A 57,671-nucleotide genomic window follows, 5' to 3' on the forward strand; every position below is an offset into this window, starting at 1 on the left:
ATGGATATAGTTTCTTTATGGGAAAAAACTCTACAACTTATAAAAGGCGAGTTATCACCCCCAAGTTTTAATGCTTTCTTTAAGCAAATAAAACCATTACAAATACAATCAAATACTTTAATATTATTAGTTCCAAATGATTTTACAAAAGGAATACTTGAAGATAGATACTTAAATCTAATAGAAAGCTCTGTAAATCAACTTTCATTAAAAAAACATAATATCAAATTTGTTTTAAGCGAAAATGAAGTAAAAGGTTTAGATAAAGACCAACAACTAGATGATGATACAAAGATAAGAAAAAAATATCCAAATCTAAATCCTAAATATACTTTTGACACATTTGTTATTGGAAATAGTAACCGTTTTGCTCATGCAGCTTGTGTTGCTGTAGCTGAAGCTCCTGCAAGAGCTTACAACCCATTATTTTTATACGGTGGCGTTGGACTTGGAAAAACACATCTTATGCATGCAATCGGGCATCATATAATGGAACAAAAAAAAGATCCGAAGGTAGTTTACGTATCATCTGAAAAATTTACAAACGAGCTTATAAACTCAATTAAAGATGACAGAAATGAAGAATTTAGAAATAAATATAGAAATGTAGATGTCCTTTTAATAGATGATATTCAATTTATTGCAGGAAAAGAAAGAACTCAAGAAGAGTTTTTCCATACATTTAATTCATTACATGAAGCAAACAAACAAATAATAATATCTAGTGATAGACCTCCTAAAGAAATACCTACTTTAGAAGATAGACTTCGTTCAAGATTTGAAATGGGGCTTATAACTGATATTCAAGCTCCAGATTTTGAAACTAGAATGGCTATATTAAGAAAAAAAGCTCAAATGGAAGATATAGATGTTCCTAATGAAGTTACAGTATACATAGCAAAAAATATTAAATCGAATATAAGAGAATTAGAAGGCGCGCTTACGAGAGTTGTTGCTTATAGTTCCCTTACTAATAGAACTATATCTTTTGAATTAGCCTCTGAAGCTTTAAAAGACATCATTACTACTTCTAAGCATGAAGAAATTACAGTAAATAGGATAAAAGAAAAAGTTTCTGCTGTATTTTCTTTAAAAATGGAAGACTTTAATTCTAAAAAGAGAACTAGATCTATTTCTTACCCTAGACAAGTTGCAATGTACTTATCAAGAGAACTTACCGATTTATCTTTACCTAAAATAGGTGAGGAGTTTGGAGGAAGAGATCATACTACTGTAATACATGCTCATGATAAAATTGCTAAGGATATTGAGAATAACGAAGATTTTAAAGAAAAAGTAAACAAAATAATACTAGATTTAAAGGGTTAACTTATAAACATTTGCATGTGGATATCACGTTAATTAAATGTGCATATTTTTTTTCTAATAAAATATATACAATTTATTCTACAAAAACACACAAAGATATTAACATTTTTTCCACATGTTGATATCTTTGTATTTATTTTGATTGAGATACTTATCCACATTATGCACAGCACCTACTATTATTACTACTATTTTTTCTTATTTATTTTTATATAAAACAAGTCAAGGAGGTTATCCACAATGAAGATAATTTGTAATCAAAAAATACTAGCACATAAAATAAGCATTGTTCAAAAAGCTATTAATGGAAAAACAACTTTAGAACTTTTAAAAGGGATATTATTAACAGCTAAAGAAGGAACTTTAAATTTAACAGGATATGATTTAGAAATAGGAATAGACACTCACATACAAGCTGAAATTGTAGAAGAAGGGGAAATAGTAATAAATGCTCGTTTATTTGGAGATATAATAAGAAAATTACCAGATACTTTTGTTGAAATAGAAACAGATTCTGATAACAATGTATACATAAATTGTTTAAACTCAAGATTTAAAATAAAAGGAGATTCAGCTGTTGAATATCCAAGATTACCAGATGTAAACGAAAATGACTTATACAATATTCCTCAAGATTTACTAAAAAATATGATAAAACAAACAGTTTTTGCAATATCTCAAGATCAAACAAAACCAATATTAATGGGAGAGTTATTAGAAATTGTTGGTGGAAATATAAGCTTGGTTGCAATAGATGGATATAGATTAGCTGTAAGATCTAGTGAAATTGATAATATGAGTAATAATACAAAAGTTATTATCCCTGGAAAAACACTTCATGATGTAAATGGACTACTTTCATCTGAAGATGATGCTGTTCAATTAGGATTTGATGAAAAAAATGCTATATTTATAATCAATGAAACTAAAATTATAACTAGACTGTTAGATGGAGAATTTATAGATTATAAAAAACTCCTACCTAGAGAATATGGAGTTAGAGCAAAAGTTAATACAAAAGAATTATTAAATAGTATAGAAAGAGCTTCACTATTATCTCAGTCAGAGAAAAATAATTTAATAAAATTATCAATAAGAGATAATTCGATAGCAATAACTTCTAATACTGAAAAAGGAAATGTTTATGAAGAGGTTTCTATAGAACTAGAAGGAGATTATTTAGACATAGCTTTTAATTCAAGATATTTCTTAGATGCTTTAAAAGTTATAGATAGCGAGGAAATATTTATAGAATTCACTACAAATGTAAATCCATGTATAATAAAACCTGTAGATGGAACAAAATATACATACTTATTACTTCCTGTAAGAATATCGTCTAATATATAGATTAAAATTAAACCCAACTGAAAAAGTTGGGTTTTTATGATATAATATATTTTTGAATATATGTTAAAACTTAAGATAATAAATTAAATTAATATATATTTGCTATAATAAAAGGAGGAAGAAAAATGATAGAAATCACTATAGATTCTGAATTCATAAAATTAGATCAATTCTTAAAACTAGCTGATATTGCATCTACAGGTGGACATGCTAAATTTTTAATTCAAGAAGGTCTAGTAAAGGTTAACGGAGAAATAGAAACTAGAAGAGGAAAAAAATTAAGATCTAATGATATAGTAGAAGTTGAAGGCAATACGATAAAAATACTATAAAAGGGGTGCCCTTTGTGTATTTAAAAGGCTTAAATTTAATCAATTTTAGAAATTATGAAGCTCTTTATTTAGAGTTTAATCCCAAGATAAATTTACTTATAGGTAAAAATGGACAAGGAAAAACAAATATTGTAGAAGCGATTTACTTATTATCATTTGGAAAGTCTTTTAGAACAAGTAAAGATAAAGAAATGATTAGATTTGATAGTGAAAATTTATATATAGGTGGAAATTTCACAAAATATAACAGAAATAGTCTAATAGAAATTGGAATTGGTAAAAATAATAAAAAGGGAATTAAAATTAATAAAATAAGCATAGAAAAAATATATGAATTATTAGGAAATCTAAATGTAGTTATTTTTTCTCCTGAAGATTTAAGGTTAGTCAAAGAAGGGCCTAAAGAAAGAAGGTCTTTTATAGATAAAGAAATAAGTCAAATTATGCCTAAATATTATAATTACCTTACAAATTACAATAAAATACTATTTCAGAGAAATAAATTACTAAAAAGTAACTATGTCGACATAAATTTAATAGAGGTTTATGACGAGAGTTTGGCGAAGTATGGTAGTTATATATATATTTTAAGAAGAGATTTTATAAAAAAAATTGCATCTATATCAAGTGAAATGCATAAAAATCTTACTAATAATTTAGAAGATTTATCAATAAAGTACAAAAATCAATTAAATATTAATGATGAAGACACTGTAAACACTGTGTATGAAAGATTTATTGAAAAACTTAAATCTGGACATCAGCATGATATAGAAACTAGAACTACTAGATATGGAGTCCATAAAGATGATTTATCAATTTATATAAATGAGCTAGATGTTAGACTATATGGATCCCAAGGTCAACAAAGAACAGCATCTATTTCATTAAAGCTTTCAGAAATAGAGTTGATAAAAAATGAGGTAGGAGAGTATCCCATTTTGTTATTGGATGACATTTTCAGTGAATTAGATGAGACTAGACAAAAACTTTTAGTTGATAATTTAGATAAAGTTCAAATGTTTATAACGACAGCTGAAGCTTCTCATAAAAAAATATTTAGAACTGAAAATACTACTATTTTCAACATTGAAAAAGGAAATGTAATTAGTATAGAGAATGGAGGAAACTAGATGAAACAAGAATACGGCGCAAGTCAGATACAGGTCTTAGAAGGATTAGAACCTGTTAGAAAAAGACCTGGTATGTACATAGGGTCAACAGGACCTAGAGGTTTACATCATTTAGTTTATGAAGTCGTGGACAACAGTATAGACGAAGCTCTAGCTGGATATTGTTCAGACATATATGTTTCTATAAATGAAGATGGAAGCATATTAGTAAAAGATAATGGTAGGGGTATTCCAGTAGAAGTTCATCCTAAGACTGGAAAATCTACACTAGAAACAGTTTTAACTGTACTTCATGCTGGAGGAAAATTTGGTGGTGGAGGCTATAAAGTTTCTGGAGGTCTTCACGGGGTAGGTATTTCTGTAGTTAACGCATTATCAGAGTGGTTAGTTGCAGAAGTTCACCATGATGGTAAAATCTATAGCCAAAGATATGAAAAAGGAGTTGCGACTTCAGAAATAAAAGTTGTTGGAGAAACTAAAATAACAGGAACTACAATAACATTTAAACCAGATGCTACTATATTTGACGAAGTTGAATATAAGTATGATATATTAGAGCATAGATTAAGAGAATTAGCATTCTTAAATAAAGGTGTTAATATAGTTCTAGAAGATAAGAGAGAAGAACAAGAAAAAGTAAAAAAATTCCATTATGAAGGTGGTTTAAGAGAATTTGTTAAACATCTAAATAAAACAAAAACAGGAATTCATGATGATATAGTTTATATAGAGAAAAAAGTAAAGGACTACATGGTTGAAGTAGCTTTACAATATACTGACGGTTATACAGAGAACATATATTCTTTTGCAAATAATATAAATACTCACGAGGGTGGTACTCACTTAAGTGGATTTAAAACTGCTATGACTAAGGTTGTAAATGATTATTCAAGAAAAAATGGAATATTAAAAGAAAAAGATTCAAATCTTTTAGGAGAAGATATAAGAGAAGGTCTTACAGCTGTTATATCTATAAAACTTCCAGAGCCTCAGTTTGAAGGCCAAACTAAAACTAAATTAGGAAATACAGTTGTTAGAGGTGTAGTAGATAGTGTAACAGTTGAAGAGATAGGCTCATTCTTAGAAGAAAATCCAACAACTGCTAGAATAATAGTAGATAAAGCTTTAAGAGCTCAAAGAGCTAGAGAAGCTGCTAAAAAAGCAAGAGAGTTAACGAGAAGAAAGAGTGTACTAGAAAGTACATCTTTACCTGGAAAATTAGCTGACTGTGCTGAAAAAGATCCTTCAAAAAGTGAAATATTCTTAGTCGAAGGGGATTCTGCCGGAGGTTCAGCAAAACAAGGAAGAGATAGACACTCTCAAGCAATATTACCACTAAGAGGTAAGATACTTAATGTTGAGAAATCTAGATTAGATAAAATATTATCATCAGATGAAATAAGAAATATGATAACTGCATATGGATGTAGCATAGGTGATGATTTTGACTTAGAAAAAGCTAGATATCATAAAATTGTAATAATGACCGATGCCGATGTCGATGGAGCTCATATAAGAACACTTTTACTTACATTCTTCTTTAGATATATGAGACCTCTTATAGAGAATGGTTATGTTTATATAGCACAACCACCTTTATATAAAGTTAAAAAACAAAAGAAAGAATACTATGTATACTCTGATCAAGAGTTAAATACTTTATTAGAGCAACTTGGAAGAAGTGGAATAGAGCTACAAAGATACAAAGGTCTTGGAGAGATGAATGCAGAGCAACTTTGGGAAACAACTATGAATCCTGAAACAAGAACTTTATTACAAGTATCTATAGAAGATGCATCTATGGCAGATGAAATATTCTCAATGCTTATGGGTGATAAGGTTGCTCCAAGAAAAGAATTTATAGAAGAAAATGCAAGATATGTTAGAAATTTAGATATATAAGAGAGGGGATGAGTGTTAATGGATGAAAATAATAGAATACTCCCTATTGAAATAGGTCACGAAATGAAAAAATCGTATATTGATTATGCGATGAGTGTTATAGCTGGACGTGCCCTACCAGATGTAAGAGATGGACTTAAACCAGTTCATAGAAGAATATTATACTCAATGAGTGAATTAAATTTAACACCAGATAAACCATATAGAAAGTCTGCCCGTATTGTTGGGGACGTTCTAGGTAAGTATCACCCACATGGAGATACTGCTGTTTACTTTGCAATGGTAAGAATGGCACAAGATTTCTCTACTAGAGGTCTTTTAGTTGATGGACATGGTAACTTTGGTTCTGTCGATGGAGATTCACCAGCTGCAATGCGTTATACTGAAGCTAGAATGAGTAAATTAGCTCTTGAATTATTAAGAGATATAGATAAAGAGACAGTAGACTTTACACCAAACTTTGATGAATCTTTAAAAGAGCCATCAGTTTTACCATCTAGATTCCCTAACCTTTTAGTTAATGGATCTAATGGTATAGCAGTTGGTATGGCAACATCTATACCACCTCATAACTTAGGTGAAGTAATTGATGCTACAATACACCTTATAGATAATGAGGATTGCAGTATTGAAGATTTAATTCAATTTGTACAAGGTCCAGATTTCCCAACTGCTGCAATAATAATGGGTAAAGAAAATATAGCTGAGGCCTACAGAACAGGAAGAGGTAAAGTTAAAGTAAGAGCTAGAGCATACATAGAAGAGCTAGCTAAAGGAAAGCAACAAATAGTTGTAACTGAAATACCATACCAAGTAAATAAAGCTAAGTTAGTTGAAAAAATAGCTGAATTAGTTAAAGATAAGAAAGTTGAAGGAATCTCTGATTTAAGAGATGAGAGTAACAGAGATGGTATGAGAGTAGTTATAGAGCTTAAGAGAGATGCAAATGCAAACATAGTTTTAAATAAGCTTTATAAACATTCTCAGATGGAAGATACATTCAGTATAATAATGCTAGCATTAGTAAATGGAGAGCCTAAAGTTTTAAATTTAAAACAAGTTTTATATCACTATGTTCAACATCAAAAGGATGTAGTAACTAGAAGAATTAAGTTTGATTTAAATAAAGCTGAAGCAAGAGCTCATATACTAGAAGGATTGAGAATAGCCTTAGATAACCTAGATGAAGTTATAAAACTTATAAGAGCATCTAAAACTACTCAAGAAGCTAAGGAAGGTTTAATTAATAGATTTAATCTTTCTGATTTGCAAGCTCAAGCAATACTTGATATGAAACTTCAAAGACTTACAGGGTTAGAAAGAGATAAGATAGAAGCTGAATATGAAGAATTACTTAAAAAGATAAATAGATTAAGAGAAATTTTAAGTGATGAAAGACTTCTTATGAATGTTATAAAACAAGAATTAACTATAATAAAAGAAAACTACTCAGATGATAGAAGAACTGAAATAAAACATGCTGAAGGCGAAATAGACATGAGAGATCTTATAGAAAATGAGGAAGTAGCAGTAACTCTAACTCATTTTGGATACATAAAGAGAATGCCTATAGATACATATAAGAGCCAAAACAGAGGTGGAAGAGGTATTTCAGCTCTTACTACAAGAGAAGAAGACTTTATAAAAGAGTTAATAACGACTCATACACATAGTAGATTATTATTCTTTACAAACAAAGGTAGAGTTTATAGATTAAATGCATATGAAATTCCAGAAGCTAAGAGACAAGCTAAAGGAACAGCTATAGTTAACTTATTACAGTTAAATAGTGATGAAAAAATTGCTACTATGATATCTATAGACGATAATAGCGAATCAGAATTCTTATTATTAACTACTAAAAAAGGAATAGTTAAGAAGACTAAGCGTGAAGAATTTAAAAATATAAACAAATCAGGTCTAATAGCAATAGGTTTAAGAGAAGATGATGAACTTATTGGAGTTAAAGTGACTGATGGTAGTGAAGATGTTATATTAGTTACTCAAGGTGGTATGTCTATAAGATTTAATGAAAATGATATAAGACATATGGGAAGAACTGCTATGGGTGTTAAGGGTATAACTTTAAGTAATAATGATAAAGTTGTATCGATGAACCTTTGCAGTGAAGGAACTGAATTGTTAGTTGTCAGTGGCAATGGTTTTGGAAAAAGAACATCAATAGAAGAATATAGATCTCAAATAAGAGCAGGTAAAGGTATAAAGACTTATAATATAAACGATAAAACAGGCGAGATTGTCGGAGCTCAAATGGTTAATGAAGATGATGAGATGATGATCATAAATTCAAATGGAGTATTAATAAGACTTAGAGTAAATGAAATATCTTTATTTGGAAGAGTTACTAGTGGTGTTAAGCTAATGAAAACTGATGATGAAGTTAATGTAGTTTCAATTGCAAAGATAGAGATGGAAGAATAGGGTATACAAACCCTATTCTTTTTGCATAATTATATATATAATATTTATATAAAGTAAGAAAGGAGTATTAATATTATGAGTAAAAATAAGGGAAAAGTTTTTTTACTAGGATCGATAATAGGATTTTTACTTGGTATATTTTTAGCACCTAAAAAAGGTTCTGAGTTAAGAAAAGAAGCTAAGGATAAGATGGAAGAAATAAAAGAAAATCCTAGAGAAGTTTTAGATGGGACGATTCAAACTGTAAAAGACAAGATTACAACTATAGTTGACGATTGTGATGTTAACGATATAAACATAGTTGAAGATGAAATAATAATAAGTAAGACTTTTGAAGATGAGGGAGATAATGTATAATGGATGCAGTAGGATGGCAGATAGGAGCTATTTTATTTGGTGTGTCAGTACTAATAATTGCTATATACCTAGCAAAGCTAATAAATAGTACAACTAAAGTTGTTGAAAAAGCATACAAGATAGTAGATTATAACGAAAGACATATACATGACACTATAGAAAATGTTGCAGCAATTACAAAAAGTACAGAAGATATTGTTAGTTTAGCTAGTGGTGTAACTAATATAACTAAAGCATTTAGATTTTTTAAAAAGTAATAAGGAGGTAGTACGATGTCTGTAAATATAGAGTCGAAACTAGATAATAATTTTTGGAATGTAGATATAAATGGAGAGTTAGATGTAGCTGGAGCTGATAAAGTAAAAACACATTTAAACAGCTTAATAGAAGAACAACCAGTAGACATAAAAATGGATTTTACTAACCTAGAATACATAGATTCAACAGGATTAGGAGCATTAATAGGAGTATTAAAAAGATTAAAAGTTAATGATAAGGATATATATGTATTAAATGCTAGAAAAAATGTTAAGAAAATTTTCAGTATAACAGGTCTAGACAAAATATTTAAAGTGGAGGGATAAGTTTTGGATTTAGAAACTATAAAAATGGAAGTTACATCTAATCCAGAATATGTAAGCATTATAAGATTAACAGTTTCTGGAATAGCAAATAAAATTGGATTTTCTTTAGATGATATCGAAGATATAAAAGTAGCAGTATCAGAAGCATGTACAAATGCTATAAAGCATAGTTTAGATGATAAATTTTTAGTTCAATTTTCTGTATTAGAAAATGGATTAACAATAGAAGTAGAGGACAAAGGAACAGGATATGATGTAGAATCTCTACAAGAGCCAGATTTAACAAACCCAAAAGAAAGCGGATTAGGTTTATTCATAATAAAGACATTAATGGATGAGGTAAGCACTATATCTAATAGCGATGTTGGGACTAGAGTTAAAATGACTAAATATTTAGGAGTTGGTATTTAATGAAGAATGTAGCTAATGCTACAAGCTATATGGATATGGAAACCAAAGAGCTGTTTAAAATATATAGCAATGACAAAAACGTAGAAATAAGAAATATTCTGATAGAGAGACATATGTATTTAGCTAATATACTAGCTAAAAAATATATTAATAAAGGTGTTGAATTTGATGATATTTTTCAAGTTGCATCTTTAGCTTTAATATATGCAATAGATAGATATGATATTGAAAAAGGATATGAGTTTTCAAGTTTTGCAACACCTACTATAATAGGGGAAATTAAGAAATATTTTAGAGATAAAGTTTGGACAGTAAAAGTACCAAGAAGAATTCAAGAATTAAGCAAAAAGATAAGTGAAGCTAAGTTATTCTTAGAGCAAAAAAACAAACAAAGTCCAAAAGCTATAGATATAGCAAATTACTTAGACTGTACAGAAGAAGAAGTACTAGAGGCAATAGAAGCATCATATGGATATCAACCTATGTCTTTAGATGCATCTAGTAATGATGATTCAGATGATAAGGAAATAACATTAAAAGATAAAGTTGGACAAGAAGAAAATAGTTTTGGAAATATAGAAAATATGGACTTTATTAATAAGTTTATAGAATCTCTAAATGAATTAGAGGTTAAGATATTTAAAGATAGATTCTTCTTGGATAAAACACAATCAATTATAGCAAAAGAGTTGGAAATATCACAAATGACAGTATCAAGACTAGAAAGAAAAATCATAGAAAAGTTAAAGAAAGAATATGAGAAAAACTCATAAAAATAAAAAATAAAATAAAATTTTAAAAAACTGTTGACTTACTGTTTAATTCATAGTATAGTATTACTTGTCCTTAAGAAAAGGGCAAAACAAAAATGAACTTTGAAAATTAAACAGTAGGTTAATTATAAAAATTCTTTTTTTAAGAATTAAACACAAACAACCAAGCCAGATATTCAGATAATGATTAGCTGAGCGATGGACAACTTTTTAAATTATATTTGAGAGTTTGATCCTGGCTCAGGATGAACGCTGGCGGCGTGCCTAACACATGCAAGTCGAGCGATCTCTTCGGAGAGAGCGGCGGACGGGTGAGTAACGCGTGGGTAACCTGCCCTGTACACACGGATAACATACCGAAAGGTATACTAATACGGGATAATATATGAAAGTCGCATGGCTTTTATATCAAAGCTCCGGCGGTACAGGATGGACCCGCGTCTGATTAGCTAGTTGGTAAGGTAATGGCTTACCAAGGCAACGATCAGTAGCCGACCTGAGAGGGTGATCGGCCACACTGGAACTGAGACACGGTCCAGACTCCTACGGGAGGCAGCAGTGGGGAATATTGCACAATGGGCGAAAGCCTGATGCAGCAACGCCGCGTGAGCGATGAAGGCCTTCGGGTCGTAAAGCTCTGTCCTCAAGGAAGATAATGACGGTACTTGAGGAGGAAGCCCCGGCTAACTACGTGCCAGCAGCCGCGGTAATACGTAGGGGGCTAGCGTTATCCGGAATTACTGGGCGTAAAGGGTGCGTAGGTGGTTTTTTAAGTCAGAAGTGAAAGGCTACGGCTCAACCGTAGTAAGCTTTTGAAACTAGAGAACTTGAGTGCAGGAGAGGAGAGTAGAATTCCTAGTGTAGCGGTGAAATGCGTAGATATTAGGAGGAATACCAGTAGCGAAGGCGGCTCTCTGGACTGTAACTGACACTGAGGCACGAAAGCGTGGGGAGCAAACAGGATTAGATACCCTGGTAGTCCACGCCGTAAACGATGAGTACTAGGTGTCGGGGGTTACCCCCCTCGGTGCCGCAGCTAACGCATTAAGTACTCCGCCTGGGAAGTACGCTCGCAAGAGTGAAACTCAAAGGAATTGACGGGGACCCGCACAAGTAGCGGAGCATGTGGTTTAATTCGAAGCAACGCGAAGAACCTTACCTAAGCTTGACATCCCACTGACCTCTCCCTAATCGGAGATTTCCCTTCGGGGACAGTGGTGACAGGTGGTGCATGGTTGTCGTCAGCTCGTGTCGTGAGATGTTGGGTTAAGTCCCGCAACGAGCGCAACCCTTGCCTTTAGTTGCCAGCATTAAGTTGGGCACTCTAGAGGGACTGCCGAGGATAACTCGGAGGAAGGTGGGGATGACGTCAAATCATCATGCCCCTTATGCTTAGGGCTACACACGTGCTACAATGGGTGGTACAGAGGGTTGCCAAGCCGCGAGGTGGAGCTAATCCCTTAAAGCCATTCTCAGTTCGGATTGTAGGCTGAAACTCGCCTACATGAAGCTGGAGTTACTAGTAATCGCAGATCAGAATGCTGCGGTGAATGCGTTCCCGGGTCTTGTACACACCGCCCGTCACACCATGGAAGTTGGGGGCGCCCGAAGCCGGTTAGCTAACCTTTTAGGAAGCGGCCGTCGAAGGTGAAACCAATGACTGGGGTGAAGTCGTAACAAGGTAGCCGTATCGGAAGGTGCGGCTGGATCACCTCCTTTCTAAGGAGTAATTGCCTACTGTTTAATTTTGAGAGCTTATTGTTCTCAAAATTAGTACTTAATTGTACTTTAGTACTTTGAAAACTGCATAACATTTAGTGATGATTAAATAAACCAATTATAAGAGAAGAAAACTCTTCAAAAAATAACACTTTTAATAACTGGTCAAGTTATTAAGGGCGCAGGGCGGATGCCTTGGCACTAAGAGCCGATGAAGGACGCGATAAGCTGCGATAAGCTTCGGGGAGTTGCACGTAAACTTTGATCCGAAGATTTCCGAATGAGGAAACTCACTTAGAGTAATGTCTAAGTATCATTAAGTGAATACATAGCTTAGTGAGGGGAACCCGGGGAACTGAAACATCTAAGTACCCGGAGGAAAAGAAAGAAATTCGATTCCGTAAGTAGCGGCGAGCGAACGCGGAATAGCCCAAACCAGTGAAGTTTTCTTCGCTGGGGTTGCGGACACATCATCAACAAAGAGGTATCGTAAACGAAGAGAGTTGGAAAGCTCCGCTATAAAGTGTAATAGCCACGTAGTTGAAACGAGAAGACTTTAGATGTGATCCAGAGTACCACGGGACACGTGAAACCCTGTGGGAAGCAGGAGGGACCATCCTCCAAGGCTAAATACTACTTAGTGACCGATAGCGCATAGTACCGTGAGGGAAAGGTGAAAAGAACCCCGGGAGGGGAGTGAAATAGAACCTGAAACCCTGCGCTTACAAGCTGTGGAAGCACTTTATATGTGTGACCGCGTACTTTTTGTAGAACGGGCCAACGAGTTACGATAGTAAGCTAGGTTAAGTACTTAAGGTATGGAGCCGTAGTGAAAGCGAGTCTTAAATGGGCGTTAAGTTTGCTGTCGTAGACCCGAAACCGAGCGACCTATCCATGAGCAGGATGAAGCGAAAGTAAAATTTCGTGGAGGTCCGAACCCACGAGCGTTGAAAAGCTCGGGGATGACTTGTGGATAGCGGTGAAATTCCAATCGAGCTCGGAGATAGCTGGTTCTCCCCGAAATAGCTTTAGGGCTAGCCTCAAGGTTGAGAAATACGGAGGTAGAGCACTGAATATCCTAGGGGGCATTGCGCTTACCGAAGATTATCAAACTCCGAATGCCGTTATTTTATACTTGGGAGTCAGACTGTGGGTAATAAGATTCATAGTCGAGAGGGCAACAGCCCAGATCGTCAGCTAAGGTCCCTAAATGTAAGTTAAGTGGTAAAGGATGTGGGATTGCATAGACAACCAGGATGTTGGCTTAGAAGCAGCCACTCATTTAAAGAGTGCGTAATAGCTCACTGGTCGAGTGATCCTGCGCCGAAGATTACCGGGGCTAAAACTTACTACCGAAGCTACGATATCATTTATGATAGGTAGGGGAGCTTCCTATGCAGGCTGAAGCATGACCGTAAGGACGTGTGGACAGTATAGGAGTGAGAATGTTGGCATGAGTAGCGAGACGTGGGTGAGAATCCCACGGGCCGTAAACCCAAGGTTTCCAGGGGAAGGTTCGTCCGCCCTGGGTTAGTCGGGACCTAAGCCGAGGCCGAAAGGCGTAGGTGATGGACAACAGGTTGAGATTCCTGTACCACCGATAATCGTTTGAGAGATGGAATGACACAGTAGGATAAGCTAACCACACTGTTGGTTATGTGTGGCTAAGTACTGAGGCAGTCAAGGCAGGCAAATCCGCCATGATAATGCTGGGGTACGATGGGGAGCGAAATTAAGTAGCGAAGTAGCTGATTTCACACTGTCGAGAAAAGTTTCTATCGAGATTAAAGGTGCCCGTACCGCAAACCGACACAGGTGGGTGAGGAGAGTATCCTAAGGCCAGCGAGAGAACTGTTGTTAAGGAACTCGGCAAAATGACCCCGTAACTTAGGGAGAAGGGGTGCCACGTTAGGGTTAACGCCCGAGGTGGCCGCAGAGAATAGGCCCAAGCGACTGTTTACCAAAAACACAGGTTTCTGCTAAGTCGCAAGACGATGTATAGGAGCTGACGCCTGCCCGGTGCTGGAAGGTTAAGGGGATCTGTTAGGATTTATCCGAAGCAGTGAACTTAAGCCCCAGTAAACGGCGGCCGTAACTATAACGGTCCTAAGGTAGCGAAATTCCTTGTCGGGTAAGTTCCGACCCGCACGAAAGGCGTAACGATTTGGGCACTGTCTCAACAACAGACTCGGTGAAATTGTAATCCCGGTGAAGATGCCGGGTACCTGCGACAGGACGGAAAGACCCCATGGAGCTTTACTGTAGCTTGACATTGAATTTTGGTGCTACATGTACAGGATAGGTGGGAGGCTATGAAATCGGGACGCCAGTCTCGGTGGAGCTATCCTTGGGATACCACCCTTGTAGTACTGAGATTCTAACCAGATACCTTGAATCAGGTATTGGGACACTGTCAGGTGGGCAGTTTGACTGGGGCGGTCGCCTCCCAAAGAGTAACGGAGGCGCTCAAAGGTTCTCTCAGCACGGTCGGAAATCGTGCGTAGAGTGTAAAGGCAGAAGAGAGCTTGATTGCAAGACATACAGGTCGAGCAAGGACGAAAGTCGGACTTAGTGATCCGGTGGTTCCGCATGGAAGGGCCATCGCTCAACGGATAAAAGCTACCCTGGGGATAACAGGCTTATCTCCCCCAAGAGTCCACATCGACGGGGAGGTTTGGCACCTCGATGTCGGCTCATCACATCCTGGGGCTGTAGTAGGTCCCAAGGGTTGGGCTGTTCGCCCATTAAAGTGGTACGCGAGCTGGGTTCAGAACGTCGTGAGACAGTTCGGTCCCTATCCGTCGCAGGCGTAGGAAATTTGAGGAGACCTGTCCTTAGTACGAGAGGACCGGGATGGACGTACCTCTGGTGTACCAGTTGTTCTGCCAAGGGCATGGCTGGGTAGCTATGTACGGAATGGATAAGCGCTGAAAGCATCTAAGCGCGAAGCCAACTTCAAGATAAGATTTCCCACCGTAAGGGTAAGATCCCAGGAAGACTACCTGGTTGATAGGTCGGAGGTGTAAGTGCAGCAATGTATGTAGCTTACCGATACTAATAGATCGAGGACTTGACCAAGATTATTTAATCTTACAAATGTTATTCAGTTTTTAGAGTACTAACTCTAAATAAAGATTATGTGGTTATTATAGCAAAGAGGATACACCTGTTCCCATTCCGAACACAGAAGTTAAGCTCTTTAGCGCCGATGGTACTTGGTGGGAAGCTGCCTGGGAGAGTAGGACGTAGCCGCGTAATCTTTTTTATTTTACGTAGATTTGTGGTGGTTAAGGTTTAGTTTGCACTTGGGTCATAAAGCTGAGAAGATGCTTTGAATGACCTCGGCGTTGCAAACTAAACCTTAACCACTTTTCGTTGTGTGAAAATATAAAAAGATTACGCTTGTACGGTATGAGATTAAATTTAATTTAAATGTACAAAGTGTAATAATTTAAATACAGCTTGAATATTCTTTATTAAAAGATACTAAAAAGGGGTAGATAAAAATGAAGTTTAGTATAGAAGTTAATAGAGGAAGTATTCTAGATTTAATAAATTTAGCTGAAGAAAACAACTTGAAGATTAATTCGATTGCTCAAGGGCCTATAAATGATGAGATGATGAATATAAAAATTGATTTGTCGGATAACAGTAAAGTACATGATCTTGATAATTTTGTAAAAAAAATATTAGATTGTCATTCTATGAACTCATGTGAGAGAATTTAAAGCTATGAATATTCATAGCTTTTTTATTTTGTATAAATATATAAACTATAAAAATTGCATTTAATTGAAAAAATATTGTAAAATAATTAGAGATATAATAAACAAAATAAAAGTTATTAAGATACATTTAAAAATAAGCAGAGAGTTAGGAGAGTGAGTCGATGATTAGTGGAACTACAACACAGGTATCTCAAAAAACTATAGAAACTTTTTTTCATGCAGTTAAAAATAGTGGACCTAAATTAATATACGCAATTATATTCCTTATTGTAGGATTATATGCTTGTAAATGGTTAAAAAGATATAGCAAAAAAATTATACTTAAATACAATGTAGAAAGAGGCGTAGCCAACTTTGCATCATATGCTATTTATGGAGCTAGTGTTCTTATGGTTGTTATGACCTGTTTAGATATAATTAATTTCCCTGTACAATCTTTTATGACTGTTATGGTATCATTGATAGGTGTCATTGGTTTATCATTAGGTTTAGCTTTTAAAGAAATATTATCAAACTTAGGTGCAGGTATGATAATTTTATTTTTCCAACCATTTAAAACTGGAGATTATATAGGTGGATCTGGGGTTGAAGGGACTGTTGCTGATATACAAATTTTTAGTACAATACTAAAAACTCCTGATAATAAGGCTATTATAGTACCAAATTTTAAATTAACTAGTGATAATATAATTAACTATACACATCAGGAAAAAAGAAGAATAGATTTTTCATTTGGGGTATCGTATGATACAAATATAAAAGCTGTAAAAGATGTGTTAGATAAAATTTTCAGAGAAGATAAACGAATTTTAAAAGATCCAGAAACTATAATAGGATTAAATGCATTAGGTGAAAATGCTATGCAGATAATAGCAAGACCATGGGTAAAGACTGATGATTACTGGAGTGTATATTTTGATATAATGGAGAAGGTAAAAGTGAAATTTGATGAGAATAACATTGAAATACCATTCCCTTCAAGAGTTGTATATTATAAAAATTGTGAAGAGGACATAAAAAAATAATAAAAATAATAAAACTTTTTTGAATATTAGTATTGAAAGTTGATAATATATATAATATAATGATTTACAAATAGAACAAAGAATATGGCTAAGACGGAAAATAGTAAAAAGCAAGTTTGTATTCAGAGAGTGAGTGGTTGGTGAGAACTCATTACAATGGTTTTTGAATCCATTCCTGAGCTACTAATCGGAAAATAATAGTAAGATTAGTCGTATACCTACGTTACAGGATTGAGAGGTTTATATTTTATAAATATAAACAACTAGGGTGGCAACGCGGATAACAGACTTTCGTCCCTTTTTAAGGGGTACGAGGGTCTTTTTTTATACAAAAAATCAAAAAATTGAAATAAAATCACTATTACATCATTAGGGGTAACGTTATTTTATTTTAAAATATAAAAATATTCTATAGGAGGAAGACAAATGTTAGATATAAAAAGAATAAGAGAAAATTTAGATGAAATAAAAAAAGCAATGGAAATAAGAGGCGAAAAAGAATTTGACCTTGATATAGTTGTAGAATTAGATAATAAGAGAAGAGAATTACTTCAAGAAGTTGAAGTTATGAAAAATGAATTAAATGTAGAATCAAAGAAAATACCTCAATTAATAAAAGAAGGTGTAGATGTTACAGAAGCAAAAGTTAAGTTAAAGCAATTATCTGAAAAGATAAAAGGATTTGATGAGAAAGTTAAAGAAGTAGAAGAAAAAATGGAATATAACTTAATGAGAATTCCTAATGTTCCTCACCCAGATGTTCCACAAGGAACAACAGATGAAGATAATGTACAAATTAGAACTTGGGGAGATCCTACAAAGTTTGAATTTGAAAACAAAGCTCACTGGGATATAGGAACAGGATTAGGTATATTAGATTTTGAAACTGCAGGTAAAATAACAGGATCAAGATTTACTTTATACAGAGGTTTAGGAGCTAGACTTGAAAGATCATTAATAAACTTCTTCCTAAATACTCATACTGAAAAGCATGGATACACAGAAGTATTACCTCCATTCATGGCAAATAGAGCTAGTTTTATAGGAACAGGTCAACTTCCTAAATTCGAAGAAGATATGTTTAAATTAGAAGGCCTTGATTACTTCTTAATACCAACTGCAGAGGTTCCTGTAACAAATATACACAGAGATGAAATATTATCAGCAGACGAGTTACCAGTAAAATATTGTGCATACACTCCATGTTTCAGATCTGAAGCAGGATCAGCAGGAAGAGATACAAGAGGATTAGTAAGACAACATCAATTCAATAAAGTTGAATTAGTTAAGTTTGTTAAGCCAGAAGAATCTTATGAAGAATTAGAAAAATTAACAAATGATGCTGAAACTATGTTACAAATGTTAGGATTACCATATAGAGTTGTAAGAATATGTACAGGAGATTTAGGATTTACAGCTGCATTTAAATACGATTTAGAAGTATGGATGCCAAGTTACAACAGATATGTTGAAATTTCTTCTTGTTCAAACTTTGAAGATTTCCAAGCTAGAAGAGCTGGAATAAGATTCAAGAGAGATAAGAAAGCAAAAGCTGAATATGTTCATACATTAAATGGATCAGGATTAGCAGTAGGAAGATGTTTAGCTGCTATATTAGAAAACTATCAACAAGCTGATGGGTCTGTAGTAGTTCCTGAAGCATTAAGACCATACATGGGTGTTGATGTTATAAAGAAAGATGAATTATAAGATTTAAAAATCTTAATTATCTAAATAGGGAGCTTACATATTAAGCTTCCTATTTATTTTAAAAATTCATAATCAAAAATCAATTTAGATTTAACAAAAAATGTATTAAAAATAACATTAAATTTGTAGAATTATATTAGAATATAGGTTAAAATTTAAGTTGAATTATAAATTTAATTATGGTAATATTAAAGATGTTATAGGTTTTAGGAGGAAGCATGGACAAATCGTTTTATATGAGTGAAGCAATTAAAGAAGCATATAAAGCTTATGGAAAAGGCGAGACACCCATAGGTGCAGTCATAGTGAGGAATGGTGAAATTATAGCTAGAGCGCATAATCTAACTGAAACATTAAATGATCCTACAGCCCATGCTGAAATATTAGCAATAAGAAAGGCTTCAGATTACTTAGGTGGATGGAGACTTATAAATTGCGACTTGTATGTTACTATGGAACCATGTATAATGTGTAGTGGAGCTATAGTTCAATCAAGGATAAAAAAACTTATAATAGGAACTAAGCATATAAAAAACTTAAATATAGAAAAGCAACATGAATTCAAAGTTGACTACTTTAATACTTGCAATATAGATGTAACATTTGATATATTAAAAGAAGAATGTTCAGATGTATTACAAAAGTTTTTTAAAGAGTTAAGAAAGCGACAGTAAGGAGAGATGGTCGAGTTGGTCGAAGGCGCTCGCCTGGAAAGTGAGTATACGGGTAAAACCGTATCGTGGGTTCGAATCCCACTCTCTCCGCCAAAAAAATTATGGTTATAAGTTTGCTGTGCTAGACGGGAAGGTAGCGGTGTCCTGTAACCTGCAATCCGCTATAGCAGGGTTGAATTCCATCTAGAGGCTTATATATTGTAGGGCTGCCCTAAATAAGTGGTGTTGACACTTAGGTCCTGCGCAACGGAAGCTCATAAACTCCGCCAGATCCGGAAGGAAGCAACGGTAAGTGAATCCTTTCGTGTGCCGCGGGGGTGCCTAAGTCGAGCTAACTGTTTAGGTAACGCCTATGATAGTAAGTCAATAGATGGTGCACAGCTTTAATATAAAAATAAAATCCCTTGTATGAGGGATTTTTTTAATATAAAAATATATAATTGATTTATACTGAAATAGATAATATTTGTTTTAATTGGTATATAATAAAATATCGGGATTTTAGAATTAAGGAGAGATAAATTATGCATAAGGCGTTGTATAGAGCCTACAGGCCTCAAACATTTAAAGACGTTGTAGGACAAGAACATATAATTAGAACTTTAAAAAACCAGATCCAAAATAATAATGTAGGACATGCATATTTATTTTGTGGAACTAGAGGTACAGGGAAAACCTCAACTGCAAAGATTTTTGCAAGAGCTTTAAATTGCCAAAACTCTGTAGATGAAGAGCCTTGTAATGAATGTGAGGTTTGTAAAGATATATTAAGTGATAACATTATGGATGTTATAGAAATAGATGCAGCATCAAACAATAGTGTTGATGACATAAGGGAAATTAGAGAAAATGTAAAATATACTCCAGCAAAATGTAAATATAAGGTTTATATAATAGATGAGGTGCATATGCTATCTCAAGGTGCATTTAATGCACTTTTAAAAACACTTGAAGAGCCACCTTCATATGTAATATTTATATTAGCAACAACAGAACCTCATAAAATACCTGCTACAATTTTATCTAGATGTCAAAGATTTGATTTTAAAAGAGTTACAGTTAAAGATATGTCTACTAGAATGAAGGAAATATGCGATGATGTAAATGTAGTTGTAGATGACAGGGCTTTAAATTTAATAGCAAGAAACTCTCAAGGTGCACTTAGAGATGCACTTAGTATATTAGATCAATGTATGTCATTTAGTGAAAATGATATAGAATACAAAGATGTTGTGGATTTATTGGGAACAGTAAATATAGAGCAACTATTTGAAATGGCAGAGTACGTTATAAAAGAGGATACAAAGAAATGTTTAGAGATATTGAATGAGTTTGTAGTATGGGGTAAAGATATAAAGAACTTGATAGATGATTTAATAGATCATTTTAGAAACTTAATGGTGTGCAAGGTATCTAGTGATTTAGATGAAATAATTTCTTTACCAGAAGAAATAGTTGAACAGTTAAAAGCACAGGCAAGCACAATAGAGGTAAATGATATTATTAGAATTCTTAATATACTATCAACAACTCAGGATGCGATTAAGGTATCTTCAAATCCTAGAGTATTGGCAGAGGTTAGTATAATGAAATTATCTCAACCAATGTTTGATGAAAGCAAAGAATCTCTTTTAAAAAGAATATCTAATTTAGAAGAGGTTATAAAAAGTGGAAAGATAAATATAAATAATAATATTGAGATAGAAAGTAAAAAAGAAACTAAAGAGACTTCGGAAAAAAATGAAGTTGAAGCTGAGGAAGAAGTTTTTTACGAAGAAGTTAAAAGTGAAGATGTTGAGTTAATAGAGAAATCTTGGGAAAATATACTTACTCATATAAAGAAAGATAAAAATATGCCTGTATATGCTATTTTAAGAGAGGCAAAAGAATTTAATGTAAGTGCAAATAACTTATATATAGTATTTGATGATAACTTTGCATTTGCAAAAAACAAATTAAGTGATGAAAAAACTAGAAATTATATAGAGAGTGTAATAAGAGAAATACTGAATAGAAGTTTCGGTATAAAAATAATCTTAAAGTCAGAGTCAAAAAATATAAAACTAGAAATAGAAAAAGAACAAAAGGATAAAGGCGAAGAAATATTAAAATCTGTTTTTCCTAAAGAAATAATAGACATTAAGCAAAGTATAAATGAAAATGAAATTAAATAATAAATATGAATATGATATAATAATAGCATATTAAATAAAAAGGATAATTAAGGAGGAATTTATATATGGCTAAAAAAGGATTCCCAGGAATGATGCCTGGAAATATGAATCAATTATTAAAACAAGCTCAAAAAATGCAAACTGATATGCAAAAGATGCAAGAAGACTTAGAAACAAAAGAAATCGAAACTTCTGTTGGAGGAGGAGCTGTTACAGTTAAAGTTAACGGTAAGAAAGAAGTTGTTGATATTCAAATAAAACCTGAAGTTGTAGATCCAGATGATATAGAAATGCTTCAAGACTTAGTATTAAGTGCTGTTAATGAAGCATTAAGAAGTGTTGATGATATGCAATCTTCACAAATGAATAAATTAACTGGAGGAATGAATATTCCTGGGTTATTCTAGTAGGTGATTAGATGCAAACTTATTCAGGGCCTATTTCAAGGCTAATAGAAGAATTTTCTAAGCTTCCTGGAGTTGGAAGAAAAACTGCACAGAGACTAGCTTTTCACGTTATTAATATGAATATTAATGATGTAGAAGCTTTATCTAAGGCTATAGTAGAAGCTAAGAAGGAAATAAAATACTGTTCTATTTGTTATAATATAACAGATAAAGACCCATGTAGCATGTGTTCTAATAAAAATAGGGACAGTGGCACTATATGTGTAGTTGAAGATCCTAGAGATGTAGCAGCTATGGAAAAAACAAAAGAATTCCATGGTCAATACCATGTATTAAATGGAGTAATTTCTCCTATGGATGGTATAGGTCCAGATATGATAAGAGTTAAAGAACTTATACAAAGATTAGGAAATCAAGAAGTAAGAGAAGTTATAATGGCAACAAATCCAACTATAGAAGGTGAAGCTACAGCTATGTATATAGCAAGGCTTTTAAAACCTATGGGAATAAAGGTTACTAGAATTGCTCATGGATTACCAGTAGGTGGAGATTTAGAGTATGCCGATGAAGTTACAATAACTAAAGCTCTAGAAGGAAGAAGAGAAATATAAAAATCGAGACTTTGTTCTCGATTTTTTTATTTTCACATTAAATTTAATGTCGTTTTTTACAAGATTTTGGTTTGTAAAATTTATGTTTAAAATATTGAAGTTTCAATGATGGTGTTGTATAATTTTATTAAAAATTTTAATAGGGGTGCAAAATGAAATCAGCTATGAATTTTGAAGAATACAATGCTATGAAAGAAAAAAGAAATAAGAAACTAAAATCATCGAAAGATAAATTAAAATATACAGAAGATGATGATATGAGTGTTCTTATAAAAAAGAAAAGTAAAAAAGCCTTTAAATCAAAAGAAACTAGTTTTAAGAATAATTATAAAAATTATCAATATGACTATGAAGAAGATTTTTATGAACCTAGGTACTAGGTTTTTATAGAATAGATAAAAAAACTGTAGATATTACATCTACAGTTTTTATTATATTATGATAATTCGCCCTCTATAAGATTAGCTATGTTTTGAGAGGAATTAAATTTTCTAATTGATTTAATATTTTTTTTAAGAAGTTCAAGTCTAGAAGGATCATCTATTATTACTTTTAATAGTACTGATAAAGTATATTTTTTAGTTGTCCTAAGTGCAGAACCACAATTACATAAGAAATCTAAATTTTCCTCTTCTTGACCAGGTATATAGTATGGAACTATCATAGGAACATCTTTCAATAGCGCCTCTGTTGTTGTAAGTCCACCTGGCTTTGTAACAAGTATATCTATAGAAGCTAAAATATCATTCATTTTATCTGTAAATCCTAAAATATGTACTGTTTTACTAGTTATATGATTTTCTAGTTTTTTTGAAAGTTTTTCTTTCAGAGATTCGTTTCTACCTGTTATAACTAAAATTTGGAAATCTCTATCTATATCGAGCATTTCTTCGAATGTTTCTTTCATATTCCCAGCCCCAAAACTGCCTCCCATAAGAAGAACTGTTAATTTTTCAGGATCAAAACCTAATTCAGATAAAACTGTTTCTCTATTTCTATGTTGTAAGAATGATTTTTCAACTGGAATTCCAAGAGGCTTAACTTTATCTCCATCAACACCTTCTGAGATAAGAAGCTCTTTAACATATTCATGCCCTACAACATAGTAATCTAACTCATGCTGTATCCATGTAGAATGAGTTGTATAATCAGTTAATACTGAAATAAGTGTAGGGAAATTTTCATTGTTAAAATGATTATTAAAATTATCGTTAAAGCTAGTGTGAAATACGGGATTGCTATTAGTGCTACATTGTTTCTTTAAAGTACTAAGTGCTATCATAGGAAAAGGATGAGTTCCTATGATTAGATCTGGTTGCTCATCTAAAAGTAATCTTCTAAAACGTTTAGCCATAAAAGTTGTTATCATATTTCCTTTAAACTCATTTTTAGAAACAAGTCCAGTTTCAGAAAATCTATAAACTTTACCATATGCATTAGGTGTATAAATAGCAGATTTTTCATATCCTCTAGATATAATCTTATCCATAGTAGTATTTACAAGTTTTAAACTATCTATGATTTTACATTCTATGTTTTCTCCGTCAAGTGTCTTTTTTATTAGTTCTTCTTCAATAGCTCTAGCTGCTCTATTATGGCCACCACCTGTAGATGCGGACATAATTAATACTTTCTTGCTCATATTAGAACCCTCCTAAAATTAGCTTTATAAATATTTTGTATTTATATAAACTTACGAATAATATTAATTATTTGAAACACAGTATTGACATATTACACTTAATATTTAATACTAATCTAATATATGTAAAACAAAAATACAAGAGTGGTATTTTAAAAAAGAAAGTAGGAGAAGTGAAAAAAGTATGAAAAAAATAGAAATTTTTAGTAGTGATAAATGTAAACAATGTATTGAATTAAAAAAGTATCTAAAAGAAAAAAACATAAATTATACTGAATATAATATATCTGGGAATGACGAAAATAGAAAAACTCTTATAAACCTTGGATATATGTCTGTGCCAGTTTTACTTATAGATGGAAATCATGTTTTAGGTTTTGATAAGAGTAGAATAGATAGTTTATTAGAATTATAAAAACATATATAAATATAAAAAAATATGTAATATATGAATAAAAAACATCAGTAATTGGAAAGCTTAACAAAGAAAGTTTTAATTTCTAAATAAAAAATAAAATTAAATTTAAAAAAAGTGTTGACGATGTTAAATTAAGATGGTATAGTATTACTTGTCCTTAAGAAAAGGGCAAAACAAAAATGAACTTTGAAAATTAAACAGTAGGTTAATTATAAAAATTCTTTTTTAAAGAATTAAACACAAACAACCAAGCCAGATATTCAGATAATGATTAGCTGAGCGATGGACAACTTTTTAAATTATATTTGAGAGTTTGATCCTGGCTCAGGATGAACGCTGGCGGCGTGCCTAACACATGCAAGTCGAGCGATCTCTTCGGAGAGAGCGGCGGACGGGTGAGTAACGCGTGGGTAACCTGCCCTGTACACACGGATAACATACCGAAAGGTATACTAATACGGGATAACATATGAAAGTCGCATGGCTTTTGTATCAAAGCTCCGGCGGTACAGGATGGACCCGCGTCTGATTAGCTAGTTGGTAAGGTAATGGCTTACCAAGGCAACGATCAGTAGCCGACCTGAGAGGGTGATCGGCCACACTGGAACTGAGACACGGTCCAGACTCCTACGGGAGGCAGCAGTGGGGAATATTGCACAATGGGCGAAAGCCTGATGCAGCAACGCCGCGTGAGCGATGAAGGCCTTCGGGTCGTAAAGCTCTGTCCTCAAGGAAGATAATGACGGTACTTGAGGAGGAAGCCCCGGCTAACTACGTGCCAGCAGCCGCGGTAATACGTAGGGGGCTAGCGTTATCCGGAATTACTGGGCGTAAAGGGTGCGTAGGTGGTTTTTTAAGTCAGAAGTGAAAGGCTACGGCTCAACCGTAGTAAGCTTTTGAAACTAGAGAACTTGAGTGCAGGAGAGGAGAGTAGAATTCCTAGTGTAGCGGTGAAATGCGTAGATATTAGGAGGAATACCAGTAGCGAAGGCGGCTCTCTGGACTGTAACTGACACTGAGGCACGAAAGCGTGGGGAGCAAACAGGATTAGATACCCTGGTAGTCCACGCCGTAAACGATGAGTACTAGGTGTCGGGGGTTACCCCCCTCGGTGCCGCAGCTAACGCATTAAGTACTCCGCCTGGGAAGTACGCTCGCAAGAGTGAAACTCAAAGGAATTGACGGGGACCCGCACAAGTAGCGGAGCATGTGGTTTAATTCGAAGCAACGCGAAGAACCTTACCTAAGCTTGACATCCCACTGACCTCTCCCTAATCGGAGATTTCCCTTCGGGGACAGTGGTGACAGGTGGTGCATGGTTGTCGTCAGCTCGTGTCGTGAGATGTTGGGTTAAGTCCCGCAACGAGCGCAACCCTTGCCTTTAGTTGCCAGCATTAAGTTGGGCACTCTAGAGGGACTGCCGAGGATAACTCGGAGGAAGGTGGGGATGACGTCAAATCATCATGCCCCTTATGCTTAGGGCTACACACGTGCTACAATGGGTGGTACAGAGGGTTGCCAAGCCGCGAGGTGGAGCTAATCCCTTAAAGCCATTCTCAGTTCGGATTGTAGGCTGAAACTCGCCTACATGAAGCTGGAGTTACTAGTAATCGCAGATCAGAATGCTGCGGTGAATGCGTTCCCGGGTCTTGTACACACCGCCCGTCACACCATGGAAGTTGGGGGCGCCCGAAGCCGGTTAGCTAACCTTTTAGGAAGCGGCCGTCGAAGGTGAAACCAATGACTGGGGTGAAGTCGTAACAAGGTAGCCGTATCGGAAGGTGCGGCTGGATCACCTCCTTTCTAAGGAGTAATTGCCTACTGTTTAATTTTGAGAGCTTATTGTTCTCAAACATTAGTACTTTGAAAACTGCATAACATTTAGTGATGATTAAATAAACCAATTATAAGAGAAGAAAACTCTTCAAAAAATAACACTTTTAATAACTGGTCAAGTTATTAAGGGCGCAGGGCGGATGCCTTGGCACTAAGAGCCGATGAAGGACGCGATAAGCTGCGATAAGCTTCGGGGAGTTGCACGTAAACTTTGATCCGAAGATTTCCGAATGAGGAAACTCACTTAGAGTAATGTCTAAGTATCATTAAGTGAATACATAGCTTAGTGAGGGGAACCCGGGGAACTGAAACATCTAAGTACCCGGAGGAAAAGAAAGAAATTCGATTCCGTAAGTAGCGGCGAGCGAACGCGGAATAGCCCAAACCAGTGAAGTTTTCTTCGCTGGGGTTGCGGACACATCATCAACAAAGAGGTATCGTAAACGAAGAGAGTTGGAAAGCTCCGCTATAAAGTGTAATAGCCACGTAGTTGAAACGAGAAGACTTTAGATGTGATCCAGAGTACCACGGGACACGTGAAACCCTGTGGGAAGCAGGAGGGACCATCCTCCAAGGCTAAATACTACTTAGTGACCGATAGCGCATAGTACCGTGAGGGAAAGGTGAAAAGAACCCCGGGAGGGGAGTGAAATAGAACCTGAAACCCTGCGCTTACAAGCTGTGGAAGCACTTTATATGTGTGACCGCGTACTTTTTGTAGAACGGGCCAACGAGTTACGATAGTAAGCTAGGTTAAGTACTTAAGGTATGGAGCCGTAGTGAAAGCGAGTCTTAAATGGGCGTTAAGTTTGCTGTCGTAGACCCGAAACCGAGCGACCTATCCATGAGCAGGATGAAGCGAAAGTAAAATTTCGTGGAGGTCCGAACCCACGAGCGTTGAAAAGCTCGGGGATGACTTGTGGATAGCGGTGAAATTCCAATCGAGCTCGGAGATAGCTGGTTCTCCCCGAAATAGCTTTAGGGCTAGCCTCAAGGTTGAGAAATACGGAGGTAGAGCACTGAATATCCTAGGGGGCATTGCGCTTACCGAAGATTATCAAACTCCGAATGCCGTTATTTTATACTTGGGAGTCAGACTGTGGGTAATAAGATTCATAGTCGAGAGGGCAACAGCCCAGATCGTCAGCTAAGGTCCCTAAATGTAAGTTAAGTGGTAAAGGATGTGGGATTGCATAGACAACCAGGATGTTGGCTTAGAAGCAGCCACTCATTTAAAGAGTGCGTAATAGCTCACTGGTCGAGTGATCCTGCGCCGAAGATTACCGGGGCTAAAACTTACTACCGAAGCTACGATATCATTTATGATAGGTAGGGGAGCTTCCTATGCAGGCTGAAGCATGACCGTAAGGACGTGTGGACAGTATAGGAGTGAGAATGTTGGCATGAGTAGCGAGACGTGGGTGAGAATCCCACGGGCCGTAAACCCAAGGTTTCCAGGGGAAGGTTCGTCCGCCCTGGGTTAGTCGGGACCTAAGCCGAGGCCGAAAGGCGTAGGTGATGGACAACAGGTTGAGATTCCTGTACCACCGATAATCGTTTGAGAGATGGAATGACACAGTAGGATAAGCTAACCACACTGTTGGTTATGTGTGGCTAAGTACTGAGGCAGTCAAGGCAGGCAAATCCGCCATGATAATGCTGGGGTACGATGGGGAGCGAAATTAAGTAGCGAAGTAGCTGATTTCACACTGTCGAGAAAAGTTTCTATCGAGATTAAAGGTGCCCGTACCGCAAACCGACACAGGTGGGTGAGGAGAGTATCCTAAGGCCAGCGAGAGAACTGTTGTTAAGGAACTCGGCAAAATGACCCCGTAACTTAGGGAGAAGGGGTGCCACGTTAGGGTTAACGCCCGAGGTGGCCGCAGAGAATAGGCCCAAGCGACTGTTTACCAAAAACACAGGTTTCTGCTAAGTCGCAAGACGATGTATAGGAGCTGACGCCTGCCCGGTGCTGGAAGGTTAAGGGGATCTGTTAGGATTTATCCGAAGCAGTGAACTTAAGCCCCAGTAAACGGCGGCCGTAACTATAACGGTCCTAAGGTAGCGAAATTCCTTGTCGGGTAAGTTCCGACCCGCACGAAAGGCGTAACGATTTGGGCACTGTCTCAACAACAGACTCGGTGAAATTGTAATCCCGGTGAAGATGCCGGGTACCTGCGACAGGACGGAAAGACCCCATGGAGCTTTACTGTAGCTTGACATTGAATTTTGGTGCTACATGTACAGGATAGGTGGGAGGCTATGAAATCGGGACGCCAGTCTCGGTGGAGCTATCCTTGGGATACCACCCTTGTAGTACTGAGATTCTAACCAGATACCTTGAATCAGGTATTGGGACACTGTCAGGTGGGCAGTTTGACTGGGGCGGTCGCCTCCCAAAGAGTAACGGAGGCGCTCAAAGGTTCTCTCAGCACGGTCGGAAATCGTGCGTAGAGTGTAAAGGCAGAAGAGAGCTTGATTGCAAGACATACAGGTCGAGCAAGGACGAAAGTCGGACTTAGTGATCCGGTGGTTCCGCATGGAAGGGCCATCGCTCAACGGATAAAAGCTACCCTGGGGATAACAGGCTTATCTCCCCCAAGAGTCCACATCGACGGGGAGGTTTGGCACCTCGATGTCGGCTCATCACATCCTGGGGCTGTAGTAGGTCCCAAGGGTTGGGCTGTTCGCCCATTAAAGTGGTACGCGAGCTGGGTTCAGAACGTCGTGAGACAGTTCGGTCCCTATCCGTCGCAGGCGTAGGAAATTTGAGGAGACCTGTCCTTAGTACGAGAGGACCGGGATGGACGTACCTCTGGTGTACCAGTTGTTCTGCCAAGGGCATGGCTGGGTAGCTATGTACGGAATGGATAAGCGCTGAAAGCATCTAAGCGCGAAGCCAACTTCAAGATAAGATTTCCCACCGTAAGGGTAAGATCCCAGGAAGACTACCTGGTTGATAGGTCGGAGGTGTAAGTGCAGCAATGTATGTAGCTTACCGATACTAATAGATCGAGGACTTGACCAAGATTATTTAATCTTACAAATGTTATTCAGTTTTTAGAGTATTAACTCTAAGATAATATTTAACAAAATATTATAAAAAATATTGACATTTTTATTAAAAAATGTTAATATAATACTTGTCCAAAAGACAAGAACATAATCTAGTTACTATAGCAAAGAGGATACACCTGTTCCCATTCCGAACACAGAAGTTAAGCTCTTTAGCGCCGATGGTACTTGGTGGGAAGCTGCCTGGGAGAGTAGGACGTAGCTAGGTGATGTGCCGAAGTGGCGGAACTGGCAGACGCACAGGACTTAAAATCCTGCGGGACTTACCTCTCGTACCGGTTCGATTCCGGTCTTCGGCACCATTTTAATAAAACATCGCGGGGTGGAGCAGTTGGCAGCTCGTCGGGCTCATAACCCGAAGGTCGCAAGTTCGAGTCTTGCCTCCGCAACCATTAAAATTATGTAAGGCCCATTGGTCAAGCGGTCAAGACACCGCCCTTTCACGGCGGTAACAGGGGTTCGATTCCCCTATGGGTCACCAATTAAATACGCGGGTGTAGCTCAATGGTAGAGTTCCGGCCTTCCAAGCCGGCTGTGAGGGTTCGATCCCCTTCACCCGCTCCAGAATAAACACATGGGACTATAGCTCAGCTGGGAGAGCACCTGCCTTACAAGCAGGGGGTCACAGGTTCGAGCCCTGTTAGTCCCACCAATTGCGGCCTGGTAGTTCAGCTGGTTAGAATGCCAGCCTGTCACGCTGGAGGTCGAGGGTTCGAGTCCCTTCCAGGTCGCCAAAATAATCAAATATGTGGGAATATGGCTCAGTTGGTAGAGCAATTGACTGTTAATCAATGGGTCACAGGTTCGAGTCCTGTTATTCCCGCCAATATGCTAGTGTGGCTCAACGGTAGAGCAGCTGACTTGTAATCAGCAGGTTGTAGGTTCGATTCCTATCACTAGCTCCACGTGGAGGATTTCCCGAGCGGCCAAAGGGGGCAGACTGTAAATCTGTTATCGACGATTTCGGTGGTTCGAATCCACCATCCTCCACCAACTTAATAATTTGCGCGGATGTGGCGGAATTGGCAGACGCACCAGACTTAGGATCTGGCGCCTATGGCGTGGGGGTTCGACTCCCTTCATCCGCACCAAATTTAAATAATGTGGGTGCATAGCTCAGCTGGATAGAGCAACGCCCTTCTAAGGCGTGTGTCCGGGGTTCGAATCCCTGTGCGCTCACCACATTCATAGGGGATTCGCCAAGTCGGTAAGGCATAGCACTTTGACTGCTACATGCGTAGGTTCGAGTCCTGCATCCCCTGCCAAGTAAATAAATGATCCATTAGCTCAGTCGGTAGAGCACCTGACTTTTAATCAGGGTGTCCCGCGTTCGAGTCGCGGATGGATCACCAATGGAGAGGTGTCCGAGTGGTTTAAGGAGCTGGTCTTGAAAACCAGTGACTCCGAAAGGGGCCGTGGGTTCGAATCCCACCCTCTCCGCCAAATGCCCAGATAGCTCAGTCGGTAGAGCAGGGGACTGAAAATCCCCGTGTCGGTGGTTCGATTCCGCCTCTGGGCACCAAATATGTGGCGGTATAGCTTAGTTGGCTAGAGCGTTCGGTTCATACCCGAAAGGTCACAGGTTCGACTCCTGTTACCGCTACCAATATAAAAACAAATGTGGACCTTTAGCTCAGTTGGTTAGAGCGCCCGGCTCATAACCGGTAGGTCCGGGGTTCGAGTCCCTGAAGGTCCACCATTTTTTGTTTAAAATATTATTTGAAATAGATATCGAGGTGTAGCGCAGTTTGGTAGCGCACATGGTTTGGGACCATGGGGCCGGGGGTTCGAGTCCCTTCACCTCGACCAATATATGGTGGGTATAGCTCAGTTGGTTAGAGCGCCAGATTGTGGCTCTGGAGGTCGTGAGTTCGACTCTCATTATCCACCCCAGTAAGGCGACATAGCCAAGTGGTAAGGCAGTGGACTGCAACTCCTTGATCCCCAGTTCGAATCTGGGTGTCGCCTCCATAAAAAAATTGAATGCCGAAGTGGCGGAACTGGCAGACGCACAGGACTTAAAATCCTGCGGGACTTACCTCTCGTACCGGTTCGATTCCGGTCTTCGGCACCATTTTAACAAAAACATCGCGGGGTGGAGCAGTTGGCAGCTCGTCGGGCTCATAACCCGAAGGTCGCAAGTTCGAGTCTTGCCTCCGCAACCATTAAAATTATATACGGCCCATTGGTCAAGCGGTCAAGACACCGCCCTTTCACGGCGGTAACAGGGGTTCGATTCCCCTATGGGTCACCAATTAAATATGCGGGTGTAGCTCAATGGTAGAGTTCCGGCCTTCCAAGCCGGCTGTGAGGGTTCGATCCCCTTCACCCGCTCCAGAATAAACACATGGGACTATAGCTCAGCTGGGAGAGCACCTGCCTTACAAGCAGGGGGTCACAGGTTCGAGCCCTGTTAGTCCCACCAATTGCGGCCTGGTAGTTCAGCTGGTTAGAATGCCAGCCTGTCACGCTGGAGGTCGAGGGTTCGAGTCCCTTCCAGGTCGCCAAAATAATTAAATACGCGGGAATATGGCTCAGTTGGTAGAGCAATTGACTGTTAATCAATGGGTCACAGGTTCGAGTCCTGTTATTCCCGCCAACTTAATTAAAAATGAATAAACTAATAATGTGGGAATATGGCTCAGTTGGTAGAGCAATTGACTGTTAATCAATGGGTCACAGGTTCGAGTCCTGTTATTCCCGCCAATATGCTAGTGTGGCTCAACGGTAGAGCAGCTGACTTGTAATCAGCAGGTTGTAGGTTCGATTCCTATCACTAGCTCCAACGTGGAGGATTTCCCGAGCGGCCAAAGGGGGCAGACTGTAAATCTGTTATCGACGATTTCGGTGGTTCGAATCCACCATCCTCCACCAACTTAATAATTTGCGCGGATGTGGCGGAATTGGCAGACGCACCAGACTTAGGATCTGGCGCCTATGGCGTGGGGGTTCGACTCCCTTCATCCGCACCAATTGTACTATGCGGGAATAGTTCAGTGGTAGAGCGCAACCTTGCCAAGGTTGAAGTCGCGAGTTCGAATCTCGTTTCCCGCTCCAAATAAAATAATGTGGGTGCATAGCTCAGCTGGATAGAGCAACGCCCTTCTAAGGCGTGTGTCCGGGGTTCGAATCCCTGTGCGCTCACCACATTCATAGGGGATTCGCCAAGTCGGTAAGGCATAGCACTTTGACTGCTACATGCGTAGGTTCGAGTCCTGCATCCCCTGCCAAGTAAATAAATGATCCATTAGCTCAGTCGGTAGAGCACCTGACTTTTAATCAGGGTGTCCCGCGTTCGAGTCGCGGATGGATCACCAATGGAGAGGTGTCCGAGTGGTTTAAGGAGCTGGTCTTGAAAACCAGTGACTCCGAAAGGGGCCGTGGGTTCGAATCCCACCCTCTCCGCCAAATGCCCAGATAGCTCAGTCGGTAGAGCAGGGGACTGAAAATCCCCGTGTCGGTGGTTCGATTCCGCCTCTGGGCACCAAAATATGTGGCGGTATAGCTTAGTTGGCTAGAGCGTTCGGTTCATACCCGAAAGGTCACAGGTTCGACTCCTGTTACCGCTACCAATACAAAGTGGACCTTTAGCTCAGTTGGTTAGAGCGCCCGGCTCATAACCGGTAGGTCCGGGGTTCGAGTCCCTGAAGGTCCACCACTTTTATCATTTTAAGAATTACTTCGAGGTGTAGCGCAGTTTGGTAGCGCACATGGTTTGGGACCATGGGGCCGGGGGTTCGAGTCCCTTCACCTCGACCAATTATGGTGGGTATAGCTCAGTTGGTTAGAGCGCCAGATTGTGGCTCTGGAGGTCGTGAGTTCGACTCTCATTATCCACCCCATAAAAGTTGATCCATTAGCTCAGTCGGTAGAGCACCTGACTTTTAATCAGGGTGTCCCGCGTTCGAGTCGCGGATGGATCACCATTTTTTTATATATTGAAAAATGGCGACATAGCCAAGTGGTAAGGCAGTGGACTGCAACTCCTTGATCCCCAGTTCGAATCTGGGTGTCGCCTCCAATATAATAATGCGCCTATAGCTCAACTGGATAGAGTGTCTGACTACGAATCAGAAGGTTAGGGGTTCGAGTCCCTTTGGGCGCACCATAAATAAATATCCGGGATTATAGCTCAGCTGGGAGAGCACCTGCCTTACAAGCAGGGGGTCACAGGTTCGAGCCCTGTTAATCCCACCAGTGTAAAACATCTAATTTGAATAAATTAGATGTTTTTTTATTGTTAATTTTAGCAAAGCTTTATCTATTGTCAAAATAAGATTAAAGATGTAATATATACATTAAAAAGACATAGATAGGTATATCTAAAGTTATTTTTGGCAAGATTCTAGGTAGATAATAAATTTGTTGGAGGAATTTTTATGCCTAGAAAAAAAACTTTGAAATATGATATAGAGAATAAAAAAATTATAAAAGAAATAAAGGCAGCACAATTAGAAATTAAACATGCTGAGAATTTTTTTCAATTTGTAAGTGACCCGGAGTTGGTTGATGTGGCTATATATGATTTAGAAGCTAAAAAATCAAAATACTCATATTTAATAAGGGTTGCAAAAGAAAAAGGAATTAAAAATTCTTTGGAAGAGTGTTTAATTGAATCGTTGGCTAAATAATTAACACAGGATGAGGAGAATTATATATGTACATATTATTCGGTAATGAAATTGTAGATAGTGAAGAAATTAAATCATTAATAGAGAATGAAAGTCCATTTAGAGTTGATAAAGATTTAAGCAAAGGATCTAAACGAGAAGATACTATTGCATTCCAAATTAGTGTAGATATTGAAGAGTTAAATGAGATAATAAAAGAAGAATATGAATTAAGTGAAATGGAAACAGAAGATTTATTTGATGAATATATGACTTTAGCAGATGAAATTGGTGTAGATTTAGAAGAATTAATGCCAGAAGGAGCTATTCTTAATGTTAGATCATATAAGTGGGATAATTCAGAAGATAGAATAAAAGCTGTTGTGGCAATAACTCATGAAGAAGTTGGAGAAATGAAACTAAGAGATATAACTAAAAGATTATTAAGTCAAGTTGATTAATTTATAAATTTAATAATTAAAGTGGTCTATGATTTTAAATGACTGCTTTAATTATATTATTATGTTATTTTTATTTAAAATAAGTAATCTTAATAATACTTTATTATGTGTAAATTTCAACATAAAACTCAAAAATAATAAAAAAATAAAATTAAATTTTAAAAAAGTGTTGACGATGTTAAATTAAGATGGTATAGTATTACTTGTCCTTAAGAAAAGGGCAAAACAAAAATGAACTTTGAAAATTAAACAGTAGGTTAATTATAAAAATTCTTTTTTAAAGAATTAAACACAAACAACCAAGCCAGATATTCAGATAATGATTAGCTGAGCGATGGACAACTTTTTAAATTATATTTGAGAGTTTGATCCTGGCTCAGGATGAACGCTGGCGGCGTGCCTAACACATGCAAGTCGAGCGATCTCTTCGGAGAGAGCGGCGGACGGGTGAGTAACGCGTGGGTAACCTGCCCTGTACACACGGATAACATACCGAAAGGTATACTAATACGGGATAACATATGAAAGTCGCATGGCTTTTGTATCAAAGCTCCGGCGGTACAGGATGGACCCGCGTCTGATTAGCTAGTTGGTAAGGTAATGGCTTACCAAGGCAACGATCAGTAGCCGACCTGAGAGGGTGATCGGCCACACTGGAACTGAGACACGGTCCAGACTCCTACGGGAGGCAGCAGTGGGGAATATTGCACAATGGGCGAAAGCCTGATGCAGCAACGCCGCGTGAGCGATGAAGGCCTTCGGGTCGTAAAGCTCTGTCCTCAAGGAAGATAATGACGGTACTTGAGGAGGAAGCCCCGGCTAACTACGTGCCAGCAGCCGCGGTAATACGTAGGGGGCTAGCGTTATCCGGAATTACTGGGCGTAAAGGGTGCGTAGGTGGTTTTTTAAGTCAGAAGTGAAAGGCTACGGCTCAACCGTAGTAAGCTTTTGAAACTAGAGAACTTGAGTGCAGGAGAGGAGAGTAGAATTCCTAGTGTAGCGGTGAAATGCGTAGATATTAGGAGGAATACCAGTAGCGAAGGCGGCTCTCTGGACTGTAACTGACACTGAGGCACGAAAGCGTGGGGAGCAAACAGGATTAGATACCCTGGTAGTCCACGCCGTAAACGATGAGTACTAGGTGTCGGGGGTTACCCCCCTCGGTGCCGCAGCTAACGCATTAAGTACTCCGCCTGGGAAGTACGCTCGCAAGAGTGAAACTCAAAGGAATTGACGGGGACCCGCACAAGTAGCGGAGCATGTGGTTTAATTCGAAGCAACGCGAAGAACCTTACCTAAGCTTGACATCCCACTGACCTCTCCCTAATCGGAGATTTCCCTTCGGGGACAGTGGTGACAGGTGGTGCATGGTTGTCGTCAGCTCGTGTCGTGAGATGTTGGGTTAAGTCCCGCAACGAGCGCAACCCTTGCCTTTAGTTGCCAGCATTAAGTTGGGCACTCTAGAGGGACTGCCGAGGATAACTCGGAGGAAGGTGGGGATGACGTCAAATCATCATGCCCCTTATGCTTAGGGCTACACACGTGCTACAATGGGTGGTACAGAGGGTTGCCAAGCCGCGAGGTGGAGCTAATCCCTTAAAGCCATTCTCAGTTCGGATTGTAGGCTGAAACTCGCCTACATGAAGCTGGAGTTACTAGTAATCGCAGATCAGAATGCTGCGGTGAATGCGTTCCCGGGTCTTGTACACACCGCCCGTCACACCATGGAAGTTGGGGGCGCCCGAAGCCGGTTAGCTAACCTTTTAGGAAGCGGCCGTCGAAGGTGAAACCAATGACTGGGGTGAAGTCGTAACAAGGTAGCCGTATCGGAAGGTGCGGCTGGATCACCTCCTTTCTAAGGAGTAATTGCCTACTGTTTAATTTTGAGAGCTTATTGTTCTCAAACATTAGTACTTTGAAAACTGCATAACATTTAGTGATGATTAAATAAACCAATTATAAGAGAAGAAAACTCTTCAAAAAATAACACTTTTAATAACTGGTCAAGTTATTAAGGGCGCAGGGCGGATGCCTTGGCACTAAGAGCCGATGAAGGACGCGATAAGCTGCGATAAGCTTCGGGGAGTTGCACGTAAACTTTGATCCGAAGATTTCCGAATGAGGAAACTCACTTAGAGTAATGTCTAAGTATCATTAAGTGAATACATAGCTTAGTGAGGGGAACCCGGGGAACTGAAACATCTAAGTACCCGGAGGAAAAGAAAGAAATTCGATTCCGTAAGTAGCGGCGAGCGAACGCGGAATAGCCCAAACCAGTGAAGTTTTCTTCGCTGGGGTTGCGGACACATCATCAACAAAGAGGTATCGTAAACGAAGAGAGTTGGAAAGCTCCGCTATAAAGTGTAATAGCCACGTAGTTGAAACGAGAAGACTTTAGATGTGATCCAGAGTACCACGGGACACGTGAAACCCTGTGGGAAGCAGGAGGGACCATCCTCCAAGGCTAAATACTACTTAGTGACCGATAGCGCATAGTACCGTGAGGGAAAGGTGAAAAGAACCCCGGGAGGGGAGTGAAATAGAACCTGAAACCCTGCGCTTACAAGCTGTGGAAGCACTTTATATGTGTGACCGCGTACTTTTTGTAGAACGGGCCAACGAGTTACGATAGTAAGCTAGGTTAAGTACTTAAGGTATGGAGCCGTAGTGAAAGCGAGTCTTAAATGGGCGTTAAGTTTGCTGTCGTAGACCCGAAACCGAGCGACCTATCCATGAGCAGGATGAAGCGAAAGTAAAATTTCGTGGAGGTCCGAACCCACGAGCGTTGAAAAGCTCGGGGATGACTTGTGGATAGCGGTGAAATTCCAATCGAGCTCGGAGATAGCTGGTTCTCCCCGAAATAGCTTTAGGGCTAGCCTCAAGGTTGAGAAATACGGAGGTAGAGCACTGAATATCCTAGGGGGCATTGCGCTTACCGAAGATTATCAAACTCCGAATGCCGTTATTTTATACTTGGGAGTCAGACTGTGGGTAATAAGATTCATAGTCGAGAGGGCAACAGCCCAGATCGTCAGCTAAGGTCCCTAAATGTAAGTTAAGTGGTAAAGGATGTGGGATTGCATAGACAACCAGGATGTTGGCTTAGAAGCAGCCACTCATTTAAAGAGTGCGTAATAGCTCACTGGTCGAGTGATCCTGCGCCGAAGATTACCGGGGCTAAAACTTACTACCGAAGCTACGATATCATTTATGATAGGTAGGGGAGCTTCCTATGCAGGCTGAAGCATGACCGTAAGGACGTGTGGACAGTATAGGAGTGAGAATGTTGGCATGAGTAGCGAGACGTGGGTGAGAATCCCACGGGCCGTAAACCCAAGGTTTCCAGGGGAAGGTTCGTCCGCCCTGGGTTAGTCGGGACCTAAGCCGAGGCCGAAAGGCGTAGGTGATGGACAACAGGTTGAGATTCCTGTACCACCGATAATCGTTTGAGAGATGGAATGACACAGTAGGATAAGCTAACCACACTGTTGGTTATGTGTGGCTAAGTACTGAGGCAGTCAAGGCAGGCAAATCCGCCATGATAATGCTGGGGTACGATGGGGAGCGAAATTAAGTAGCGAAGTAGCTGATTTCACACTGTCGAGAAAAGTTTCTATCGAGATTAAAGGTGCCCGTACCGCAAACCGACACAGGTGGGTGAGGAGAGTATCCTAAGGCCAGCGAGAGAACTGTTGTTAAGGAACTCGGCAAAATGACCCCGTAACTTAGGGAGAAGGGGTGCCACGTTAGGGTTAACGCCCGAGGTGGCCGCAGAGAATAGGCCCAAGCGACTGTTTACCAAAAACACAGGTTTCTGCTAAGTCGCAAGACGATGTATAGGAGCTGACGCCTGCCCGGTGCTGGAAGGTTAAGGGGATCTGTTAGGATTTATCCGAAGCAGTGAACTTAAGCCCCAGTAAACGGCGGCCGTAACTATAACGGTCCTAAGGTAGCGAAATTCCTTGTCGGGTAAGTTCCGACCCGCACGAAAGGCGTAACGATTTGGGCACTGTCTCAACAACAGACTCGGTGAAATTGTAATCCCGGTGAAGATGCCGGGTACCTGCGACAGGACGGAAAGACCCCATGGAGCTTTACTGTAGCTTGACATTGAATTTTGGTGCTACATGTACAGGATAGGTGGGAGGCTATGAAATCGGGACGCCAGTCTCGGTGGAGCTATCCTTGGGATACCACCCTTGTAGTACTGAGATTCTAACCAGATACCTTGAATCAGGTATTGGGACACTGTCAGGTGGGCAGTTTGACTGGGGCGGTCGCCTCCCAAAGAGTAACGGAGGCGCTCAAAGGTTCTCTCAGCACGGTCGGAAATCGTGCGTAGAGTGTAAAGGCAGAAGAGAGCTTGATTGCAAGACATACAGGTCGAGCAAGGACGAAAGTCGGACTTAGTGATCCGGTGGTTCCGCATGGAAGGGCCATCGCTCAACGGATAAAAGCTACCCTGGGGATAACAGGCTTATCTCCCCCAAGAGTCCACATCGACGGGGAGGTTTGGCACCTCGATGTCGGCTCATCACATCCTGGGGCTGTAGTAGGTCCCAAGGGTTGGGCTGTTCGCCCATTAAAGTGGTACGCGAGCTGGGTTCAGAACGTCGTGAGACAGTTCGGTCCCTATCCGTCGCAGGCGTAGGAAATTTGAGGAGACCTGTCCTTAGTACGAGAGGACCGGGATGGACGTACCTCTGGTGTACCAGTTGTTCTGCCAAGGGCATGGCTGGGTAGCTATGTACGGAATGGATAAGCGCTGAAAGCATCTAAGCGCGAAGCCAACTTCAAGATAAGATTTCCCACCGTAAGGGTAAGATCCCAGGAAGACTACCTGGTTGATAGGTCGGAGGTGTAAGTGCAGCAATGTATGTAGCTTACCGATACTAATAGATCGAGGACTTGACCAAGATTATTTAATCTTACAAATGTTATTCAGTTTTTAGAGTACTAACTCAAAATATATGCGGGTGTAGCTCAATGGTAGAGTTCCGGCCTTCCAAGCCGGCTGTGAGGGTTCGATCCCCTTCACCCGCTCCAAATAAAGATTATGTGGTTATTATAGCAAAGAGGATACACCTGTTCCCATTCCGAACACAGAAGTTAAGCTCTTTAGCGCCGATGGTACTTGGTGGGAAGCTGCCTGGGAGAGTAGGACGTAGCCGCGTAGTCTTTTTTTATTTTTTGGAAATTAAATTTTAGGTATAAGTATAGTTTTTTTAGAATATATAATTTAAAAAATAAAATTAAATATATTGATTAAAAACTTTTTATTCGACGATAATATTAATAAATAAATGTATTTAAAACTAAATTTTATTTGCAATTTTAATATATAAAAAAACCTTAAGAAGTATATTTAGAGTAGTAAAAAATATGGAATTTTGTAAAATTTAGTTTTTATAGGAGGAAAATTTATCCTCTTGTAGAATTAAATATATAAATAATTAATAATCTTATAGGAAGTGGTTTGAATGAGTAAATCTGTTACTAAGGTAGTTAATTTATATGAATATAAGTCAGCGAAAAAAGAAAAGGAAATAGATAGAGAACAATTATTAAAATTAATAAAAAAAATTATGATAACTAAATAAAGGAGCTATGCTCCTTTATTTTTATTGCATTCTAAGTGTACTTATATAATCTTGAAATTGATTAAAATCATCATCATTTGTTAACTCTATCACTTCAGATTTTTCACTATCAAAATTTTTTAAATAAATGGTATGTGTACTACTTTCAGAATTGCAATATATACATCTAAATCCATCCTCATAAAGACCTTTTATATGGTTGAAATCTGGCATAACTAACAACTCCTTGTAAAAGTATTTTTATATAGTTTTCCAATAAAAATGTATTATATTCAGTCTATATAACTTATTTATAATGGAATCGTATTGTTGAAATTATATAAAAAACAAAAAAATAAAATTAAATTTTAAAAAAGTGTTGACGATGTTAAATTAAGATGGTATAGTATTACTTGTCCTTAAGAAAAGGGCAAAACAAAAATGAACTTTGAAAATTAAACAGTAGGTTAATTATAAAAATTCTTTTTTAAAGAATTAAACACAAACAACCAAGCCAGATATTCAGATAATGATTAGCTGAGCGATGGACAACTTTTTAAATTATATTTGAGAGTTTGATCCTGGCTCAGGATGAACGCTGGCGGCGTGCCTAACACATGCAAGTCGAGCGATCTCTTCGGAGAGAGCGGCGGACGGGTGAGTAACGCGTGGGTAACCTGCCCTGTACACACGGATAACATACCGAAAGGTATACTAATACGGGATAACATATGAAAGTCGCATGGCTTTTGTATCAAAGCTCCGGCGGTACAGGATGGACCCGCGTCTGATTAGCTAGTTGGTAAGGTAATGGCTTACCAAGGCAACGATCAGTAGCCGACCTGAGAGGGTGATCGGCCACACTGGAACTGAGACACGGTCCAGACTCCTACGGGAGGCAGCAGTGGGGAATATTGCACAATGGGCGAAAGCCTGATGCAGCAACGCCGCGTGAGCGATGAAGGCCTTCGGGTCGTAAAGCTCTGTCCTCAAGGAAGATAATGACGGTACTTGAGGAGGAAGCCCCGGCTAACTACGTGCCAGCAGCCGCGGTAATACGTAGGGGGCTAGCGTTATCCGGAATTACTGGGCGTAAAGGGTGCGTAGGTGGTTTTTTAAGTCAGAAGTGAAAGGCTACGGCTCAACCGTAGTAAGCTTTTGAAACTAGAGAACTTGAGTGCAGGAGAGGAGAGTAGAATTCCTAGTGTAGCGGTGAAATGCGTAGATATTAGGAGGAATACCAGTAGCGAAGGCGGCTCTCTGGACTGTAACTGACACTGAGGCACGAAAGCGTGGGGAGCAAACAGGATTAGATACCCTGGTAGTCCACGCCGTAAACGATGAGTACTAGGTGTCGGGGGTTACCCCCCTCGGTGCCGCAGCTAACGCATTAAGTACTCCGCCTGGGAAGTACGCTCGCAAGAGTGAAACTCAAAGGAATTGACGGGGACCCGCACAAGTAGCGGAGCATGTGGTTTAATTCGAAGCAACGCGAAGAACCTTACCTAAGCTTGACATCCCACTGACCTCTCCCTAATCGGAGATTTCCCTTCGGGGACAGTGGTGACAGGTGGTGCATGGTTGTCGTCAGCTCGTGTCGTGAGATGTTGGGTTAAGTCCCGCAACGAGCGCAACCCTTGCCTTTAGTTGCCAGCATTAAGTTGGGCACTCTAGAGGGACTGCCGAGGATAACTCGGAGGAAGGTGGGGATGACGTCAAATCATCATGCCCCTTATGCTTAGGGCTACACACGTGCTACAATGGGTGGTACAGAGGGTTGCCAAGCCGCGAGGTGGAGCTAATCCCTTAAAGCCATTCTCAGTTCGGATTGTAGGCTGAAACTCGCCTACATGAAGCTGGAGTTACTAGTAATCGCAGATCAGAATGCTGCGGTGAATGCGTTCCCGGGTCTTGTACACACCGCCCGTCACACCATGGAAGTTGGGGGCGCCCGAAGCCGGTTAGCTAACCTTTTAGGAAGCGGCCGTCGAAGGTGAAACCAATGACTGGGGTGAAGTCGTAACAAGGTAGCCGTATCGGAAGGTGCGGCTGGATCACCTCCTTTCTAAGGAGTAATTGCCTACTGTTTAATTTTGAGAGCTTATTGTTCTCAAAATTAGTACTTAATTGTACTTTAGTACTTTGAAAACTGCATAACATTTAGTGATGATTAAATAAACCAATTATAAGAGAAGAAAACTCTTCAAAAAATAACACTTTTAATAACTGGTCAAGTTATTAAGGGCGCAGGGCGGATGCCTTGGCACTAAGAGCCGATGAAGGACGCGATAAGCTGCGATAAGCTTCGGGGAGTTGCACGTAAACTTTGATCCGAAGATTTCCGAATGAGGAAACTCACTTAGAGTAATGTCTAAGTATCATTAAGTGAATACATAGCTTAGTGAGGGGAACCCGGGGAACTGAAACATCTAAGTACCCGGAGGAAAAGAAAGAAATTCGATTCCGTAAGTAGCGGCGAGCGAACGCGGAATAGCCCAAACCAGTGAAGTTTTCTTCGCTGGGGTTGCGGACACATCATCAACAAAGAGGTATCGTAAACGAAGAGAGTTGGAAAGCTCCGCTATAAAGTGTAATAGCCACGTAGTTGAAACGAGAAGACTTTAGATGTGATCCAGAGTACCACGGGACACGTGAAACCCTGTGGGAAGCAGGAGGGACCATCCTCCAAGGCTAAATACTACTTAGTGACCGATAGCGCATAGTACCGTGAGGGAAAGGTGAAAAGAACCCCGGGAGGGGAGTGAAATAGAACCTGAAACCCTGCGCTTACAAGCTGTGGAAGCACTTTATATGTGTGACCGCGTACTTTTTGTAGAACGGGCCAACGAGTTACGATAGTAAGCTAGGTTAAGTACTTAAGGTATGGAGCCGTAGTGAAAGCGAGTCTTAAATGGGCGTTAAGTTTGCTGTCGTAGACCCGAAACCGAGCGACCTATCCATGAGCAGGATGAAGCGAAAGTAAAATTTCGTGGAGGTCCGAACCCACGAGCGTTGAAAAGCTCGGGGATGACTTGTGGATAGCGGTGAAATTCCAATCGAGCTCGGAGATAGCTGGTTCTCCCCGAAATAGCTTTAGGGCTAGCCTCAAGGTTGAGAAATACGGAGGTAGAGCACTGAATATCCTAGGGGGCATTGCGCTTACCGAAGATTATCAAACTCCGAATGCCGTTATTTTATACTTGGGAGTCAGACTGTGGGTAATAAGATTCATAGTCGAGAGGGCAACAGCCCAGATCGTCAGCTAAGGTCCCTAAATGTAAGTTAAGTGGTAAAGGATGTGGGATTGCATAGACAACCAGGATGTTGGCTTAGAAGCAGCCACTCATTTAAAGAGTGCGTAATAGCTCACTGGTCGAGTGATCCTGCGCCGAAGATTACCGGGGCTAAAACTTACTACCGAAGCTACGATATCATTTATGATAGGTAGGGGAGCTTCCTATGCAGGCTGAAGCATGACCGTAAGGACGTGTGGACAGTATAGGAGTGAGAATGTTGGCATGAGTAGCGAGACGTGGGTGAGAATCCCACGGGCCGTAAACCCAAGGTTTCCAGGGGAAGGTTCGTCCGCCCTGGGTTAGTCGGGACCTAAGCCGAGGCCGAAAGGCGTAGGTGATGGACAACAGGTTGAGATTCCTGTACCACCGATAATCGTTTGAGAGATGGAATGACACAGTAGGATAAGCTAACCACACTGTTGGTTATGTGTGGCTAAGTACTGAGGCAGTCAAGGCAGGCAAATCCGCCATGATAATGCTGGGGTACGATGGGGAGCGAAATTAAGTAGCGAAGTAGCTGATTTCACACTGTCGAGAAAAGTTTCTATCGAGATTAAAGGTGCCCGTACCGCAAACCGACACAGGTGGGTGAGGAGAGTATCCTAAGGCCAGCGAGAGAACTGTTGTTAAGGAACTCGGCAAAATGACCCCGTAACTTAGGGAGAAGGGGTGCCACGTTAGGGTTAACGCCCGAGGTGGCCGCAGAGAATAGGCCCAAGCGACTGTTTACCAAAAACACAGGTTTCTGCTAAGTCGCAAGACGATGTATAGGAGCTGACGCCTGCCCGGTGCTGGAAGGTTAAGGGGATCTGTTAGGATTTATCCGAAGCAGTGAACTTAAGCCCCAGTAAACGGCGGCCGTAACTATAACGGTCCTAAGGTAGCGAAATTCCTTGTCGGGTAAGTTCCGACCCGCACGAAAGGCGTAACGATTTGGGCACTGTCTCAACAACAGACTCGGTGAAATTGTAATCCCGGTGAAGATGCCGGGTACCTGCGACAGGACGGAAAGACCCCATGGAGCTTTACTGTAGCTTGACATTGAATTTTGGTGCTACATGTACAGGATAGGTGGGAGGCTATGAAATCGGGACGCCAGTCTCGGTGGAGCTATCCTTGGGATACCACCCTTGTAGTACTGAGATTCTAACCAGATACCTTGAATCAGGTATTGGGACACTGTCAGGTGGGCAGTTTGACTGGGGCGGTCGCCTCCCAAAGAGTAACGGAGGCGCTCAAAGGTTCTCTCAGCACGGTCGGAAATCGTGCGTAGAGTGTAAAGGCAGAAGAGAGCTTGATTGCAAGACATACAGGTCGAGCAAGGACGAAAGTCGGACTTAGTGATCCGGTGGTTCCGCATGGAAGGGCCATCGCTCAACGGATAAAAGCTACCCTGGGGATAACAGGCTTATCTCCCCCAAGAGTCCACATCGACGGGGAGGTTTGGCACCTCGATGTCGGCTCATCACATCCTGGGGCTGTAGTAGGTCCCAAGGGTTGGGCTGTTCGCCCATTAAAGTGGTACGCGAGCTGGGTTCAGAACGTCGTGAGACAGTTCGGTCCCTATCCGTCGCAGGCGTAGGAAATTTGAGGAGACCTGTCCTTAGTACGAGAGGACCGGGATGGACGTACCTCTGGTGTACCAGTTGTTCTGCCAAGGGCATGGCTGGGTAGCTATGTACGGAATGGATAAGCGCTGAAAGCATCTAAGCGCGAAGCCAACTTCAAGATAAGATTTCCCACCGTAAGGGTAAGATCCCAGGAAGACTACCTGGTTGATAGGTCGGAGGTGTAAGTGCAGCAATGTATGTAGCTTACCGATACTAATAGATCGAGGACTTGACCAAGATTATTTAATCTTATAAATGTTATTCAGTTTTTAGAGTACTAACTCTAAATAAAGATTATGCGGTTATTACAGCAAAGAGGATACACCTGTTCCCATTCCGAACACAGAAGTTAAGCTCTTTAGCGCCGATGGTACTTGGTGGGAAGCTGCCTGGGAGAGTAGGACGTAGCCGCGTAATCTTTTTTATTTTACGTGGATTTAAGTGGTGGTTAGCATTAAGTTACATTTGAAGTCATAAAGCTGAGAAGATGCTTTAAAATGACTTCTGCATTGTAACTTAATACTAACCACTTTTTGGTATGTAAAAACAAAAAGATTACGTTTGTATGAGATAGTATTAAAAACTGTGTTAAACCTCATGTTTCACGTTAAACGATAGAAGTTTTATTTATAATAGTTTAATATTTAAAATAATCGCACATAAAGCCTTATATTAATTGCATATAAATTATTAAAATGATATGAGGTAGGTGCTTAGATATGAAGGTATATGATAGTAATAATATAAGAAGTATAGCTATATTAGGCCATAGTGGATGTGGAAAAACAAATTTAATTGAAGCAATGGCATATACTTCTAAAACTACAAATAAAATGCCTAAACTAACAGATAAGATAAGTATGACATATAGTATGAATTTAGTTCCTATAGAATATAGAGATTACAAATTAAATTTACTAGATACTCCTGGATATTCTGATTTTACAGGAGACGTTATATCAGCTATAAGTGCTAGTGATGCTGCCGTTATCGTCATAGATGCTACTACTAGCATTCAAGTTGGAACAGAAAAAGCACTAGAACTTGCAGGAGAATCTATACCTAAACTTATATTTATAAATAAAATTGATAATGATAAATCCAGATATAAAGATTTAATTGAAGAACTAAGAGATAAATATAGTAACAAAATAGTACCTATGTATATGCCTATATATAATGGTGAGGAATTTATTAAGCTACATAATATCTTTGAAAGCGATTCAGATTTATGTGATGAATTTAAAATACAAGTAGAAGGAACAAGAGATGGATTATTAGAGTTAATAGCTGAAACAGATGATGAATTATTAGAAAAATATTTTAGTGGAGAAGATTTGACAGAAGAAGATATTAAGAGAGGTACAACTATAGGTATTCAAAATGGAGATATAATACCAGTTATATGTGGATCTACAATAAACAATGTAGGTACAGAGGAGATATTAGGAATTATATCTAGCTATATTCAACCTAAGTGTGTGTATGAAAATGATAAGTTAAATGGAAGCATATTTAAAACTATAGTAGACCCCTTTATAGGAAAAATGTCATATGTCAAAATATTACAAGGAAATATAAAAAAAGATATAGAAGTATATAATGTAAATAAGTCTATAAAAGAAAAAATTTATAATATATATACTATGAATAATAATGAGTTATCTGAGATACAATGTGCTAATGCAGGTGATATAGTTGTTATGACTAAGGTAAACTCCTTGCAGACAGGAGATTTTATATCTATAAATAAAAATGATAAAGCAGATGAACAACTTAACTTCCCTAAACCTCAAATATATTTTGCATTACAAGCTAAAAATAAAGGTGATGAAGATAAAATTAGTGCTGTTTTAAGTAAAATATCAGAAGAAGATCCTACGATTACATGGAGCAGAAATGTGGAAACTAAACAAGTTTTAATTGGTGGGCAAGGTGAGCTTCATATAAATATAGTTAAAAATAAAATGAAAGAAAAATTTGGCCTAGATGTAGATTTAACAGATTTAAAAGTTGCATATAGAGAAACTATAAAAGGAAAAGCAGATGTTCAAGGTAAGCATAAAAAACAATCTGGAGGACATGGACAGTATGGCGATGTTAAGATAAGGTTCGAGTATTCTAAAAATGATTTTGAATTTGAAGAAGATATATTTGGAGGATCTGTTCCTAAACAATATATACCTGCAGTTGAGAAGGGAATAAGAGAATCTATGTCAAAAGGAATACTAGCTGGATATCCAGTTACTAATATAAAGGCAACGCTTTATGATGGATCTTATCATGATGTAGATTCTTCAGAAATGGCTTTTAAATTAGCGGCTAATATAGCTTTTAAAAAGGGCGTAGAGCAAGCAGTACCCGTTCTTTTAGAACCTATAATGAAATTAACGATAGTAGTTCCAGATGAATATATGGGAGATGTTATGGGTGATATAAATAAAAAACGAGGAAGAATATTAGGTATGGAACCTACTGATAATGGTAAACAAGTTATTTATGCAAATGCTCCACAAGCAGAAACATTTAAGTATGCTATAGATTTAAAAGCTATGACACAAGGTAGAGGTTATTTTGAAATGGAACTTGATAAATATGAGGAAGTTCCAACACAAATTGCACAAAAAATAATATCTAACTCTGAAATTAATTAATTTATAAATTTAATTAAAAAATCCTAGGAATATAATTCCTAGGATTTCTTTATATTATTGAAACAATAAAAACTATTAGGGCATATAGTATATATATATCTAATATTAAAATTGAGGAGGGACTATATTGTACTTTGACAAATTTTCTAAGGTAGCTCAAAAAGCAATAGATATATCTATAGAGTATGCAAAAGAGTTTGGGCATAGAGTGGTTGGTACAGAACATTTATTAATTGGTTTAATTAAAGAAAAAGAAGGAACAGCTTCTAAGATTTTATTAAAATTAGGGATGGATGAAGATATAATATGTGAAAAAATTATAGATATATATGGAATAGGAATTAATGATAGTACAGATGATATTTTTTTAAGTCCTAGAAGCAAAGACGTATTAGATAACTCAGCTATATTTGCAGAACAATTTGATAGTATTCTTATAGATACTGAACATATCTTGTTAGCAATTTTACAAGAAACAGATAGTTTAGCAGTGAAAATTCTAAGTATGAATAATATAACTGAGCAAGTCATAATTAAATCTTTGATAGAGGTGTCTAGACCAGAAACAAGTATAATACTTTTTAGAGATGAAAGTAAAAACGAAGAACCTAAGAAAGAAAAGGAAAAATTAAATATTCCTACACTTGAGAAATATGCAGTTAACCTAAATGAATATGCAAAGACTTCTAAATTAGATCCACTAATTGGTAGAGAAGATGAAATGCAAAGAATTATTCAAATTTTAAGTAGGAGAACTAAAAACAATCCTATATTAATTGGTGATCCTGGAGTAGGAAAGACTGCTATAGTAGAAGGGTTAGCAATTAATATAGAAAGCAACAAAGTACCTAGTTCCCTTCAAGGAAAGCTTATATACAGTTTAGATATAGGAGGAATGCTTGCAGGAGCTAAGTATAGAGGTGAGTTTGAAGAAAGAATAAAGAAAGTAATAGAAGAAGTTGTCAAATCTGATAACATTATATTATTTATAGATGAGATGCATACTATAGTAGGAGCAGGAGCAACAGGAGAAAATTCTATGGATGCATCTAATATACTAAAGCCAGTATTGTCAAGAGGAGATATACAAGTTATAGGTGCTACAACTATAGATGAATATAGAAAGAGTATAGAAAAGGATACTGGATTAGAGAGAAGATTACAACCAATTTTAATTGAAGAGCCAACTAAAGAGGAATCAATCAAAATTTTAAAAGGGTTAAAAGAAAAATACGAAAATTTTCATGGCGTAAAAATAACAGAAGAAGCAATAAAAGCAGCAGTTGATTTATCAAGTCGATATATTGTAGATAGATATCTACCAGATAAGGCAGTTGATATAATTGATGAGTCTGCTTCTAGAATCAGAATGAAGAATTTAAAATTAAAAAATAATAAACCTACAGTTAATAGTGAAATAGTTACAGAGGTAATAGGTTTATGGACTGGAATACCTATAAGTAAAATAGTTAAATCTGAAGGAGATAAATTACTAAACTTAGAATCTATACTTCATCAAAGAGTTATTGGGCAAGAGGAGGCTGTAAATGCTGTATCAAAAGCAGTTAGAAGATCTAGAGCAGGATTAAAAGATCCCAAAAGACCAATAGGATCATTCTTATTCTTAGGGCCTACAGGTGTTGGTAAAACAGAATTATGTAAAGCATTAGCAGAAGCTCATTTTGGAAATGAAAATCAAATTATTAGGATAGATATGTCAGAATATATGGAAAAACATTCAGTTTCAAAGCTAATAGGATCTCCTCCTGGATATATAGGGCATGATGATGGAGGTCAATTGACTGAAGCTGTAAGAAGACATCCGTATACTTTAGTTTTATTTGATGAAATAGAGAAAGCACATGAAGATGTATTTAATATACTACTTCAAGTATTAGATGAAGGAAGATTAACAGATTCTAAAGGAAGAACTGTAGATTTTAAGAATACACTAATAATTATGACGTCTAATATAGGTGCAAAAAGTATAAATAAACAACAAATAATTGGTTTTTCAGCTTCTGAAAATAAAAATGTAATTGATGAAAATTATAAAGCTATGAAAGAAAAAATTTTATCAGAAGTTAAGAATAGATTTAAACCAGAATTTATAAATAGGATTGATGATATAGTGGTTTTCCATAAATTAAATATAGATAATTTACATGAAATTTCTAAAATAATGCTTAGTAATTTAATAAGCAGATTAAATCAACTTAATATTAGCTTAGAAATTTCAGATGATGTTTTAAATCTTATATCTAAATATGGAATAGACTTAGAATATGGAGCTAGACCTTTAAAAAGGGCTATTCAAAAAGAAATAGAAGATGTATTAGCGGATATGATATTGAGTGAAGATATAAAAAAAGGAGATAATATAGTAGCTAAAGTTGTTGAAGAAAAAGTTATATTTGAAAATAAATGATTAAAAATGTAAAAAATTAATCTTAAAACTGCTTCTTTTATTGGAAATTACATTTAATTCTAAACTGATGATAAATGTAATTTCCGAGCTATGCATTTTATTAAAAACTATGATTTATAAGTATACAATCAACTTAAATTAAGTGAATTTTTTTATATATTATAAATTTAACATATTAATAGATATATATGATAAAATTAATAATATATAAAAAATTACATAAGGGTGAGTTTATAAATGGCTAAAATAAAAACTAAATATGTGTGTCAAGAATGTGGGTATGAGAATAGTAAATGGCTAGGAAAATGTCCAGAATGTAGCAAATGGAATACATTTGTCGAAGAAATAGAAGAGAAAACTTCAAAATCAAATAAAGAAGTTTTTGTTATAGATAAATCATCATCTAGACCTTTAAATATAAACTCGATAGAAACTATAAAAGAGCAAAGATTTTCAACTTGCATAAACGAGTTAGATAGAGTTTTAGGTGGAGGTGTAGTTAAAGGATCATTAGTTTTAGTCGGAGGGGATCCAGGTATTGGGAAGTCAACGTTACTTATACAAGTTTCAAGTAATGTTGCTAATAGTGGTAAAAAAGTTTTATACATATCAGGAGAAGAATCTGCATCTCAAATAAAAATGAGGGCTCAAAGATTAGGAATAAAGTCCGATAATTTATATATATTTGCTGAAAATAACTTGAGCATAATAGAAGCTCACTTAGAAAGTGTAAATCCAGACTTAATTATATTAGACTCTATACAAACTGTTTTTAGTCCTGAAATTACATCTGCTCCAGGTACTGTAAGCCAGATAAAGGAAGGTACTTCGAGATTTATGAAAATTTCTAAAAAAATGGGTATATCAACCTTTGTAGTTGGACATGTAACTAAAGAAGGTGCACTAGCAGGACCGAAGGTATTAGAACATATGGTAGACACTGTATTATATTTTGAAGGAGAACGATTCAATACGTATAGATTGATAAGAGCTGTAAAAAATAGATTTGGGTCTACAAATGAATTAGGTGTATTTGAGATGCGAGAAATAGGATTAGTTGAGTTAGAAAATCCATCTAAAATACTTATAGCCGAAAAACCAAAAGATGTAGCAGGGTCTATAATTATATCTACAGTAGAAGGTACTAGACCAATGCTTTTAGAATTGCAAGCACTAGCATCACCTACTAGTTTTGGTATTCCTAAAAGAACGGCTACAGGAGTTGATTATAATAGAGTATCTTTACTTATGGCTGTTCTTGAAAAACGTGTTGGGATGCAAATACAAAACCAGGATATATACATAAATGTTGTTGGAGGAATAAAAATTAATGAGCCGTCTATAGATCTAGGCATAGTTATGGCTATAGCTTCTAGTTTTAGAAACATACCTATAGATGGGAATGTAGCAATTACAGGAGAAGTTGGATTAACAGGAGAAGTAAGAGCGGTGAGCTTTATAGAAAAGAGAATCGCAGAATGTAAGAAGCTAGGTTTCACTAAAATAGTTATTCCAAAGAGCAATTATGAGGCTGTTAAAGATGTAAAAGGGATAGATATATGTCCAGTGGATAGTGTAAGACAAGCTATAAATACGGTATTAGGAGGAAATAGATAAAATGGATGATTTTTTTAGTGGCAAAAAAGCAATTAGAACGCTAAAAATGATATCTCCTGGTACAGACCTTAGATTGGGAATAGACCATGTTTTAAAGGCTAAAACAGGAGGGCTTATTGTAATTGCTGATAGCGATGAGGTTATGAGCATTGTTGATGGGGGGTTTGCTATAAATGCAGAATATTCTCCAGCATACTTATATGAGTTAGCTAAAATGGATGGAGCTATAGTTTTAAGTTCGGATATAAAGAAGATACTTTTTGCAAATGCTCAACTTATACCAGATTACTCAATTGAAACAGCTGAAACTGGAACAAGACATAGAACTGCTGAAAGAGTTGCAAAACAAACTGGAGGAATTGTAATAGCTATATCTCAAAGAAGAAATGTTATAACTGTATATCAAGGGGATAAGAAATATGTAGTAGAAGATATATCAAAGATATTTACTAAAGCTAATCAAGCATTACAAACTCTAGAAAAATATAAGTCTGTTTTAGACCAAGCTATAATAAGTTTAAATGCACTAGAATTTAAAGATTTCGTAACTTTGTATGATGTTGTACTCGTAGTTCAAAAGATAGAAATGGTTATGAGAGTGACAAATATAATTGAAAAGTATATAGTAGAATTAGGTGTGGAAGGTACACTTTTAAGTATGCAGGTTGATGAACTAATGGGAACAACTAAAATAGATCAAAACCAAATACTAAAAGATTATAAAAGAAATGATATGAATTTAGCTGAATTTAAGAAAAAAATTATATCATTATCATCAGAAGAGTTACTTGATTTAGCAAATATAGCAAAAATGTTAGGATATACAGGTTTCTCAGAAAGTATGGATATGCCGATTAGACCAAGAGGATATAGAATATTAAATAAAATACATAGATTGCCTAGTGCTATAATTGAGAATTTAGTTAATTATTTTGAAGATTTTCAGGATATACTATGTGCAACAATTGAAGATTTAGACGATGTTGAGGGAATAGGTGAAATAAGAGCAAAATATATAAAAAATGGACTTATAAAAATGCAAGAATTATCACTTATAGATAGACATATATAATATATTATGTCAAATTTGAAACAATATTGTGCTTGAATATAGTTAACAGTTTGATTATAATAAGAAAATATTAAGGAAAAAATATAGGGGGTGAAAATTTGGTATCTAAGATAATAAGAGCGATACTTACATTAGTAGGATTCGTGTTAGGTATGACAACGTATATATCATTAGTTCAAAAATTTCCTCAAATTTCGTTAGGATCAGAGCTATATGTATTTATAATTTCTATAGTTATTGGAGTAGTAATAGGTTTTGTATTCTTTATAATAGCTCCTTGGATTATGAACAAATCTAGGAAAATAGCAAAAGCTATGGATAGGGAAATTTCTAAATATCCTCAAACAGATATAATATTAGGTACTATAGGACTAATAGTTGGTTTTGTTATAGCTTATCTTGTAAGTCAATTAATATTGATGTTAAAGATACCTGTAATAGGAAGCTTACTATCTTTATTTACATATGTATTTTTAGGTTATTTAGGTAGTAGAATAGCACTAAAGAGTAAGGATGATATTTTTAACTTAAACAAGTTAACTAGATTATCTGTAAATAAGGACAAGAATTCTAAAAAAGAAGAAAAAAGTATACCACCTAAAGTTCTAGACACTAGTGTTATTATAGACGGTAGAATTGCTGAAATATGCCAAACTGGATTTATAGAAGGTAAGCTTGTAATTCCTACTTTCGTTCTAGATGAATTAAGACATATAGCAGACTCTTCAGATGACTTAAAAAGAGTTAGAGGTAGAAGAGGATTAGATATACTTAACATAATTCAAAAAGAATTAAATATTGAAGTTGAAATAAGCAACAGAGATTTTGATGATATAGCAGAAGTTGATGCAAAATTATTAAAGTTAGCTGAAACACTTGGGGGTAAAGTTGTTACAAATGACTACAATTTAAACAAGGTAGCTCAAGTTCAAGGTGTTGAAGTTCTTAATATAAATGAATTAGCTAATGCGATTAAACCAGTAGCGATACCTGGTGAACATATGATAGTTCAAGTTGTTAAAGAAGGTAAGGAATCTAATCAGGGTATAGCCTATTTAGATGATGGTACTATGATTGTAGTAGATGGTGGAAAGAAACATATGGGAGAAACTATAAGTGTTTTAGTTACATCGGTATTACAAACACCAGCAGGAAGAATGATATTTGGAAAACCTAAAGTTGATTAGTTAAAAGTCTTCAGGATAAAAGTTCTGAAGGCTTTTTTTGATAAAGTGAATTGAATTTTTTAGTTTATTAAAATTTAATTATTACTATGGTAAAATATATTTAAGTTATTTATTCGTATTGTAAGAGGTGAGTTTATGAATGGTGTTGTAATAGTAGCAGCGGGAACTGGAAGTAGAATGAAGAAAGATATAAATAAGCAATTTATAAAGCTAAAAAATAAGGAAATTGTAGCACACACTATAGAGAAATTTTATAATAGTGAAAATATAGATGATATAGTTGTTGTTATAAGAGAAGATGAAGAAGAATACTTTAATAAAAATATTAAAGAGAAATATGGATTTACAAACATAAAAGTAGCACATGGAGGAAATGAAAGACAAGATTCTGTGTTCAATGGAATAAAAATGTTAAAAAAAGAATGTGAAGTAGTATTAATACATGATGGTGCTAGACCTTTTGTAACAGAGGATATAATAAAGAGATCTATAAATAAAGCTAATGAGCATAATGCTATAGTTGTTGGAGTTAAGGTAAAAGATACAATAAAAGTAGTAAGTGATAATGGAAATATTATAGATACTCCAAACAGAAGTTATTTATGGGCGGTACAAACTCCTCAGGTTTTTAAATATGATATTATAAAAAAAGCATACGAAGATGCATATAATAACAATTACTATGGAACTGATGATGCAATGTTAGTAGAAAGAATAGGTTATAATGTTAAAATGATAGAAGGGTCATATAATAATATAAAAATAACGACACAAGAAGACTTGGAATTTGGAGAGCAAATTTTAAAAAATATATAATTTCGGAGGATAAAAAATGAGAGTAGGAATGGGATATGATGTTCATAAGCTAGTTGAAAATAGAAAATTAATATTAGGTGGAGTTGAAATAGAACACGAAAAAGGATTATTGGGACACTCAGATGCAGATGTTTTACTTCATGCGATAATGGACTCTATACTAGGGGCATTAGCACTTGGAGATATAGGTAAGCACTTCCCTGATACAGATGAAAAGTATAAAGGTGCAGACAGTATGAAATTATTAGAGCATGTATACAATTTAATAAAAGAAAAAGGATATGCTATTGGAAACTTAGATGCGACAATTATAGCACAAGCCCCTAAAATGGCTCCACACATACAAAAAATGAGAGAAAATATAGCAAGAGTTTTAAATACAGATATAAACAATGTAAATGTTAAAGCAACAACAGAAGAGGGATTAGGTTTCACAGGAAACAAAGAAGGAATTTCATCGCAAAGTATTTGTTTATTAATTAACATTGACAATTAGAAATAAATTCTATAAAATTATTATAAATAATGTATCAAAAAGTTCACCAAGAACATAATAGTAGGTATAACAAAAGCTTACTAAAACCTAATTAGATACGTTGACAAGGTATATTAATTGCTATAAAATATAATCAATTATTTATAATTAAAAAGCTAAGAAGAGAAATAGTAAAAGATAGTATTTTTTACAGAGAGGAAACACTTGGTGAAAGTTTCTAAAAATTATTCTTTGAACCAGTCTCAGAGCTTAAGAATGGTAAAAAGTTCTTACGGGAAGGACCGTTATATCCTATAAAGAGAATTGATAAAATTACTTATCAATTAACTAGAGTGGTACCGCGGAAATATAACCTTTCGTCTCTATATTGAGATGAAGGGTTTTTTTGATTATAAAAAAATTCACTAGGAGGAAGAAAATATGAAAATGTCAAGAATGTTTATGCCTACTTTAAGAGAGGTTCCAGCAGATGCAGAAATAACTAGCCATCAGTTAATGATGAGAGCTGGTATGATAAAGAAAATGTCATCAGGGGTATACAATCAATTACCTATGGGGATAAGAGTTTTCAAAAAAATAGAAAATATAATAAGAGAAGAGTTAAATAAAAAGGGATGTCAAGAAATACTATGTTCTGCATTAATTCCAGCTGAATTATGGCAAGAGTCTGGAAGATGGGATGCAATGGGAGCAGAAATGTTTAGATTAAAAGATAGAAATACTAGAGATTACTGCTTAGGACCTACTCATGAAGAAGTTTTCACAGATATAATAAGACAAGAGATTACTTCATATAAACAATTACCTTTAAACTTATATCAAATTCAAACTAAATATAGAGATGAAAGAAGACCAAGATTCGGAGTAATGAGAACTAAGTCTTTCACTATGAAAGATGCATATAGCTTTGATACTGACGAAGCTGGATTAGATAAATCATATCAAGATATGTATGATGCATATACAGAAATATTTAGAAGATGTGGATTAGAAAATAGTCCAGTTCAAGCTGATTCAGGAGCTATAGGAGGATCAACTTCAGCAGAGTTTATGGTTAAATCTCCAGTAGGTGAAGATGAAATAGTATTCTGTACTGGTTGTGACTATGCAGCAAATATAGAAAAAGCTAATTCAGTAGACGATTTAAAAGCTAAAGAAGAAATGAGAGAATTAGAACCAGTGCATACTCCAGGAGTAACTACTATAGAACAATTATGCGAGTTCTTTAATACAACAGCAGATACATTTGCTAAAACATTAATATATGAAGCAGATGGAAAAACAGTTGTTGTTTTAGTAAGAGGAGATAGAGATGTTAATGAAGTTAAAGTTGCTAACGCTATAGGTGAAGTTATAGAGTTTGATTTAGCAAGAGAAGAAGTAGTAAAAGAATTAACTAATGCTGAAGTTGGATTTGCTGGACCAATAGGAATGAAAGCAGATTATGTATTTATAGATAAAGAAGTAGCAGAGCAAAGTAATATAGGGGTTGGTGGAAATAAAACTGATTACCATATAAGAAATGCTAACTTTGGTAGAGATTTTGATGGTGTAGTTGGAGATTTCAGAAATGTACAAGAAGGAGATAAATGTACATGTTGTGGAGCACCACTTGAAATAGCTAGAGGAGTTGAAGTTGGTCATATATTCAAATTAGGTACAAAATACTCAGAAACTATGGGAGCTAAATTTATAGATAAAGATGGTAAGAGTAAACCAATAGTTATGGGATGTTATGGTATAGGTGTTGAAAGAACTGCAGCAGCAGTTATAGAACAACACAATGATGACAATGGTATAGTATGGCCTTTAGCAATAGCTCCATATCATGTAGTTGTAGTTCCTGTAAATATAAAGAAAGCTGAGCATATGGAAGCAGCTGAGAAGATATACAATGAATTAATAGCTATGGGAGTAGAAGCATTATTAGATGATAGAGATGAAAGAGTAGGAGTAAAATTCAAAGACTCTGAATTAATAGGTATACCTATGAGAATAACAGTAGGTAAAGATATAACTGATGGAAAAGTTGAGTTTAAATTAAGAGACGAAGCAGAAAAAGAGTTAATATCTTTAGACGAAATAAATGATAAAATAAAAGCTGAATTTGCTAAAAATGAAGTTAAGTTAGGATAGTTTAAATTAAAATAGTATATATAATCCACGAAGTTATTAACATTTTGAATAAAATGTGGATATATATACTATTTAAT

At 37.2% G+C, this 57,671-nt stretch carries 32 protein-coding genes, 47 tRNA genes, 12 rRNA genes, 1 other RNA gene and 2 other annotated features; of the genes, 90 read left to right on the plus strand and 2 right to left on the minus strand.

What is annotated here, in order from left to right:
* The 24 genes from dnaA to KXZ80_RS00120 all read left to right on the plus strand — a co-directional run bounded on the left by dnaA (nt 1) and on the right by KXZ80_RS00120 (nt 23,041).
* Nucleotides 1–1,329, plus strand: a complete 1,329-nt coding sequence (gene dnaA, locus KXZ80_RS00005) for a chromosomal replication initiator protein DnaA (protein WP_021434342.1) — start codon at nt 1–3, stop codon at nt 1,327–1,329.
* Nucleotides 1,330–1,569: 240 nt separating this feature from the next.
* Nucleotides 1,570–2,679, plus strand: a complete 1,110-nt coding sequence (gene dnaN / locus KXZ80_RS00010) for a DNA polymerase III subunit beta (protein WP_021434343.1) — start codon at nt 1,570–1,572, stop codon at nt 2,677–2,679.
* Between the two features lie 125 nt (nt 2,680–2,804).
* Complete coding sequence (gene yaaA, locus KXZ80_RS00015; protein ID WP_021428116.1) at nt 2,805–3,011, plus strand: S4 domain-containing protein YaaA; 207 nt, start codon at nt 2,805–2,807, stop codon at nt 3,009–3,011.
* A gap of 14 nt (nt 3,012–3,025) precedes the next feature.
* A complete protein-coding gene (recF, locus tag KXZ80_RS00020) occupies nt 3,026–4,144 on the plus strand; it encodes a DNA replication/repair protein RecF (protein WP_021434344.1) in 1,119 nt (372 codons plus the stop codon).
* On the plus strand, nt 4,145–6,046 hold the full coding sequence (gyrB, locus tag KXZ80_RS00025; RefSeq protein ID WP_021434345.1) for a DNA topoisomerase (ATP-hydrolyzing) subunit B: 1,902 nt from the start codon (nt 4,145–4,147) through the stop codon (nt 6,044–6,046). It begins immediately after the preceding gene.
* 18 nt (nt 6,047–6,064) lie between these two features.
* Nucleotides 6,065–8,488 (plus strand): DNA gyrase subunit A, encoded by a 2,424-nt coding sequence (gene gyrA / locus KXZ80_RS00030; protein WP_021434346.1) that lies wholly within the window; start codon nt 6,065–6,067, stop codon nt 8,486–8,488.
* A 75-nt stretch (nt 8,489–8,563) separates the two neighbouring features.
* Nucleotides 8,564–8,845: a YtxH domain-containing protein gene (locus KXZ80_RS00035; RefSeq protein WP_021428009.1), complete on the plus strand. Its 282-nt coding sequence runs from the start codon at nt 8,564–8,566 to the stop codon at nt 8,843–8,845.
* A complete protein-coding gene (locus tag KXZ80_RS00040) occupies nt 8,845–9,102 on the plus strand; it encodes a hypothetical protein (RefSeq protein WP_021428029.1) in 258 nt (85 codons plus the stop codon). Before KXZ80_RS00035 ends, KXZ80_RS00040 begins: the two co-directional genes overlap by 1 nt.
* A gap of 15 nt (nt 9,103–9,117) precedes the next feature.
* Complete coding sequence (locus KXZ80_RS00045) at nt 9,118–9,429, plus strand: STAS domain-containing protein (protein WP_021428059.1); 312 nt, start codon at nt 9,118–9,120, stop codon at nt 9,427–9,429.
* A gap of 3 nt (nt 9,430–9,432) precedes the next feature.
* Nucleotides 9,433–9,840 carry an ATP-binding protein gene (locus tag KXZ80_RS00050; protein ID WP_025161508.1) on the plus strand — a complete coding sequence of 136 codons (408 nt, stop codon included), beginning with the start codon at nt 9,433–9,435 and terminating at the stop codon, nt 9,838–9,840.
* Nucleotides 9,840–10,613, plus strand: coding sequence for a SigB/SigF/SigG family RNA polymerase sigma factor (locus KXZ80_RS00055; RefSeq protein WP_021428091.1), 774 nt, complete (start codon nt 9,840–9,842; stop codon nt 10,611–10,613). Before KXZ80_RS00050 ends, KXZ80_RS00055 begins: the two co-directional genes overlap by 1 nt.
* 217 nt (nt 10,614–10,830) lie before the next feature.
* A 16S ribosomal RNA gene (locus tag KXZ80_RS00060) occupies nt 10,831–12,332 on the plus strand.
* Nucleotides 12,333–12,495: 163 nt separating this feature from the next.
* A 23S ribosomal RNA gene (locus tag KXZ80_RS00065) occupies nt 12,496–15,410 on the plus strand.
* Between the two features lie 60 nt (nt 15,411–15,470).
* Nucleotides 15,471–15,587: ribosomal RNA gene (rrf, locus tag KXZ80_RS00070) — 5S ribosomal RNA — on the plus strand.
* Together the 16S, 23S and 5S rRNA genes form the textbook arrangement of a ribosomal RNA operon.
* A 251-nt stretch (nt 15,588–15,838) precedes the next feature.
* On the plus strand, nt 15,839–16,060 hold the full coding sequence (locus tag KXZ80_RS00075; RefSeq protein WP_021431650.1) for a hypothetical protein: 222 nt from the start codon (nt 15,839–15,841) through the stop codon (nt 16,058–16,060).
* 161 nt (nt 16,061–16,221) lie between these two features.
* Entirely contained in the window at nt 16,222–17,085 is an 864-nt protein-coding gene (locus tag KXZ80_RS00080) for a mechanosensitive ion channel family protein (RefSeq protein ID WP_021431651.1), read from the plus strand.
* A gap of 81 nt (nt 17,086–17,166) precedes the next feature.
* Nucleotides 17,167–17,387, plus strand: a binding site (T-box leader).
* 124 nt (nt 17,388–17,511) lie between these two features.
* The gene (gene serS / locus KXZ80_RS00085) at nt 17,512–18,795 is read left to right on the plus strand and encodes a serine--tRNA ligase (protein ID WP_021431652.1); all 1,284 of its coding nucleotides are present in this window, start codon (nt 17,512–17,514) and stop codon (nt 18,793–18,795) included.
* 218 nt (nt 18,796–19,013) lie between these two features.
* On the plus strand, nt 19,014–19,469 hold the full coding sequence (locus KXZ80_RS00090) for a nucleoside deaminase (RefSeq protein WP_021428132.1): 456 nt from the start codon (nt 19,014–19,016) through the stop codon (nt 19,467–19,469).
* Nucleotides 19,470–19,562: transfer RNA gene (locus KXZ80_RS00095), tRNA-Ser, on the plus strand.
* Between the two features lie 23 nt (nt 19,563–19,585).
* Nucleotides 19,586–19,850: signal recognition particle sRNA large type (gene ffs, locus KXZ80_RS00100), an RNA gene on the plus strand.
* Nucleotides 19,851–19,993: 143 nt separating this feature from the next.
* Nucleotides 19,994–21,643 (plus strand): DNA polymerase III subunit gamma/tau, encoded by a 1,650-nt coding sequence (gene dnaX / locus KXZ80_RS00105; RefSeq protein ID WP_021431653.1) that lies wholly within the window; start codon nt 19,994–19,996, stop codon nt 21,641–21,643.
* 65 nt (nt 21,644–21,708) lie between these two features.
* Nucleotides 21,709–22,050: a YbaB/EbfC family nucleoid-associated protein gene (locus tag KXZ80_RS00110; RefSeq protein ID WP_021428128.1), complete on the plus strand. Its 342-nt coding sequence runs from the start codon at nt 21,709–21,711 to the stop codon at nt 22,048–22,050.
* 11 nt (nt 22,051–22,061) lie between these two features.
* The gene (gene recR / locus KXZ80_RS00115) at nt 22,062–22,661 is read left to right on the plus strand and encodes a recombination mediator RecR (RefSeq protein ID WP_021431654.1); all 600 of its coding nucleotides are present in this window, start codon (nt 22,062–22,064) and stop codon (nt 22,659–22,661) included.
* Between the two features lie 152 nt (nt 22,662–22,813).
* Nucleotides 22,814–23,041, plus strand: a complete 228-nt coding sequence (locus tag KXZ80_RS00120) for a hypothetical protein (protein ID WP_021431655.1) — start codon at nt 22,814–22,816, stop codon at nt 23,039–23,041.
* Between the two features lie 56 nt (nt 23,042–23,097).
* Here the strand turns inward: KXZ80_RS00120 and KXZ80_RS00125 are convergent, their stop codons facing one another.
* Nucleotides 23,098–24,303 carry an MGDG synthase family glycosyltransferase gene (locus KXZ80_RS00125; protein WP_021428130.1) on the minus strand — a complete coding sequence of 402 codons (1,206 nt, stop codon included), beginning with the start codon at nt 24,301–24,303 and terminating at the stop codon, nt 23,098–23,100.
* Between the two features lie 184 nt (nt 24,304–24,487).
* On the opposite strand from KXZ80_RS00125, the gene KXZ80_RS00130 reads away from it, so the two are divergent.
* The 55 genes from KXZ80_RS00130 to rrf (KXZ80_RS00400) all read left to right on the plus strand — a co-directional run bounded on the left by KXZ80_RS00130 (nt 24,488) and on the right by rrf (KXZ80_RS00400) (nt 39,877).
* Nucleotides 24,488–24,718, plus strand: coding sequence for a glutaredoxin family protein (locus tag KXZ80_RS00130; protein WP_021431656.1), 231 nt, complete (start codon nt 24,488–24,490; stop codon nt 24,716–24,718).
* Between the two features lie 304 nt (nt 24,719–25,022).
* Nucleotides 25,023–26,524: ribosomal RNA gene (locus KXZ80_RS00135) — 16S ribosomal RNA — on the plus strand.
* Nucleotides 26,525–26,670: 146 nt separating this feature from the next.
* Nucleotides 26,671–29,585 (plus strand): 23S ribosomal RNA (locus KXZ80_RS00140).
* A 138-nt stretch (nt 29,586–29,723) separates the two neighbouring features.
* Nucleotides 29,724–29,840, plus strand: a 5S ribosomal RNA gene (gene rrf, locus KXZ80_RS00145).
* 5 nt (nt 29,841–29,845) lie between these two features.
* Nucleotides 29,846–29,934, plus strand: a tRNA-Leu gene (locus KXZ80_RS00150).
* Nucleotides 29,935–29,948: 14 nt separating this feature from the next.
* Nucleotides 29,949–30,024, plus strand: a tRNA-Met gene (locus tag KXZ80_RS00155).
* Between the two features lie 14 nt (nt 30,025–30,038).
* Nucleotides 30,039–30,113, plus strand: a tRNA-Glu gene (locus KXZ80_RS00160).
* Nucleotides 30,114–30,122: 9 nt separating this feature from the next.
* Nucleotides 30,123–30,196, plus strand: a tRNA-Gly gene (locus KXZ80_RS00165).
* 12 nt (nt 30,197–30,208) lie between these two features.
* Nucleotides 30,209–30,284: transfer RNA gene (locus tag KXZ80_RS00170), tRNA-Val, on the plus strand.
* A 5-nt stretch (nt 30,285–30,289) separates the two neighbouring features.
* Nucleotides 30,290–30,366: transfer RNA gene (locus KXZ80_RS00175), tRNA-Asp, on the plus strand.
* A gap of 16 nt (nt 30,367–30,382) precedes the next feature.
* A tRNA-Asn gene (locus tag KXZ80_RS00180) sits at nt 30,383–30,458 on the plus strand.
* A 4-nt stretch (nt 30,459–30,462) separates the two neighbouring features.
* A tRNA-Thr gene (locus tag KXZ80_RS00185) sits at nt 30,463–30,537 on the plus strand.
* A gap of 3 nt (nt 30,538–30,540) precedes the next feature.
* Nucleotides 30,541–30,625: transfer RNA gene (locus KXZ80_RS00190), tRNA-Tyr, on the plus strand.
* Between the two features lie 14 nt (nt 30,626–30,639).
* A tRNA-Leu gene (locus tag KXZ80_RS00195) sits at nt 30,640–30,723 on the plus strand.
* 14 nt (nt 30,724–30,737) lie between these two features.
* Nucleotides 30,738–30,814: transfer RNA gene (locus tag KXZ80_RS00200), tRNA-Arg, on the plus strand.
* Nucleotides 30,815–30,821: 7 nt separating this feature from the next.
* A tRNA-Gln gene (locus tag KXZ80_RS00205) sits at nt 30,822–30,897 on the plus strand.
* 11 nt (nt 30,898–30,908) lie between these two features.
* Nucleotides 30,909–30,984, plus strand: a tRNA-Lys gene (locus tag KXZ80_RS00210).
* 2 nt (nt 30,985–30,986) lie between these two features.
* A tRNA-Ser gene (locus KXZ80_RS00215) sits at nt 30,987–31,075 on the plus strand.
* Between the two features lie 3 nt (nt 31,076–31,078).
* Nucleotides 31,079–31,154 (plus strand) — tRNA-Phe (locus KXZ80_RS00220).
* Between the two features lie 7 nt (nt 31,155–31,161).
* Nucleotides 31,162–31,238 (plus strand) — tRNA-Met (locus tag KXZ80_RS00225).
* A gap of 16 nt (nt 31,239–31,254) precedes the next feature.
* Nucleotides 31,255–31,331, plus strand: a tRNA-Ile gene (locus KXZ80_RS00230).
* A gap of 33 nt (nt 31,332–31,364) precedes the next feature.
* Nucleotides 31,365–31,441 (plus strand) — tRNA-Pro (locus KXZ80_RS00235).
* Nucleotides 31,442–31,448: 7 nt separating this feature from the next.
* A tRNA-His gene (locus KXZ80_RS00240) sits at nt 31,449–31,525 on the plus strand.
* 4 nt (nt 31,526–31,529) lie between these two features.
* Nucleotides 31,530–31,603: transfer RNA gene (locus KXZ80_RS00245), tRNA-Cys, on the plus strand.
* 14 nt (nt 31,604–31,617) lie between these two features.
* Nucleotides 31,618–31,706: transfer RNA gene (locus KXZ80_RS00250), tRNA-Leu, on the plus strand.
* Between the two features lie 15 nt (nt 31,707–31,721).
* A tRNA-Met gene (locus KXZ80_RS00255) sits at nt 31,722–31,797 on the plus strand.
* 14 nt (nt 31,798–31,811) lie between these two features.
* Nucleotides 31,812–31,886: transfer RNA gene (locus KXZ80_RS00260), tRNA-Glu, on the plus strand.
* Between the two features lie 9 nt (nt 31,887–31,895).
* A tRNA-Gly gene (locus KXZ80_RS00265) sits at nt 31,896–31,969 on the plus strand.
* Between the two features lie 12 nt (nt 31,970–31,981).
* Nucleotides 31,982–32,057 (plus strand) — tRNA-Val (locus KXZ80_RS00270).
* Nucleotides 32,058–32,062: 5 nt separating this feature from the next.
* Nucleotides 32,063–32,139 (plus strand) — tRNA-Asp (locus KXZ80_RS00275).
* 16 nt (nt 32,140–32,155) lie between these two features.
* Nucleotides 32,156–32,231, plus strand: a tRNA-Asn gene (locus tag KXZ80_RS00280).
* A 31-nt stretch (nt 32,232–32,262) separates the two neighbouring features.
* Nucleotides 32,263–32,338: transfer RNA gene (locus KXZ80_RS00285), tRNA-Asn, on the plus strand.
* Nucleotides 32,339–32,342: 4 nt separating this feature from the next.
* Nucleotides 32,343–32,417: transfer RNA gene (locus KXZ80_RS00290), tRNA-Thr, on the plus strand.
* 4 nt (nt 32,418–32,421) lie between these two features.
* A tRNA-Tyr gene (locus KXZ80_RS00295) sits at nt 32,422–32,506 on the plus strand.
* A 14-nt stretch (nt 32,507–32,520) separates the two neighbouring features.
* A tRNA-Leu gene (locus tag KXZ80_RS00300) sits at nt 32,521–32,604 on the plus strand.
* A 10-nt stretch (nt 32,605–32,614) separates the two neighbouring features.
* A tRNA-Gly gene (locus KXZ80_RS00305) sits at nt 32,615–32,689 on the plus strand.
* Between the two features lie 13 nt (nt 32,690–32,702).
* Nucleotides 32,703–32,779: transfer RNA gene (locus KXZ80_RS00310), tRNA-Arg, on the plus strand.
* Nucleotides 32,780–32,786: 7 nt separating this feature from the next.
* Nucleotides 32,787–32,862, plus strand: a tRNA-Gln gene (locus KXZ80_RS00315).
* 11 nt (nt 32,863–32,873) lie between these two features.
* Nucleotides 32,874–32,949: transfer RNA gene (locus KXZ80_RS00320), tRNA-Lys, on the plus strand.
* 2 nt (nt 32,950–32,951) lie between these two features.
* Nucleotides 32,952–33,040, plus strand: a tRNA-Ser gene (locus tag KXZ80_RS00325).
* A gap of 3 nt (nt 33,041–33,043) precedes the next feature.
* Nucleotides 33,044–33,119, plus strand: a tRNA-Phe gene (locus KXZ80_RS00330).
* A gap of 8 nt (nt 33,120–33,127) precedes the next feature.
* Nucleotides 33,128–33,204: transfer RNA gene (locus tag KXZ80_RS00335), tRNA-Met, on the plus strand.
* 9 nt (nt 33,205–33,213) lie between these two features.
* Nucleotides 33,214–33,290: transfer RNA gene (locus KXZ80_RS00340), tRNA-Ile, on the plus strand.
* Between the two features lie 24 nt (nt 33,291–33,314).
* Nucleotides 33,315–33,391 (plus strand) — tRNA-Pro (locus tag KXZ80_RS00345).
* 6 nt (nt 33,392–33,397) lie between these two features.
* Nucleotides 33,398–33,474, plus strand: a tRNA-His gene (locus KXZ80_RS00350).
* A gap of 8 nt (nt 33,475–33,482) precedes the next feature.
* A tRNA-Lys gene (locus KXZ80_RS00355) sits at nt 33,483–33,558 on the plus strand.
* Between the two features lie 21 nt (nt 33,559–33,579).
* A tRNA-Cys gene (locus KXZ80_RS00360) sits at nt 33,580–33,653 on the plus strand.
* A 10-nt stretch (nt 33,654–33,663) separates the two neighbouring features.
* Nucleotides 33,664–33,740, plus strand: a tRNA-Arg gene (locus KXZ80_RS00365).
* Between the two features lie 13 nt (nt 33,741–33,753).
* Nucleotides 33,754–33,829: transfer RNA gene (locus tag KXZ80_RS00370), tRNA-Val, on the plus strand.
* Between the two features lie 182 nt (nt 33,830–34,011).
* The gene (locus KXZ80_RS00375; RefSeq protein WP_021431476.1) at nt 34,012–34,263 is read left to right on the plus strand and encodes a DUF2508 family protein; all 252 of its coding nucleotides are present in this window, start codon (nt 34,012–34,014) and stop codon (nt 34,261–34,263) included.
* A 26-nt stretch (nt 34,264–34,289) separates the two neighbouring features.
* Nucleotides 34,290–34,703 (plus strand): hypothetical protein, encoded by a 414-nt coding sequence (locus KXZ80_RS00380; protein ID WP_021431477.1) that lies wholly within the window; start codon nt 34,290–34,292, stop codon nt 34,701–34,703.
* A 353-nt stretch (nt 34,704–35,056) separates the two neighbouring features.
* Nucleotides 35,057–36,558, plus strand: a 16S ribosomal RNA gene (locus tag KXZ80_RS00385).
* A gap of 146 nt (nt 36,559–36,704) precedes the next feature.
* Nucleotides 36,705–39,619 (plus strand): 23S ribosomal RNA (locus KXZ80_RS00390).
* 56 nt (nt 39,620–39,675) lie between these two features.
* A tRNA-Gly gene (locus KXZ80_RS00395) sits at nt 39,676–39,749 on the plus strand.
* 11 nt (nt 39,750–39,760) lie between these two features.
* Nucleotides 39,761–39,877 (plus strand): 5S ribosomal RNA (gene rrf / locus KXZ80_RS00400).
* Nucleotides 39,878–40,324: 447 nt separating this feature from the next.
* On the opposite strand, the gene KXZ80_RS00405 is transcribed toward rrf (KXZ80_RS00400), so the two are convergent.
* Nucleotides 40,325–40,516, minus strand: a complete 192-nt coding sequence (locus KXZ80_RS00405) for a hypothetical protein (protein ID WP_021428578.1) — start codon at nt 40,514–40,516, stop codon at nt 40,325–40,327.
* 329 nt (nt 40,517–40,845) lie between these two features.
* Between KXZ80_RS00405 and KXZ80_RS00410 the strand changes: the two genes are divergently transcribed.
* The 11 genes from KXZ80_RS00410 to KXZ80_RS00460 all read left to right on the plus strand — a co-directional run bounded on the left by KXZ80_RS00410 (nt 40,846) and on the right by KXZ80_RS00460 (nt 57,594).
* Nucleotides 40,846–42,347: ribosomal RNA gene (locus KXZ80_RS00410) — 16S ribosomal RNA — on the plus strand.
* 163 nt (nt 42,348–42,510) lie between these two features.
* Nucleotides 42,511–45,425: ribosomal RNA gene (locus KXZ80_RS00415) — 23S ribosomal RNA — on the plus strand.
* Nucleotides 45,426–45,485: 60 nt separating this feature from the next.
* A 5S ribosomal RNA gene (gene rrf / locus KXZ80_RS00420) occupies nt 45,486–45,602 on the plus strand.
* A gap of 305 nt (nt 45,603–45,907) precedes the next feature.
* The gene (locus KXZ80_RS00425; protein ID WP_021431478.1) at nt 45,908–47,842 is read left to right on the plus strand and encodes an elongation factor G; all 1,935 of its coding nucleotides are present in this window, start codon (nt 45,908–45,910) and stop codon (nt 47,840–47,842) included.
* 127 nt (nt 47,843–47,969) lie between these two features.
* The gene (locus tag KXZ80_RS00430; protein ID WP_021431479.1) at nt 47,970–50,270 is read left to right on the plus strand and encodes an ATP-dependent Clp protease ATP-binding subunit; all 2,301 of its coding nucleotides are present in this window, start codon (nt 47,970–47,972) and stop codon (nt 50,268–50,270) included.
* Between the two features lie 237 nt (nt 50,271–50,507).
* Nucleotides 50,508–51,887: a DNA repair protein RadA gene (gene radA, locus KXZ80_RS00435; protein ID WP_021431480.1), complete on the plus strand. Its 1,380-nt coding sequence runs from the start codon at nt 50,508–50,510 to the stop codon at nt 51,885–51,887.
* Nucleotide 51,888: 1 nt separating this feature from the next.
* The gene (gene disA, locus KXZ80_RS00440) at nt 51,889–52,959 is read left to right on the plus strand and encodes a DNA integrity scanning diadenylate cyclase DisA (protein WP_021428177.1); all 1,071 of its coding nucleotides are present in this window, start codon (nt 51,889–51,891) and stop codon (nt 52,957–52,959) included.
* Between the two features lie 98 nt (nt 52,960–53,057).
* Nucleotides 53,058–54,146, plus strand: coding sequence for a PIN/TRAM domain-containing protein (locus tag KXZ80_RS00445; RefSeq protein WP_021431481.1), 1,089 nt, complete (start codon nt 53,058–53,060; stop codon nt 54,144–54,146).
* 135 nt (nt 54,147–54,281) lie between these two features.
* The gene (ispD, locus tag KXZ80_RS00450) at nt 54,282–54,962 is read left to right on the plus strand and encodes a 2-C-methyl-D-erythritol 4-phosphate cytidylyltransferase (RefSeq protein WP_021431482.1); all 681 of its coding nucleotides are present in this window, start codon (nt 54,282–54,284) and stop codon (nt 54,960–54,962) included.
* Nucleotides 54,963–54,978: 16 nt separating this feature from the next.
* Nucleotides 54,979–55,458, plus strand: a complete 480-nt coding sequence (ispF, locus tag KXZ80_RS00455; RefSeq protein WP_021428178.1) for a 2-C-methyl-D-erythritol 2,4-cyclodiphosphate synthase — start codon at nt 54,979–54,981, stop codon at nt 55,456–55,458.
* Between the two features lie 148 nt (nt 55,459–55,606).
* Nucleotides 55,607–55,825 (plus strand) — a binding site (T-box leader).
* 53 nt (nt 55,826–55,878) lie between these two features.
* Nucleotides 55,879–57,594: a proline--tRNA ligase gene (locus KXZ80_RS00460; protein ID WP_021431483.1), complete on the plus strand. Its 1,716-nt coding sequence runs from the start codon at nt 55,879–55,881 to the stop codon at nt 57,592–57,594.
* Nucleotides 57,595–57,671 lie beyond the last annotated feature (77 nt).

It is taken from the genome of Paraclostridium bifermentans, assembly GCF_019916025.1.
GTDB classification, from domain to species: Bacteria; Bacillota; Clostridia; order Peptostreptococcales; family Peptostreptococcaceae; genus Paraclostridium; species Paraclostridium bifermentans.

What these genes read in the sequence shown, in the direction of transcription:
- KXZ80_RS00130 (WP_021431656.1), top strand. Translation starts at nt 24,488, where the DNA reads ATGAAAAAAATAGAAATTTTTAGTAGTGATAAATGTAAACAATGTATT.
- KXZ80_RS00075 (WP_021431650.1), top strand. Translation starts at nt 15,839, where the DNA reads ATGAAGTTTAGTATAGAAGTTAATAGAGGAAGTATTCTAGATTTAATA.
- dnaA (WP_021434342.1), top strand. Translation starts at nt 1, where the DNA reads ATGGATATAGTTTCTTTATGGGAAAAAACTCTACAACTTATAAAAGGC.
- radA (WP_021431480.1), top strand. Translation starts at nt 50,508, where the DNA reads ATGGCTAAAATAAAAACTAAATATGTGTGTCAAGAATGTGGGTATGAG.
- disA (WP_021428177.1), top strand. Translation starts at nt 51,889, where the DNA reads ATGGATGATTTTTTTAGTGGCAAAAAAGCAATTAGAACGCTAAAAATG.
- KXZ80_RS00080 (WP_021431651.1), top strand. Translation starts at nt 16,222, where the DNA reads ATGATTAGTGGAACTACAACACAGGTATCTCAAAAAACTATAGAAACT.
- KXZ80_RS00460 (WP_021431483.1), top strand. Translation starts at nt 55,879, where the DNA reads ATGAAAATGTCAAGAATGTTTATGCCTACTTTAAGAGAGGTTCCAGCA.
- dnaN (WP_021434343.1), top strand. Translation starts at nt 1,570, where the DNA reads ATGAAGATAATTTGTAATCAAAAAATACTAGCACATAAAATAAGCATT.
- KXZ80_RS00035 (WP_021428009.1), top strand. Translation starts at nt 8,564, where the DNA reads ATGAGTAAAAATAAGGGAAAAGTTTTTTTACTAGGATCGATAATAGGA.
- KXZ80_RS00110 (WP_021428128.1), top strand. Translation starts at nt 21,709, where the DNA reads ATGGCTAAAAAAGGATTCCCAGGAATGATGCCTGGAAATATGAATCAA.
- dnaX (WP_021431653.1), top strand. Translation starts at nt 19,994, where the DNA reads ATGCATAAGGCGTTGTATAGAGCCTACAGGCCTCAAACATTTAAAGAC.
- gyrB (WP_021434345.1), top strand. Translation starts at nt 4,145, where the DNA reads ATGAAACAAGAATACGGCGCAAGTCAGATACAGGTCTTAGAAGGATTA.
- yaaA (WP_021428116.1), top strand. Translation starts at nt 2,805, where the DNA reads ATGATAGAAATCACTATAGATTCTGAATTCATAAAATTAGATCAATTC.
- KXZ80_RS00040 (WP_021428029.1), top strand. Translation starts at nt 8,845, where the DNA reads ATGGATGCAGTAGGATGGCAGATAGGAGCTATTTTATTTGGTGTGTCA.
- ispF (WP_021428178.1), top strand. Translation starts at nt 54,979, where the DNA reads ATGAGAGTAGGAATGGGATATGATGTTCATAAGCTAGTTGAAAATAGA.
- ispD (WP_021431482.1), top strand. Translation starts at nt 54,282, where the DNA reads ATGAATGGTGTTGTAATAGTAGCAGCGGGAACTGGAAGTAGAATGAAG.
- KXZ80_RS00375 (WP_021431476.1), top strand. Translation starts at nt 34,012, where the DNA reads ATGCCTAGAAAAAAAACTTTGAAATATGATATAGAGAATAAAAAAATT.
- KXZ80_RS00380 (WP_021431477.1), top strand. Translation starts at nt 34,290, where the DNA reads ATGTACATATTATTCGGTAATGAAATTGTAGATAGTGAAGAAATTAAA.
- KXZ80_RS00120 (WP_021431655.1), top strand. Translation starts at nt 22,814, where the DNA reads ATGAAATCAGCTATGAATTTTGAAGAATACAATGCTATGAAAGAAAAA.
- gyrA (WP_021434346.1), top strand. Translation starts at nt 6,065, where the DNA reads ATGGATGAAAATAATAGAATACTCCCTATTGAAATAGGTCACGAAATG.
- KXZ80_RS00090 (WP_021428132.1), top strand. Translation starts at nt 19,014, where the DNA reads ATGGACAAATCGTTTTATATGAGTGAAGCAATTAAAGAAGCATATAAA.
- KXZ80_RS00045 (WP_021428059.1), top strand. Translation starts at nt 9,118, where the DNA reads ATGTCTGTAAATATAGAGTCGAAACTAGATAATAATTTTTGGAATGTA.
- KXZ80_RS00425 (WP_021431478.1), top strand. Translation starts at nt 45,908, where the DNA reads ATGAAGGTATATGATAGTAATAATATAAGAAGTATAGCTATATTAGGC.
- serS (WP_021431652.1), top strand. Translation starts at nt 17,512, where the DNA reads ATGTTAGATATAAAAAGAATAAGAGAAAATTTAGATGAAATAAAAAAA.
- KXZ80_RS00405 (WP_021428578.1), bottom strand. Translation starts at nt 40,516, where the DNA reads ATGCCAGATTTCAACCATATAAAAGGTCTTTATGAGGATGGATTTAGA.
- KXZ80_RS00055 (WP_021428091.1), top strand. Translation starts at nt 9,840, where the DNA reads ATGAAGAATGTAGCTAATGCTACAAGCTATATGGATATGGAAACCAAA.
- recR (WP_021431654.1), top strand. Translation starts at nt 22,062, where the DNA reads ATGCAAACTTATTCAGGGCCTATTTCAAGGCTAATAGAAGAATTTTCT.
- KXZ80_RS00125 (WP_021428130.1), bottom strand. Translation starts at nt 24,303, where the DNA reads ATGAGCAAGAAAGTATTAATTATGTCCGCATCTACAGGTGGTGGCCAT.